We start from the raw sequence: 57671 nt of genomic DNA, 5'->3' as shown, positions 1-57671 counted from the left end.
GAATAGATGTACAAACATCCAAACAAACCAAGCAAAAATTCCTTGAAATTTATACGCATCTAAATCTACTACCGCTTTATTTCTGCCAATAGTAGCCATACTTCCTTTGTCCTTATATACAAAGGGCTTTAAAGGTTTATTCTCTAACAGATATGTTAAGTTTTTACCTAAATTTTTACCTTGTTGCATTGCAGGTTGTGCCATCATAGGATGCCCACAAGGGTAGTCTGGAAGTTCCATTCCCGCAACATCCCCTACTGCAAAGATATTTTCATGTCCAATTACTTGGCTAAACTCATTTACTTTAATCCGGTTGCCTCGTATTAATAATGCTTCCGCATCGAGACCTTTTATGGCTGCTCCTTTTACGCCAGCTGCCCAAACAAGGGTTGCAGCTTCAAAAGATAATTCGGTTTGCGTTGTTGCGAGCTTACCATCATAACTTTTTACGCGTGTATTTTTCCAAACTTGCACCCCTAACTCTTCTAAAAAATCTTCCGCTTTTTGAGAGGCCTTTTCACTCATCTCCTTTAAAATGCGGTCACCAGATTGCACTAAATTTATCTGCACCCTTCGCGTATCTAAATCCGGATAGTCTTTTGGTAAAATACCTTTCTTTATTTCTGCTAATGCTCCTGCCAATTCTACTCCCGTTGGACCGCCACCTACAATCACAAAATTCATTAAGGCATCGCGCATATGAAGATCATCCGTAAGTAGTGCTTGCTCAAAATTTTCTAAAATTAAGCTTCTAAGATTCAAGGATTCTGGAATAGATTTCATCACCATTCCATTTTTTTCTATCTCTTTGTTCCCGAAAAAATTAGTTTCAGATCCTGTGGCCATCACCAAATAGTCATAATTAATGGCTCCAATATTGGTGATCAACTCATTCTTCTCTGGAACCACCTCTTCTACATTTGCCAAACGAAAGAAAAAATTTGGATAATCTTTTAAAACTTTACGAATAGGATATGCGATGGAGTCTGGTTCTAAACCACCTGTAGATACTTGATATAATAAAGGTTGAAAAGTATGATAGTTATTTTTATCTAAAAGCAAAACTTGCACTTCTTTCTTACTTAGCTCTTTAGCTAAAGAAATACCTGCAAAACCACCTCCTATAATTATGATACGGGGGAAATTACTTTTGGGAATGTTCATTGCGCTCATAAAAGTAAAAATAAACAATCGGTCTTAGCTAGCATAAAAGAAAATGCTATTTTTATAATGAGCTTAAATAGCAAAACCCCATTATCATGAAAAAAACCATAATATTTAGCATAGTTAGTCTTTTTTGTATGTCTTTACTTTTAGCGCAAAAAACCAAAGAAGAAGTCTTAAAAAAATTAGACACAAAGAATGAAATCTATACAGGTATTGCACAAAGCATCTGGAATTATGCCGAAATGGGGTACCAAGAAGAACAGAGCAGTGCTTTACTACAAAAGACTTTGAAGCAAGAAGGGTTCGCTATAAAAAAAGGCGTTGCGGAAATCCCTACAGCCTTTATAGCCGAATATGGTAGTGGTATGCCTGTAATTGCTATTCTTGGTGAGTATGATGCATTACCAGGACTTTCCCAAAAAGCAACTCCTAAAAAGGAATCTCTCGGTAAAGATGCGGGGCATGCTTGCGGCCACCACTTGTTTGGCACAGCATCTACCGCTGCTGCAATAGCTATAAAAGATTGGATGAAGTCTAACGCGCAAAAAGGAACGATCCGTTTTTATGGATGCCCTGCGGAAGAAGGTGGATCTGGAAAAGTATACATGGTTAGAGAAGGCCTATTTGATGATGTAGATGTGGCCTTACATTGGCACCCTGGAAACCATAATGCCGCTAGTGCCGGTGCGGCTTTAGCCAATAAATCGGCCAAATTCAGATTTTATGGTGTTTCTGCACACGCTGCTGCATCTCCTGAAAAAGGCCGTTCGGCATTGGATGGCGTAGAAAGTATGAATGCTATGGTAAATATGATGCGCGAACATATTCCCCAAGAAGCAAGGATACACTATGTGATAACAGATGGCGGAAAAGCACCTAATGTAGTTCCAGATTTTGCTGAAGTTTATTATTACGTGAGGCATAATAAAAGAGATGTGGTGATTGATCTATTTGAACGTTTAACGAAAGCTGCCGAAGGGGCTGCTTTAGGTACGGGTACTACTATGGATTTTGAAATGATTGGAGGTACGCATGAATTATTGCCCAACCTAAGCTTACAGAAAGTTATGCACGCTAATTTAACTACGGTAGGTGGGTTTACCTATACTCCTAAAGAACAATTATTTGCCGATGAAATTACACGTACATTAGGCTTACAAAAAACAGACATGCAAAAAGTGACTGCAGTAGCACCCTATGCTACGGAGGCAAAAGCTTTTGGATCTACAGATGTGGGCGATGTAAGTTTCGCTGTCCCAACGGCGGGACTAAGTACAGCAACATGGGTACCAGGAACAGCAGCACATAGCTGGCAAGCGGTGGCTGCCGGAGGTACTTCTATAGGCTATAAAGGAATGATGACTGCCGCAAAAACCTTAACATTAACCGCTATTGATGTATTTGAAAATCCTGCTTTAATTATAGAGGCTAAAGCAGAACTAGAAGAAAAAAGAGGAAAAGATTTTAAATACATTCCCCTTTTAGGCGATAGGAAACCAGCCTTAGATTACAGAAATTAATGATTTTCAGTCTGTTACTTAGAATTTATACCACAACCGATACGATTTTATCGGTTTTTTTAATTAATACTGTAACAAAACCATAGTTTGTACTACTAATAAGCATCAACCAACCACAACGTGAGTAAAGAATTAGAGCATTCATTTGTAACTGAACTTGAGAACAATCAAAATATTGTTCACAAGGTTTGTACACTGTATACAAATGATAAGGATGCTCATAATGATTTATTTCAGGAGATTACCATTCAACTCTGGAAAGCATATCCAAAGTTTAGAGGTGATGCAAAGTTTAGTACTTGGATGTATCGTGTAGCGTTAAATACAGCAATAACCCTATACAGAAAATCAAAGAAGAGTATACGTACCATTGATTACGATTCGGTAATATTTAAAATAAAAGCCGACGAATATGACGCAACAGAAGAACAACAGTTAAAATTAATGTATAAAGCTGTAAAGCAATTGAATGATATTGATAAGGCCTTAGTCTTTCTTTATTTAGAAGATAAAAATTATACAGAAATTTCTGAAACACTGGGTATCTCTGAAGTAAATGCAAGAGTGAAGATGAATAGGATCAAGACAAAATTAAGAACCATACTTAATCCATAAGATTATAGCATGATGGATGAACTAGAATTATTAAAAAGAGATTGGCAAAAGAAGGAAGTAGAACACCCAAAATTGACCTACAATGAAATCTATAAAATGCTATGGAAGAAATCTTCTTCTATCGTAAAGTGGATATTTGTGATTAGTATTTTAGAGTTTGTATTACCACACCTACTCTACTTACTGCCCTCTACAAAAAACAAAATAGACCTTTTTGGCACTACTGGTTTTGATAACTATTTCATAGGATTTTCAGTATTTTACTATGCGGTAGTTTTCTATTTCATCTACCAATTTTACAGTCGCTATAAAGAAATTTCAGTGCTAGATAACGCCAAGCATTTAATGGCTAAAATCTTAAAAACACGAAAAACTGTAAAGCACTACATTATCTTTTCATTATCAATGGTTTTTGTAATGATTGTAATGTTTATGTTGGGTATTTACTTGAACAATGACTTTTCCTCACTCCTTACAGATATGAGTGCTAATGCAGAAAACATCAACCCTGTTGAATTAAAAACAACCTTAATTATTACCATTGGAGTCTTTGGCCTAATTATGATTGCAGTGATGGGAGTTGTGTATTTTTTACTTTACGGATTGCTTCTAAGAAAGCTAAATAGCAATTATGCAGAACTTAAAAAGTTAGAAATTTAAACACGCCATTTACGTTGTTTATTTTCTTCTTCTAAGGCCGCTAAATCTTTGGCTGAGATTACTTTTAAGAAAGAAGGATGTTGCTCAATGGCGTATTCTAATTTCTCAATTATAGCTTCAAAAGATTCGTTTTCGTAGTCTATTTCTAAGGGTGCTTTTACCACCATAGATTGTAGAATACCTTTCTTTTTAACCCGCAATCCTTTTTTATCAAAAGAACGTCTAAAACCATCAATTACCACAGGCACAACAATAGGCTTGTATTTTTTTATAATATGCGCCGTACCTTTTCGTAAAGGTTTCCAAGGCGTGGTGGTCCCTTGTGGAAACGTAATTACCCAACCATCATCAAGTGCTTTTCCTATATTAGAAATATCACTCATTTTAACTTGTCTGTTTACATCTTTCCCTTCTGCTCTCCAGGTACGTTCTACGCTTATAGATCCTGCGTAAGCCAAAATTTTTGTTAACAAACTTTTTTTCATAGTCTCCGCTGCTGCAACATAATACATGTTAAGTTTCGGTTTCCAGATATACCCTATATTTCTAATATTATTATCCCGACCACTTAAACTAGCATTGAACACATGAAACATAGCCACAACATCGGCAAAGTAGGTCTGATGATTACTTACAAATAATACATTAGTATCTGGAAGACTACGCAAAATGTCTGCACCTTCTATTTCTAAAGTATTAAAACCTTTATATCGTCTATGCGAGAGCAAGGCTAAAATACGTATCAACCATTTCTTAATAAATAAATTATGTCCAAAAGGATTTTTCTTAAATAGGGGCATCGAAGTTAATTTTGTACCTGCAAAATTACAAAATAAGCTTTATAGTACTTGCTTTAATAACTCTTTTACTTCGCTCAACATCATTGCAGTAGCTCCCCAAACCGTGTAACCATTTAATTTAAAGGCAGGTACGTCTATATTTTCCGCATAGGATGTTGTTAAATTTTGACTAAAAATTGCGGTATCATCCATGAAATCTTGCAAAGAAACTTCAACTAAGGCCGCAACTTCTCTTTCTTGAATAATAAACGGACTAGGATTTTTATACAAGCCTATATAGGGCTGCACTTCAAAATTACTTGGAGGAATAAAGAGTTCTGTCAACGATTTTATCACCTCTACTTTTTCTGGCAGCACGCCTACTTCTTCATGAGTTTCTCGTAATGCGGTATGCAGTAAGTCCGGATCAAACTTCTCTGCTTTACCACCAGGAAAACCAATTTGATTGGAATGCACCCCTTTATACGTTTTTCTTAAAATTAATAACAAGGTAGTTTCTTCTGCCTTTGGATAGAAAAGTGACATTACTGCAGCTTTCCTAGCTTTTTTTGATGCCTTATCTAGTTTTTGTAATTCTTCAATACGGATATCTGGCGCCATTTTATAGTGCGAATCTGCTCCCGGAAGCGGTAGATTTTTTATTTTTGAAATCCGTTTAGAAAAATCATTAAAATTCATGGTACAAAAAAAGTTCTATTTTTTAGCCTTTAGCATTCTTCTTTTGGCTTCTTCTTGCAAAGATACGCCAACAGAAACAACTCCGAATACTTCGGTTTCAGAGATTAAGAAAGCTACGATTATTGAAGCCCCCAAAGAAATAGAGCCAGAGAAATTTGTGCTAGATGAAGAAAATGCTATACCCTTTTTCTTCGAATATGAAAAAACTTTAAAAGAGGATAAGGTTAAAATTACTACTAATCTGGGTAGTTTCACCATTGAACTTTATGATAACGTACCGTATCATAAAGCTAATTTTATCTATTTAGCCAAAAAAGGGTATTTTGATTCCACCCTTTTTCATCGGGTGGTGAAAAATTTTATTATTCAGGGAGGAAATTCAGACAATCCAGAAACGGGTAAGAAACGTGCCGAAATTGGTCGCTATTTATTACCTCCAGACACAAAAAAGGGATACAAACATCATAGAGGTACTATCTCTATGCCTAGCAGTGAGCTAGATAATCCTCATAAATTAGCCTCTCCTTTTGAATTTTTTATTGTGGTAACAAAACCAGGCTCTTATCATTTAGATAGTACCTACACTGCATTTGGTAAAGTCATTGAAGGTATGGATGTGGTAGACCTCATTAACAGTCAACCTGTTGAACAAGGCGATTGGCCAATACAAAACATACACATTCTAAAAGCAGAAGCTTTTTAACTTCTAGGAGTCAAGAATTGCGCTAAACTTCCTCAATGGGTTTGTAAATATTTGGTAGGGTAATTTTAAAATGCACCGCCAGTAAACGAACGGTGATTACAATTATAATACCCCCTACATAAGGATAGGCGTCTTTTAAAGGAAGTTTTTCTAATAAGAAATACCCTATTCCGCCCAAAATACATGCCGTGGCATAAACTTCCTTTCTGAAAATTACAGGAATTTCATTACATAAGATATCTCTAATCACCCCTCCAAAACTAGCGGTAATAGTCCCTAATCCTACACACATAACAGGATGAAGACCAATGGCAATCCCTTTTTGAATTCCTACCATAGTATATAAGCCTATACCAATAGTATCAAATAAAAATAAAGACCTACGAAGGTATTTCAATTGATTTCTAAAAACAACGGCGGCAGTTACGCTCCCTAATATGGTAGCTAAGTAAACCATATCTTGCAACCACACTACAGGAGTACTTCCTATTAAAATATCACGCAGCGTACCTCCACCAACTGCAGTAACGAAGGCAATAATAAACACTCCGAAAATGTCTAACCTTTTATCCATCGCCATCATCACTCCCGAAATGGAGAACGCAATAATCCCTAGAATATCAATTGCAAAATAAAACATATCTAATCTTGTGTGTAATAACTATAATCTTTAATAACAATATCTACAAATTCTATAGCCATAATATCAGTCGTAATTACAGCAACATCTTTAATTTTTTTACTCAACTCTACAATCACGTTATGATCTCCTTTTCTACGGGCATCATCAAACATTTGCTTAATGGTCTGCATTTCGCGATCACTAAATACCGTTACTTGAGGAAACTTAGGCACATAACCCTCTGGTAATTCTCTTAAAACAGTATCTCTAATACTTATTCTTTTCTTCTCACTAATAACGGTGGTCCCTGCGGCCATATCTCCTACGCGTTGGCCATTACCACGTAACAAAATAGTTAATACCGCAACTCCACCAGAGCTTAAGGATATATCCAAAATTCGCAAGATCCATCGCACAAAATAATTTGCAAATGTAGGGTTAGATCCGTCAAGTTTCACCACTCTAATTTTTAAGGCACTTTTCCCTACCGTTTTACCATTATTAAAGGTTTCTAATAGTAAGTAGTATAAAAACGGAGGTAATGAAAATAGCATATACATCGTCCAAGAGTCTCCAGAATCTAAATCTAAAGAAACCATCAGAATTATGACAAGAATATAATAGGCGACGATAATGAGCGTATCGATTAAAAACGCCAGCATTCTATCTCCTAAATGAGCCGTATTTTGACTAATACTAATATTTTGAGCGGTTTCTATTTGAAATTGTTCCATATTTTACTTTCTTTGAGTAAATACCCAAGGTTAATGCGCGAGGCTGCTTTCGTCAAACAAAATAAAGACAAATGGACAACTTTTGAAAATGTCCTAGCAAAGAAAACAGAAATAAATCCTGATGAACTTTCTGACCTTTATATTGAAATTACGGATCACTTGAGTTATGCTAAGACCTTCTATCCGCAAAGTAATACTGAATTTTTTCTAAACGCGCTAGCAGGCCAAGCCCATAGGCAAATCTATAAAACAAAACGAGAATCTAAGAACCGTATTGTACGCTTTTGGAAAACAGAATTCCCTACCATGTTTTACCACCACCAGCGAGAACTATTAATTGCTTTTCTAGTCTTTGGATTTTTTGTTGCTGTAGGTGTTTTCTCTTCGGCCAGCCAAGGAGACTTTGTCCGTTCTATTTTAGGAGATGGCTATGTAAATATGACCCTAGATAACATTGAGAACAATGACCCTATGAAGGTTTATAAAGAACAAGGGGAATTTAATATGTTTCTAGGAATAACGATTAACAATATTAGAGTAGCCCTCATGGCTTTTGTTTACGGCATATTGCTGGGTGTAGGTACTATCTATGTCCTCCTTAGAAATGGTTTAATGCTAGGCTCTTTTCAATATTTCTTTTTTGAAAAAGGCTTGGGGTGGGAATCTGTACGAACCATTTGGATACATGGTACTATAGAAATATCTGTGATCATTATTGCAGGTTGCGCAGGCTTAGTTCTAGCCAACGGATTACTCTTTCCTGGCACCTACCCAAGAATGGAATCTTTTAAAATGGGCGTAGTGAACGGACTAAAAATTGTAGTGAGTACCATTCCCTTTTTTGTCATCGCTGGCTTTTTAGAAGGTTTCATTACAAGACACACAGAAATGCCAGATTGGTTAGCTATCTTCATCATCTTAGCTTCCTTATCTTTGATTATATTTTACTATATAATTTACCCAATACAACTCCATAAAAAAAACCAACCACATGAATAACCAATTTATAGACTTTAAGCAAAAGCGTGAGCTAGGTGATATTTTGTCAGATACTTTTGCCTTTTTACGCACACAATTTAAGCCCTTTTTTACCACTTTCTTTAAAATTGTAGGTCCTTATTTGGCCGTGTTTTTAGTTAGTTACGGATTCTATTTTTCTAGCTTCTCTTCTATTATCGATTTTAATGCGAGTACGGAGTATGGCGTTAACCCTTTTGATGTATTTTCAAGCGTTGCTTTTGTTATTGCTGCAATTGTTTTACTATTTTCTGGTATTGCCACCTATGTACTTTCACAAGCTACCACACTTTATTACATACAATCCTATACAGAGAATAATGGAGCTATTAACGATTCAGAAATTAGAAAGAATGTCTACAAGAATTTCTGGAGTTTCATAGGGCTAGGTATTTTAGTGATTTTATCAGTAGGGGTCGCCTTTCTATTTTGCTGCATTCCTGGAATATTTTTATATGTACCGCTATCCTTAAGTTTTGCTATTATGGTCTACAGTAAACGAAGTGCTACAGACTCTTTTGGCTACAGTTTTGATTTAGTCAAAGATTATTGGTGGATGACTTTTGCAACTATTTTTGTGGTAGGTCTTATTGTTACTTTTGCCTCTTACGCTTTTAGTATTCCTGCTATTATTTACCAATACTTCAAGATGGGTATCTTTTCTGGAGAACTTGATTCAGAAACTATGGACGTAAATTTTATAGACCCCATCTATATCGTACTTAATTTAGTTTCTACACTCGCACAATTCTTACTTAATATCATATCGCTCGTTGCTATTACCTTTATTTATTTTAACCTTAATGAAATAAAGAATAATGAAGGAACTATGGAACGTATTCAAAAATTAGGAGGAGACTTAGATTCATAAATTCTATGAGCAGACTGCTATTTCTCTTTCTAATTTTCTGTGCTTTTCTAGTACCAGTACAGGCGCAGCAAGATTCTCTTGTACGCTATGACGATACGCGTTTAACAGTAAAAGAAATTACAAAAGATGACCTCAGCACCTATCAAGGTGATCCTGATTTTAATTATGAAGAAAAAGTAAAAGAAGCTTCGTGGCTAGATGATGTTTGGGCTTGGTTTCAAAATATCCTTAAACGCATATTTGAATGGGTCTTTGGTATAGATGCTGCAGTTGGTCCTTTAGCTTTTTTCTTAAAACTGCTTCCGTACCTTTTGTTATCATTCTTGATATTTCTTTTAATTCGTTTCTTTGTAAATGCGAATTTGCGCAACCAAAACAACAGTGCAACTAATGCCAATAGTGTAGGCTTATCTGAAGAAGAAAATATTATTAAAAATGAAAATATTGATGATCTTATTGCTAATGCCGTTGCTAATAAAGAGTACCGCTTAGCCATTCGATATTCATATTTGATGATTTTAAAACTCCTTACGGATAAGAATATGATTCAATGGGAATTGCAAAAGACCAATTCAGATTATCTAAATGAACTAACCCAAAACCAATTAAAAACACCCTTTAAAGCAAGTACCCGCCTCTATGAATATATTTGGTATGGCGATTTTACGATAGATGAACCCAAGTATCAAAAAGCTGCCTTAGCTTTTGCTACTTTAAAAAAGAGCATCAATGAAAATTCGTAAGACAAACATCGTTTATATCATCATAGGGATACTCACCTTTGCGCTCATATTATATCTAGAGTATAATAAGAAAGAAGAACTCAATTGGTTCCCATCTTATGTGGCTCAACATAAAATTCCTTATGGGACTAAGGTATTTAATGATATTTTAGAACAAAAATTTACAAAAACTACGCCTATAACGGTACCTCCTTTTCAGTTTCTTGAATCAAAAGATACCGAAGAAGAAAGCACGTATCTCTTTATCAATAATTCGGTTTCATTTCAAAAAGCAGAATTGGAAGCTCTTCTTGATTGGACTGCTAAAGGAAATACGTTATTTATTGCCTCTTCTAATTTTGAAAAAGAATTATTAGACACTCTGCATTTAGAAACAAAAAGTCTTTTTGGCGATGAAGGTTTGGCGCATGAATTTCAACACCGTTTGGTAAATCCGCAATTAAATTCTAAAATAAAATATCAATTTAAAAAAAGTTATAGCACCATGTATTTTAGCCAATTGGATACGCTAAATACCGTGGTTATCGGAGAAGTATCTAATGGTTCTGGGAGCAATTCAGTTTTTGAGACATACCCCAATAGTGTTCAACAACAATTTGGAGCAGGAAAAATTATTCTAACAGCCTTCCCTATAGCCTTTACTAATTACTTTATTTTAAAAGATAATAACAGAAATTACACGGCTGGAATGTTATCGTATATAGATGAAGAAAAACCAATCTATATAGACGCTTATTATAAAAGCGGCAAAAAATTCTATACGTCTCCCATGTATATCTTTTTAAATACAAAAGAGTTAAAATGGGCGTATTACATGATTATTATTGGAGCATTGGTCTACGTACTTTTTGAAGGGAAACGCAAACAAAGGGCGGTACCCATTGTTAAGCCATTACAGAACCAAACCTTAGCATTCACTAGGACTATTGCAGAAATGTATTATGAAAAGGGAGATCGTAAAGCTATTGCACAACACAAGATAAGTTACTTCTTAGAATACATTCGGTCTCATTTTTATTTAAACACCTCTGAAATTAACGAAGACTTTTTTGAAAATCTCGCGGCAAGAACGCATCATGAACCACATGAAATTAAAGACTTGTTTTTAATCTTCAGCTCAATAAAACACAAAGAATTTATAACAGATGCAGCATTGATACAACTCAATACTGCCATAGAAAATTTTAAAGCAAAAGCTCATGGAAAATAACGATACCAACACAAACGATCTAAGTTTTGATAACAGAATACCCTTAGAAGATTTAAAGAATGCCGTAGAAGCTATAAAAGCAGAATTGGCCAAAGTAATTATTGGGCAAGAAAATTTTATAGAATTATTGATTGTTTCTCTCTTAGTAGAGGGTCATGTGCTTATAGAAGGTGTACCTGGAATAGCAAAAACAGTTACGGCAAAACTGTTTGCAAAAACGTTACAAACAGATTTTAGTCGTATTCAATTTACACCAGATTTGATGCCTAGTGATATTCTAGGAACTTCTATTTTTAATGTAAAAACCTCTGAATTTGAATTTAAAAAAGGGCCTATTTTTTCTAATATTATTTTAATAGATGAAATAAACCGCGCCCCTGCTAAAACACAAGCTGCCATGTTTGAAATCATGGAAGAGGTACAAGTAACTATGGATGGTACTACTTATAAAATAGCCGAACCGTTTATGGTCTTAGCCACACAAAATCCTATTGAACAAGAAGGCACATATGCTTTACCAGAGGCACAATTAGACCGTTTCTTGTTCAAAATTAAGGTAGAGTACCCTACATTAGAAGAGGAAATAAAAATTATACAAACGCATCATGATCGTAAAGGCAGTAAACCTCAAGGATTAATAAACGCGGTGATTTCTCCTGAAAAATTAATGGACTACAAGCAAAAAATTCAAGAGATTGTAGTAGAAGAAAAAATTATAAAATACATCGCAGAAGTAATTTCTAAAACGCGTAACCATCCTCATTTATATTTAGGAGGTTCTCCAAGAGCTAGTATTGCTACATTAAATGCTGCCAAAGCCTTTGCAGCTATTGATGGGCGCGATTTTGTAATCCCTAATGATATCAAAAGAGCTTTAGTTCCTGTCTTGAATCACAGGGTTATCTTAACACCAGAACGTGAAATGGAAGGCATGAGTACCGATAGCGTAATTAAAATGATTATGGAATCTGTTGAGATACCGAGGTAGTTGAAATAGCCACCAAAAACGGCAATACACACCACCTTTTTACACTTAAACCTGTAGTTAATTAAGAGCAAATGAATTTTTTAAAATCGTTTTACATACATAATTCCTTTTTTAGGTATATCGCTATTTTATCAGCGTTATTTATTGTGTCGTACTGGGTAAAATGGCTTTATCCTATTGCTTGGATAACTACATTTTTTCTAATGAGCCTTTTTGTTTTAGATATCTTTTTATTGTACCGCTCAAAAAAAGGCATCGATGCCAGCCGAATAGCCCCTCAGAAACTATCAAATAGCGATCATAATACCATCACTTTAAATTTTAGAAGTTTTTACCCTTTCAAAGTACTTATCACGATTATTGATGAGCTACCCGTACAATTTCAAAAAAGAGATTTTGAATACCATACAACGCTTACAAGAGGTGATAAGAAACAATTTGATTACACGGTACGCCCCGTAGATCGTGGTGAATATGTTTTTGGAAATTTAAATATTTTTGTTTCTTCAACCTTAAAAATGGTAAAACGCAGGTATATATTTCAGAAAGATGAAATGGTTCCTGTATACCCTAGTATTATTCAAATGCAACAGTATGATTTTCTTGCAATGAGTAATAATTTAACCGAATTTGGGCTTAAAAAAATTCGTAGAATTGGTCACACCCAAGAGTTTGAACAAATTAAAGAATATATTGCTGGTGATGATTTTAGAACCATCAATTGGAAAGCCACTGCTAAAAGAAGTCAGCTGATGGTAAATCAATACCAGGATGAAAAATCACAACCTATCTATTCTATTATAGATACTGGAAGAGTCATGAAAATGCCTTTTAACGAGCTCAAATTAGTAGATTATGCCATTAATTCTACCTTAGCTTTTTCTAACGTCGCTTTAAAAAAGAATGATAAAACGGGGATGATTTCTTTTTCTAAAAAGATTGAAACTTTTCTACCTGCAGTCCAAAAAGTTACCTATTTAAATACTATTTTAGAAAAACTATATAACATCACTACGGCCTTTACAGATTCTGATTTTGGTTTGCTCTACGCACATATTAAAAGAAAGGTAAACCACAGAAGTCTGCTTTTATTATATACCAATTTTGAACATATTTCTGCCATGCGCAGACAGCTTCCCTTTTTAACCGCTATCGCAAAAAAACATGTGTTAGTCGTTATCTTCTTTGAAAATACAGAGTTAAAAGAACTTATAGAAACCAATGCAGAAGACATTCAAAGCATTTATCACAAAACAATTGCTGAGAAATTTTCTTTAGAAAAGCGATTAATGCAGAAAGAACTGCAACAATATGGCATACAAACCATACTTACAAAACCAGAACATCTTACCGTAAACACCATAAATAAATATTTAGAGATAAAGGCGAGAGGCCTATTATAATAAACATTCTAATTGCTTCTAGAGATGATCACCTATTCATTAGAAGCGTTTAAAATCTACTTTAGTAATAGAAAATAGTATTAAAATTGAGGATATTAATTATTTAGCTTTATTTTTAGAACTTAATAATGAATACCTACCATCATGAAAAACACCCTAGTAATATTATTACTTTTAATTGCATCTACTCTACAAGCACAAGAAACGTATTTGATGTGGAACGATGTAGACACTCAAAGATTCGGAAAAGAAACTATTTTTAAAACAGATAACAAACCGCTAGAAGGAGCTTATAAAATAGCAGAAAATAGTGGTGCCTATACCCAAGCCACTTTTAAAAATGGTAAAATGGTAGGTACTAAGAAAGATTTTGATTTTACTGGTAAATTAGAACAAGAAATTACCTTTAATGAAAATGGGCAAGCAGATGGCAAAAGCACATCTTACTATTCTAATGGTAAAGTATATGAAGATTTCATGTATAAAAATGGTCTGAAAGAAGGCGAATGGAAAACATACACCAATAAAGGAGTTCTTCAAAAAATAGAATCTTACAGTAGTGATTTAAAGAATGGTAAATGGGTAGCACATCTTAAAGATTCTAGTACCGGAACAAAACTTATAGAAACATCTTACTATAAAGATAATGAAGCTACGGGCAAATGGAATCAAAAAACAGAAGACGGCCGTTTAATCTGGGAAAAAAATTACTCCGATGCTAAAGATTATTCTAAAAAGGAATACTTTTCTAATGGGAAATTAAAATCAGAAGAACTTTACAAAGACAATAAGTTAGACGGTATTTGTACATATTATAGCTCTGCAGGAATCATCCTTAGCGAAAAAAAATATGAGGCTAGTTACTTAAAAAATCTAGTTAATTTTTATGCTAATGGCACAAAAAAAGAAGTGGCAGATTCTAAAGACGGACACCGTCATGGTCCTTACCAATTATATTCTGAAGATGGTACCCTTATTCTTGAAGGACAGTTTACCATGGGCTACAAATCTGGTGAATGGAAAAGCTATACAGATGATAAGATGCTAAAAGACATGTACACTTTTGAGGATAGTAGAAAAAAAGGTCCAGCTAAGACGTATAATGCTGCTGGTAAAGTAGAAAGTGAAGGTGAGTATCTAAACCATGTAAAAACTGGGCTATGGAAGTACTACAAGCTTAACGGAAAGGTTTCTAAAGAAACGGAATACAAAAATGGAAATGTTGTTTCTGAGAAAAAATACAATTAATTTATAAAGAACAACCACTAAGTACAACAACGGGAATACTTAGTGGTTATTTTTTGCTTTAAAAATACTAAAGCACGCTAATTGTAAGTTATCAGAAATCAACTATGGAATATTTAGAAAAAATAGATTGGCCTTTTATTTGGAGTATGGTAAGAGATACCGTAATTCCACATTCAGGCACCTTAATTTTTAACACCCTCTTATTTCTATTTTTAGGTTTCGCTATTTCACTTACCTACTCCATAGTCATTGCAAAGAAAAAATTACTCAAAAGAAAACCAAAATACTATAACTGGGCTGTGAAATTATACATCCCTATTGTCATACTATCTTTCTTATATGTTTTTGGGCAGATAGGTCTTATCCGTGGCATTTATAAATGCTTAGAAAAAGAGAAAACAAACATTGTCACTGGAATCTACACCAACACTCTAGGTTTTGCTTTTGAAACCGAAGAATCTAAAAATGATTTCATTGGCAAAATACAAGCCACTGCTATAGATACCAAAAACCGGTCTGATGAGTTTATCTTTCAATTGAGAAAAGAATCAAAAAATCACAATTCTGGCTATTCGCTCGTAGATTCAGGGAAAAATAAAATAGCTGATTATTTAATTACAAAATACGGTACAGACATTTACAAAGCAGGAGTGTATGCCATGCTTAATCTTGCCGTTGCAAAAGCTGCACACACCAATTTAGATGATGTAATGGCTTACGATGATTTTAGTGCAGGAATGGATTTTCTAATTTCTGTGGGTCATAGAGATATTGAAATAGCCGTTTTAGAAAAATTAGACACTTGGTTTACTTCTTTACTAAGTAATCAATACTGGGCCATGGTAAAGTCTTTACTTCTACTAGCTTTTATTATAGTACTCATCCCTATTGCCGAGTTCTTTATCTATAAAAAATGGATTGAACCAAAACTCCTTGAGAAAGAGCTTTTAACGGCGCAAGAGCATAAACCAAATCCCCTAGGAACTCCTCTAGAATAACCTGTTTGTCTCTGCGGCCAAGCTATTTTAAGGAAGGTATTAAAGATTTACTGGCCCCCATCATATGATATAGTAGATAGTAAAAATCTAAAAAAATAGAATAGTAACAGCATCTAGGAATAGCTTATGAATTTAAAATATACTTTAGGAGCCATCTTGACTATTCCATTATTACCTCTTCTATATTTTCAAGGCAAAAAAATTAAAAAAAGTGTTCCAAGGTTACCCGAGGCAAAAAATCCCAAAGGAATTTCAACAACTACTTCAGAAAAAACGTTTCATTTACTCACTATCGGAGAAAGCACCATTGCAGGTGTGGGTGTAGCTACCCATCAGGAAGGTTTTACCGGTAGTTTAGCTAATGAGCTAGCTAGCAAATTACATAAGAATATAAATTGGACTGTATTTGCTAAAAGTGGCTATACTGCAAAAAAGGTAGCCAAGAAAATAATTGATAAAATTCCTGAACAACCTATAGATTTAATTGTTATTGGACTCGGTGGTAATGATGCTTTTGAACTTAATGGTCCAAAAAAATGGAATCATGATGTACGTAATCTTATTAATAGTCTTCAAGTAAGATTCAAAGGCGTTCCAATTGTATTTACTAACATGCCTCCCATTAAAGAATTTCCTGCCTTTACAGGCTTAATAAAATTTACTATCGGCAATCTTGTAACAATATTAGGAGATGAATTAGAAAAAGTGGTTAAAGATTTTGATAACGTATATTATTATACCCGACCAGTAAGTTCTATAGATCTTATAAAACGTTATGACCTCAAAATAAGTAAAGCAGATTTTTTCAGTGATGGCGTACACCCGTCTAAAATTACCTATCAAATTTGGGCTAAAGATATTTCCAATTTCATTCTACAATCTCCAGAAATAAAAAAAGCAATAGGCTTTTAATTTTTTAAACGCTTACACCGTTGGTTCCTCTAGCATAATTTTTAATTTTACAGAAAGTCAGCGCTTTATGGAGAAAATAACTAGTATTTTTAGTTTTCAGGATTGCAAACTACCCTAACAATTTGTAGCACCAAAAAAAAATGAACATACAAGAAGAATTAAACGGCGTTCAAGACTATTTTTCACCGAGAATCCTTACCGCAGTGAATGATCAATATGTGAAAGTAGCTAAAATTAAAGGCGAAGATATTCCTTGGCACCATCATGAAAATGAAGACGAACTGTTTTTTATCATCCCTGGAGAACTTTTAATGGAAGTTGAAAATGAACCCAACAAAATTATGAAAACCGGAGATTTATATGTGGTCCCTAAAGGAATTAACCACAGAGTTTCGTCTAAAGAAGAATGTGCCAGCATGCTAATAGAAACAAAAACCACCAAACATACTGGTGCTATAGAAACGAACATTACTAAATCAATCCAAGAACAATCCTATTAAAGCAGCCTTTAGAGATAGGTACTACTTAAAAATTAAATAAATCAACCACCAACACCATTTACATTGAAAAAGAAAGTTCACCATTTCATCAACAACAATCCAATATTCTTAAAATTTATTTACGGACTTATCATCCTTAATATTTTAGCCATAATATTAGCCTCTTATAAAGAAATCCGATTCAATTACAGTCAGGTTCTAGAGAATTTCGAATTGTTTTCTGTCGTAATTTTTTCTTTAGAATATGTTTTAAGACTTTGGACTGCAGACGTGGAATATAAAAAAGGAGGCGCTTTTTCAAAAAGAATAAAATTTGCAACATCTGCCTATGGTATCATTGATATCCTAGCGATACTTCCCTTCTACTTGCCTTTATTTTTCCCTTTTGATTTAAAAGTCTTAAGAATACTCCGACTCTTTAGATTACTTAGAATTTTTAAATTAGGTAGGCTTTCAAAATCTATGAAAACAATTACCAATGTTCTAAAAGAAACAAAATCTGAATTATCTATCACTGTATTTGTAGCATTTGTACTGCTTATTCTATCCTCTACCCTCATGTATTATTTTGAGAACGAAGCGCAACCAGAGAAATTTGAAAATATAGGACAAGCATTATGGTGGTCTGTGGCCACACTTACTACCGTTGGTTATGGTGATGTGTATCCAGTAACTGGCGTTGGGAAAATATTAAGTGCTATTATTGCGTTAATAGGAATAGGCTTCATTGCTTTACCCACAGGTATCATAAGTTCTGCTTTTATAGATAAGGTACAAACGGATAAACAAAAAAAAATAGACAATATGCATATTTGCGAATGCCCAAAGTGTGGAGCCAAACACGAAAAAAATGTTATTTAAAAGAAAGCTACAACAACTAATATGGACGTCGTAACCTTAAATATAAAAATATATGGATCAAATTGAATTTCCTGTTATCAGAATCAACAGTAAAAACTGGTCTGACACAGAAGAAGGTATTCCGCTTGAGACCCACTATATTTACACTCCAAAAACTACCATTTTTAATCAGTATTATCTAAATAAAGAAGTTGCCGATTGTAAAGGTACCATCTATAAAATCATAGACAGAAAGCAACCTGATAATTTTTGGCGCGTTATTTTTAGTTTTATTCCGGGAGTTTATAAAGCTGAATTAGTCTTTCAAAATACTTCTAAAACAATAACACTACCCGCCTTGAAGGAGGATTTAATTATGGGTATAAAACGCTTTGAAACTGAAGATACCAAAAATATCACCAAAGATTGGATTGCAGAAACAGAAAGCGCAAACAGCATCAGAGAAATGCTTGCAGGAGCATAAAAGAAAACTAAACAGGCTTTCAACATAAAATCAATAAAGGGTTTATATAACTGACGTTGAAAACCTCAACTATCAATTTCTAATGTAATACGAGTATATTTTGATTGAAGAAAAAGATGTTATCTTACGAGAAGTACAGCAATTAACCGAGCTTCTAAAAGTACTTATCCGTAAGGTTAATGATTTTGAATCTAACAATGAGGCTTCCTCAATAGAAGAAATTAATGTTAAGCTGAAAAACCATTTCAAATTTTCAATTCAGGAACTATCAGAAATGCCCACCGAGAATTTTATTCTTGTCATAAAAAATTGGAATGAAGTTCATCATGAAAAAATGATTATGCTTCTATACCTTTTGATCACCAAAAGTACGGAAACTATTATACCAATAGACAAAGAAGCTCTCATTGAAAAAACGCTATTGTTGATTACCTTATTAGATGAAAAGTCTAAAACCTATTCTATAGAAAGAGTACAACTAAAAAATACTCTGCAACAGTGGAGCTAATCTTTAAAATAAATTCTATTGAACGAAATTGAAAAACCAAAAGATCGCGGACACTTAAGACAAGTTTTAGGGAAGGAATACTTTATTCTCAAACGAAGGTACCATTGGTTATTTACAGATCGCACCTATGCAAAAACGACTACCAATGAAGGTCATGAACATTCTGTTTTTTACCACAAATCTCTCGTATTAAGACCTTTAAAAGATGTAGATATGTATCTGCAAGAGAATAAAAGAACGAATCTTAGCATAGCCATTAAACATTTGCATGAAATAGAAATAAAACCGAATGAACATTTCTCATTATGGAAACTTGTGGGGCGTCCTACAAAAAGGAAAGGCTATTTAGAAGGGCTGGTATTAAAAAGTGGCGCTATCGATAGAGATATTGGAGGCGGACTTTGCCAATTGGGCAATCTTCTCTTTTGGATTTTTGCTCATAGTCCTTTAACCATTACGGAACGATACCGCCATGGATTTGATGTTTTCCCTGATGTAAATAGGAAGGTTCCTTTTGGTGCAGGAGCTACACTATCCTATAATTATATAGATTTACAAGTTAAAAATGAAACCAAACATAGTTTTGTAATTAAACTATGGTTAGATAAAACACACTTAAACGGTGAGCTATTTTCTAATACTAAAATTAAAGAATCTTATAAAGTTGTAGAGCGTAACCATCAAATAAAACAACAATCTTGGGGTGGTTATTCTAGACACAATCAAATAGTGAAGATAACCAATACAGGAGAAACTGAGACAGCCTCCATAATTGTAGAGAATCATGCTATAATGATGTACAATCCGTTTCTACAGAACAAAGAAGAGTAACCCAGACATACAATTAAAACCCGTACCACCCTGCATACTTACACTACGCTAAGAGAAATTGAAATCAGCAACACCTTATTCTAAATCGCTCTTAGCCTGCGTCACGTTTTGAAAAGAAGGAAAAGTTTCTGTAATACTCCCTACCCCCTTTTTGTTAACTTTAAAAATAACGTCTTTAGATGTGGTAAATAATAATACCGATAAAAAAGGATTTTTAATATGTGGTTTTATAACCTCTAAGGCTTCTTCTAAGCTGAGCTCTTGCTCTTGATCTTCTGTGTCTCTAGACCGGTATCTAAACTTAAGCAATACTTTAAAACCCTTATCAGAATAGACTGGTCTTAAAAATATATTTTTTAATTCGGGCTTACCAATGGTCTTTGCCATAGTTAACTTAGCAAAGCGGCCTTCCTGAATACTTTCTTTTACTTGTTCCCAGAAAAGAACAAACACTTCTTGATATGGCATAAACTAAGGGTATTATTGAAAAATTTATTTAGGCTTCAAAAATACTACTATTAATTCAAATCAAAAATTTGAATTGACATCAAATACTCGTTCACTAGAAATAACAGGTCGAAACCTACATATGTAGCCCGCGCCTAAGTACACCTATAATTGTCTTTATTTTATTCCAAGAATTTTATTGAAAGTTTTTACTTCACATTGATAAAAACGAACTAACTTTTGTTTAAGAGTTTTTAAAAAATCATGCATGCTATTGAAGTTTAACTATTTACTATTGGACGCCAAATAAAAAAAATGTTACACTTTCTATATAAAAAACGCGCATTATATACATCAGAACAAAGCAACCTAATAAATTTCTTAGTATTTTTAAAAAGCGTTAAAAACAGCATCTAATGAAAAAAATACTACTTGTTTTGATTACGGTCTTATGTTTTACAGGCATAAAAGCCCAAAGTATTAAAGGTGCTTGGGAACGCTATTACACCAATGATAAAGGAGACCAGATTAAGAGTGTGGTTATTTTTTCTGATGGCTACCAAGTATTAACCAATTATAATGCTACAACTGGAGCTTTTATTGATTGTAATGGTGGTACCTGGCGTTTAGATAAGGAAACCATTACTGAGAAAGTTGAGTTTGATTCACAAAGACCAAAAAGAATAGGTACTGAAGTCAGTTTTAAAGTGGCAATAACCGATTCTACACTGACAAAACTAGAAGGTGCTATCCAATTTCATAAAATAGATGATGGCCGACCTGGAGCTTTACAAGGAGCTTGGTTAATGTCTGGACGTATTAAAGATGGAGAGCAACAAACAAGAGACACTACACTTCCTAGAAAAACCATGAAAATATTATCCGGAACACGCTTTCAATGGATCGCCTATAATACCGAGACCAAGCAGTTTATGGGAACAGGTGGTGGCACCTATACAACACAGAATGGCGTTTATACAGAATCCATCGAATTCTTCTCTAAAGATAATTCCAGAGTTGGTGCTAGCCTAGATTTTGACTATCAGATCAAGGATGGCAATTGGCATCATTCTGGAAAATCTAGCAAAGGAAACCCCATTTACGAGATTTGGAGTTTACGTAAGTAATTGGACCAATCCCTAATTAGTATGGCTTTGGAGTAAAATGTACAGCCCATTTATAACCAATCAGAATCTTCTAAAGTAAATAGCTGGCTTATTTCAACTTTAAAAACTTCAGCTAATCTAAGCGCTAAGACTGTTGAGGGAATATATTTACCTAGTTCCATCGCATTGATGGTCTGCCTACTGACTTTTGCCAATTTTGCTAAATCAGCTTGTGTAATATTTTTCTTGGCCCTTTCAACTTTTATATTATTCTTCATAGAGAGCTGCTTTTTTTAGTTTGGAAATCTGCCAAGTAAACCTGATGATAAAAAAAAGCAAGATGGTAAACATATTAAATATCATAACCCATAAAAAGGAAAAGTTGTAAATAAACACAAAAGAAAACAAAAGTATTCCATAGTTTGCATAAACAGACCAAACTAGAGATTCTAATCTGATTTTTGAAATATACTCATCTTCTAATTTTTCTCTGGAGAAAGCAACAAACAAAGAGCTCACAATAATCAAAATTCCAAAAATTTCATTTAAAATATTATTTTCCACCATTCCAAACACTAGCTTATTTTCAAATATATCGTCTAAAAAAATAGCTGGAACATTGAAATCTAAATAATAAGGTTCATATTCAAATACGAGTACGAAAAAACCTAGAATAGCAGATGGAATGAGCATAATAAGGCCCATTTTTTTAAACTTATGAGGAAGGAGGTAATTATTATTCATATAAAATTCATTTAAATATAATCAAATGTAAAACAAACTTTACTTTTAGACAAGCGTAATTTACATTACATGAATTTATTATCTATAAAATTTAATTAATAAGTGAGAATATTTAACGCTTCGGTTCGTCGAAGACCATAATATTAACAGGCAGCGCAAATAAAAACAATCACATTACTCTTCTACTTTTGTATAGTTTTAAGACAAACTCAAGTCGTACATATTTTCTACACAAAAAGTGTATTCTAAAACCAAAATAATTTATACCCTAAAAAATACTGATTACAAGAACCACATACTATCCAATTAGCTCCTACGTTGAATATATAAACCACACTAAAAATTATAACATGGATATTTTCAATTCAAACAGAAAATTAGAAGAATTAGTGATGTTCGGAATTGATTGGGGTATATTTCTTCGTCATGATATGGAGGGCCAAATTGCTCCTTTCATGTATTTAAAAAATGGAGATGAAGAGTATGTAAGGATGCTGATGACTGATGGTGATCCTTTAGAATATGCAAAAAAAGTTTTAGCCCAAGAAGAAAAACCTTTTCAACAATTTATTGTTGGGTACGAAGGATATCTGAGTGATGACCAAAAGGAAAGAGTAGATACAATTATCGTACATGGTTTTGATGTAACTCAAGAAAAAGGAGTTTCACTTGGTCAGATGTTTTCACCTAAAGAAAATGGTGCTTTTAAGAAAATTGATAAAGTTACCTTCCTTGGAAATCCGGATATAATTATACCCTTACAACCAAATTTAAATCCTGATTATTCCGTTGAGGAAATAGGATTTAATGCAATAGCCTTAAGTGATAATGAAACAGGCCTAACTAAGTATGTTGCTATACTTACACATGACAGTCCTACCATAATTGCTAATACCTGCAAACAATTTTTAAGAGGCAAATTTTCTTCCGAAAAGGCGCATGAATTAAGTGGTGATTTTGAAGTTAAAATTACGGATAATTGCATAAAAAACACAGAACTGCTAAGCTTCTTAATTACAAACGCTATTAATGAAATACTTACTACGGATACTATTACAAATTGGGGTGACAAGTATAAGAGAAAAGCATCTATTTCAGCTACATATAACAATGAAATTATATATGAATCAGCAATTGATGTTAAGCCTTTAGTTGCTGCAAGCAAAAAGCAAGAAATTGATATGTCTAAATTGACGACAACAGAACTGGATCAAAAATTTATTGAGATCATAAACATACCTAATGCTAGGACAAATATAGAAGCGTTAACTAAAATGTCTGAACTTTTAAAGGAATATGAAAAAAGAGGTATTTCTACTCCTGATAAACGAAATCCTGTAAAATCGGGGAACACGGTAGAAAAAAAATGGTGGCAATTTTGGAAATAAATTTTACGTATTACAAACCTTAAAACATTTGAAATTTAAAGCTCATAAAACCTATCTTTTATATGGAAAACTGTACTCTTTACAGCCACAAACTAGAATTTGAAAAAATTGTACAATTACTAAAAAAGCACGTACCAAAGGCGCATATTGATGTGCAGGATCAGGAAGAAAATAAATCAATTACCGCAACTCTTAAAGGTGGTTTTTTCAGCAAGGCGAAATCCTTAAAATTAAATTATCGTCAAAGAAAAAACCCTTCGTACACGCTTGATAAAGTAGCGTGTGGCCTGACCCAAAACTTAGAAGGTATGGTCAATTATATTCAAGCATTTCCAGCCAAAAATGAAGCTATAAAAAACAAATTTTTACACAAAGTTAAGGCGGCTAATTGTGAAATTGCTTTTATAGCAACACCAGAAATAACCCAGGAATTTGAAACTTTTTTACGAGAATTAGCACTAGAGTTAGACGCATACATCTTTGCACAACCCAACAAATTATTCGCTAAATCTCAAGGGCAATATTTTGCAGATAAGCACTTAAACCTAATAATAGATAACACTGGTGCTTGCGAAATTCAAGAATTGGAAGTAAATGTTGATGCAAAATATCATGATCAACCCGCAGAAAGCTATACTAAGGAACAAATAGAACGCAAAGAAAAATCAGAATCTTTTTTAGAACAGCATGGGATAAAAACGAACAAGAATTTGCCCTGCACTATTGATGCTGTAGCTGTAGAAGTAAGAACTGAAAAAGAACTAATTGATAGAGCCTATGCCTTACTCGTTATTGCCGCTAAAGGTGAGGATGTGGAACAAGAACATTTAATAAAAACTGTTGAAGCCAAGCAAATTAATAGTTTTTCGCCCTATGAAACATTTATATATGACGCAGCAACCTTAAGCGATCAAGAAAGAGCATATGCCACTTGGCGTTATGAAAGTTTGTATGTAGTCTTATGGGCCTTAGGAATAACAGAAGAATTAAAATATCCAGACGAAATTTGTGACGTAAGCGCTATCGTAAGTGCCATTTTCCAGCCTTCACGAGAAAATTTTGAAAAAATGGTTAAATTAAAAAGTCCGTTTGAAATTTTAGATGAACTAGATAAGACATACCGCATGAATTGGGCTTGCGTAGATGCCAGAATCAACGGGAACGAAGTTGCAGGAGGAATAAATTCTAGTGTAGTTTATGAACGGCATTATGCCTTAAATTGGCTTACAAATCACCAAAATCAAGATTGGGATGCTGTTCAAACAAACACGTAATTATTCATATTAAACTACAAACTTATACTTTTAGCTCCGTAAACAATTGCACAATGAAAAAAATCCTACCCCTTCTCCTATGTATAGTTACGACTATTATATCGGCACAATCAGAAGCTCATTTAGAAAAATTTAGCAATTTAGAACCCGATTTGTGGTTGGGTATTTGGGATAGCGCACATTCTAATACCAAACTTAAAATAGATACCTTAAGCTATGATGATATTCCTAAAGCCTTAGATTTTAGAGGTACCGTTGTAGAAGCCTTGCAATGGGAAGATGGTATAGGAGATAATCTTTTAATACAAACCGTAACAGGCCATTTTAATTGGAAAGATTATGAGGAAAACGGAATAGACTATATGGTACAAGATAAAGCAGAGCTCTACGCCTATTTATTTACCAAAAACAAGGAAGAATCTAGCTATCAAAGAAAATGGAAAATTTACGACTATACAGAATGTTTTGGGGTAGATTGGTATATAGGGTTTTTAGCAAAAGCTACCACTATTACCGATGTCGATGAGGACGGAATTTCTGAAATCAGCATTCCATATATAAGTGTTTGTCGTGGGGGAATGGATCCTAGTTCCTTAAAAATAATCATGTATGAGGACACTGAAAAATATGCCCTGAGAGGTGCAACTATGATCATGTGTGGGTCAGAAAACGCTTATGGCGGAGATTTTACGATGAGTACTACAGTACAACATAATGCCATCTTCAAAACTTTCTTAGCAGAGCGTTGGGATAGTATTAAATGCGAAGACAGCATGCAGTTCTAATAGCCCTTCCCTATTAAGAACATTTAAATTACCCCTCAACCACAATTTCCGAAGGTCCCTGTCTAAACAACAAGAAAATAACTATTGCTGTTATTCCACACAAACTCAAACCAACAAACAAGGGTAAAACAGTTATCGTAATATAACTACCAATGTAGGTAGCAATAGGAATGGAAACGAGGGTAGATATAAAACCAGTAATCGCCGCCCCTATTCCAGCAATGTGCCCAATAGGCTCCATAGCAATAGAACGCATATTTCCCCAAATAAATCCTAAACAGAAAAATATTAGCGATAAGAAGATCATTAATACCAGAACACTAGGATTAGCACTATTCCAAAATAAGGCCACATACATCAAAGAAAGTGATGTAAAGGTAATCAAAGCGATAAAGGCTAATTTTCGCATCCCAAAACGCAACACTAAGGTTCCGTTTAAAAAAGTAGAAGTCCCAATAGAAACGGCTAAAGCCGCAAATAAATAAGGAAAGGTTTCTTTTAAATTATATTGATCTTCAAAAACATGCTGTGCGGAACTCAAATACACTAAAAAGGCCCCGGTAATAAGACCTGAAATTGTAGTACAAGCCAAAGTCTCTTTATGCTTTACCAATTCTTTTACGCCGCTAATAAAAACACGAGAAGTAAACTTCACTTTATATTCTGGATGTAAGGTTTCTTTTTGTCTTCTCCAAAACCATGTACCTACAATTAGCGCAAAAAATACTTGCATATAAAATATTGCTTGCCATCCCATATGCTCAAGAATAATTTTACCGAAAGCAGGAGCAATCACAGGAACAAGTATAAAAAATGCAGTAACAAAAGACATTACTTTTGCCATATAGTTCCCCTCATATGTGTCTCTAATTATTGATATAGATATAGTTCTTGCTGCAGACAAACCTATACCCTGCAAGATTCTACCAATGATCATAACTTCTAAAGAATTCGCAAAAACACAGATGAAACTAGAAACGATAAAAATAAAGAAACCAATGTAGATAATTGGCTTTCTACCAAAACTATCTGATAATGGTCCAAAAAATAATTGTCCTACACCCAAGCCCAAGAAAATCATAGTAATTAACAACTGATGATCTGTAGAATCTAAGGTATTAATCGCTATTCCTATGTCTGATAATGCCGGCAATAATGCATCTATAGACAAGGCTACAATAGACATCAAAGACGCCATTAATGCAATGAACTCAAAATTAGGTTTGGCACTCTCTTTTTTCATCCTGCAAAAATAACAATAAGCGAGTTCTAAGAAGGTTCTTTTACGTAATCATTTCTGTTAAATAAATGTAGTATTAATAGAAATTTAAGATGCTTAGATTTTTATATGCTTAAAGCATTGATCCGTTAATCCTATTTATCATTTCGTACTTTATATTCTATTTCAAATACCTATTTTTGTCACAAAATTCATTGAAATGCTTATAATTGGAATTGCGGGAGGAACGGGCTGTGGAAAGACTACAGTTGTAAATCAGATAATTAACGAACTTCCAATAGGTGAAGTTGGTGTTATTTCGCAAGACTCATACTATAATGATTTATCTCATCTCACGCTTCAAGACCGTCGTAAAACAAATTTTGATCATCCAAATTCCATTGATTTTGAACTCTTAACGCAACATTTAAAAGATTTGCGGGAGGGTAAATCAATACAACAGCCTGTATATTCTTTTTTAGAATGCAATAGAACAGACGAAACCGTGCCTACGCATCCTAGAAAAGTAATGATTGTAGAAGGTATTTTAATACTTACCAATCCTGAAATTAGAAAAATGTTTGATATTAAAATATTCGTACATGCAGATTCTGATGAGCGTTTGATCAGACGTTTAAAAAGAGATGTAAATGAGCGCGGCTGGGATCTTGATGAAACCATCAGTAAGTATCAGTCTATAATTAAACCTATGCATGAAGAGTTTATTGAGCCTTCTAAAGAGTACTCTGATATTATTATTCCTAATAATAAATATAATACTGTTGCCGTAGAAATTGTAAAGAGTATTATAAACGAAAAATTGGTGTAATTTAGTAACCTTACGACACGTGCTCAATGAAAATTAAGGAGTTAAAAGAAAAAAAGTGGTTTTCAATCGCTACCAATATGTATGTATTGGTGCTCACCGTATTTGTCATTTGGATGCTTTTTTTTGATACCAATTCTCTTTTAATACATCTTGAACTTAAAAAAGAAATTAATAAGCTCGAGAAAACGAAAGAGTACTTGCAGAATGAAATTGTAAAGGACAAAATTATAATTGAAAAACTATCTGATCAGGACGAGCTTAAAAAATTTGCGAGAGAACAATACTATCTAAAAAGAAAGAACGAAGAAATCTACTTAATAGAATATGCAGATAGCCTAAAAACTGAGGACGATGAATAACACGAAGCTTTTTAAGGAGTTTACCGATGTTTCTACCCAACAGTGGAAGCAAAAAATTCAGTTTGATCTAAAAGGTAAAGATTATAATGAAAGTTTAGTTTGGGAATCTTTAGAAGGTATTAAAGTAAAGCCGTTTTATAATTCAGAAGATAGTGTTTTAGAAAATGCTATCCCGAAGCCTTTAAAACCTTGGAAAATTACGCAAGGTATATACGCAGGTAATGAAGAGATTGCAAATAAAAAAGCCCTTAAAGCCATAGAAAAAGGGGCTGAAAGCATCCTGTTTACACTTCCCGATGAACGTGTTTCGGTTAAAGGACTGCTAGCTTCTATTGATGTACAAAAAATAAGTTTATATTTTGACTTTCAGTTTTTATCCTCTGGATACATTCTTAATGCTCATGCCTACTTAAAAGGCTTAGAAGCCGAATTCTATTTCAATTTTGATCTAATTCATCACCTAACAAAATCGGGTAATTGGTATGCAAGTGCTGAAGAAGATTTTAGGCAGTTTGATGGTATTGCAGCTACCACAAATGCTTTAACACTGGATGTTACCAACTACCAAAATGCAGGAGCAAACCACGTGCAGCAATTAGCTTATAGTTTAGCCCATGCAAATGAATATTTAAACAGAATACCTACTACACAAATTCAAAATTTCCACATCAATTTTAAAATAGCAATAGGTAGTAATTACTTCTTTGAAATTGCTAAAATCAGAGCCCTTCGCCTACTCTATAAGACATTAGCGGCAGCGTACGGAGCTCCGGAAGATTGCAACATATTGGCGGTTACTTCTAAAAGAAATAAAACGATATACGACTATAATACTAATATGCTTCGTAGCACCACAGAATGCATGTCGGCCATATTAGGCGGTGCAAATGCCGTATACAATATTCCTTATGATGCACTATATCATAAAACTAATGAATTTGCGGAGCGTATTGCTCGCAACCAATTAATTGTACTTAAGGAAGAAAGCTACTTTGATAAAACCACTAATCCTGCAGACGGTTCTTATTATATTGAGAGTATTACAAAACAACTGGCAGAAAAAGCATTGGCGCTTTTTAAAGAATTAGAAAAAGCAGGCGGATTCTTAAGTCAGTTGAAAACAAATACCATTCAAAAGAAAATTAAAGAAAGTGCTCAAAAAGAGCAAGAGTTATTTGATGCAAAAAAAGAAATACTAGTAGGCACCAATAAATATGAATCTAGCTTAGATAAAATGAAGGGTGATTTAGAATTATTCCCTTTTGCAAAAAATAAGCCTAGAAAAAGCAGTATAGAACCTATTTTAGAACGAAGGTTATCGGAAGAATTAGAACAAAAAAGGTTGGAAAATGAATAGAAAAGACCTTCAACATATCACGCTAGATACTTCTTCTCTGCAGGAAACGGGTACTCCAACAAGTGCATTTGAAACTGCGGAAGGTATTGATATTAAATCATCCTACTTAAAAGACAATCTCAAAAATGTAGAACATTTAAATTTTGCAGCTGGTATTCCACCTTATTTAAGAGGTCCGTACTCTACCATGTACGTCCTTAGACCGTGGACTATTCGGCAATATGCAGGGTTTTCTACTGCAGAAGAAAGTAATGCCTTTTACAGACGTAATTTAGAAGCAGGCCAGAAAGGGCTTTCAGTAGCTTTTGATTTACCTACCCACAGAGGTTATGACAGTGATCATGAGCGCGTAGTGGGTGATGTTGGAAAAGCAGGGGTTGCCATTGATTCTGTAGAAGACATGAAAATTTTATTTGATGGAATTCCATTAGATAAAATGTCGGTTTCCATGACCATGAATGGTGCTGTTTTACCTATTCTTGCTTTCTATATCGTAGCAGCACAAGAACAAGGCGTTTCATTAGAACAATTATCAGGAACTATTCAAAATGATATTTTAAAGGAGTTTATGGTACGTAATACGTACATCTACCCTCCTACACCCTCCATGCAAATTATTGCAGATATTTTCGAATACACGAGTCAGAAAATGCCAAAATTTAATAGCATTAGTATTTCTGGCTATCACATGCAAGAAGCTGGTGCAACTGCAGATATCGAATTAGCCTATACTTTGGCAGACGGATTAGAATATATTAGAACCGGATTAAAATCTGGCCTTAAAATTGATGAATTTGCCCCACGCCTTTCGTTCTTTTGGGGAATTGGCATGAATCATTTTATGGAGATCGCGAAACTTAGAGCAGGAAGAATGCTCTGGGCAAAATTGGTAAAACAATTTGATCCTAAAACCGATAAATCTTTAGCCTTACGCACGCATTGCCAAACCAGTGGTTGGAGTTTAACAGAGCAAGATCCTTTTAATAATGTAGCTAGAACTACTATTGAAGCTATGGCAGCAGTTTTAGGGGGCACCCAAAGCTTGCACACCAATGCCTTGGATGAAGCCATAGCATTACCAACAGATTTCTCTGCCAGAATAGCAAGAAATACACAACTTTACATTCAAGAAGAAACCAAAGTAACAAAAACGGTAGACCCGTGGGCTGGTAGTTATTATGTAGAAAGCTTAACCCATGAAATTGCAGAAAAAGCATGGGCCCTTTTAGAGGAAGTTGAAGAATTAGGCGGAATGACTAAAGCTATTGAAGCCGGAATTCCGAAAATGCGTATTGAAGAAGCCGCAGCAAAAAAACAAGCAAGAATAGATAGCAATAGAGATAAAATAGTTGGTGTAAATAGTTACCGATTAGAAAAAGAAGATCCACTGCATATTTTAGAAGTTGACAATCAAGAAGTACGTAGACAGCAACTAGAACGCTTGGCACAAATTAGAGAAAACCGCAATGAAGCTGCTGTAAAATCTGCGCTATTAAAGTTAACTAATGCTGCAATAGCAAAGGCAGATGGTACCGAACAAACTTCAGAACCTGATAAAAATTTATTAGCTTTAGCAGTAGAAGCCGCTAGTGTACGTGCCACATTGGGAGAAATCAGTGATGCATTAGAGGCCGTTTACAATAGACACAAAGCAGTTATTAAAACATTTACAGGCGTGTATTCTAAAGAAATTCAAAACAATGAAAGCTTTAAAAAAGCTAGGGAGCTTGCTGATGTTTTTGCACAACAGGACGGTAGAAGACCGCGAATTATGGTTGCAAAAATGGGACAAGATGGTCATGACCGTGGAGCAAAAGTAGTTGCAACCAGTTATGCAGACCTTGGTTTTGATGTAGATATAGGCCCCTTGTTTCAAACACCTGCCGAAGCCGCAAAACAAGCGGTAGAGAATGATGTACATATTTTAGGCGTATCTTCTTTAGCTGCCGGACACAAAACGCTTGTTCCTCAAGTACTAGAAGAATTAAAAAAATACGGCCGTGAAGATATCATGGTGGTGGTTGGTGGTGTCATACCAAAGCAAGATTACCAATTTTTATATGACGCTGGTGCCGTTGCTATTTATGGACCTGGAACTAAAATAAGTGATGCCGCTATAGAAATTTTAGAAATTTTAATTGATTAGGACGTTTACCCGAATATTTAAGCTTTTGGAGCTAAAAAAATATTGTAGTGAATGAAAAATTTGAGAATGTAGAAGATACATAAAGTACAAAATAGTAATTTTTAGTCCTTGTATAAATAATGGTATAAGGTGTTGCACTTTTAGTACTTTATCTACTTAAATAGCTATTGAAAATCAATAATTTAGCGCAAAAAAAATTTCAAAATCTGGCATATTGTATCTTTATAGGTAAAAATATTAACCATTTTTAACGCTCTAAGCCACGTTTATTCACGAACTGTTAACAAAATACATTTTTTAGCATTGTAAATAATCGTATTTTTAGCCCCTAACTTACTTTATATTATGGGCAAGATAATAGCCATAGCAAATCAAAAAGGTGGTGTCGGCAAAACCACTTCAACCGTAAATTTAGCCGCAGCCCTAGGCGTGCTAGAGAAAAAGGTCCTTTTAATTGATGCTGATCCCCAAGCAAATGCAACATCTGGTTTAGGTATAGATGTTGACAGTATCGAAATAGGTACCTACCAATTATTAGAACATACTAAGACAGCAGAAGAAATTATCATTGAAACCACGTCTCCTAATGTAGATTTAATTCCGGCGCATATCGATTTAGTTGCGATTGAGATTGAATTAGTCGATAAGGAAGAGCGTGAATATATGATGAAAAAAAGCATATTGTCACTTAAAGAAAAGTACGATTATATCTTAATAGATTGTGCTCCTTCATTAGGTCTACTAACGTTGAATGCGTTAACCGCTGCAGATTCTGTCATTATTCCTATACAATGTGAATATTTTGCCTTAGAAGGTTTAGGCAAATTATTAAATACCATAAAAAGTATACAACGTATTCATAATCCTGAATTGGATATTGAAGGGATGTTATTAACAATGTATGATTCTCGTCTGCGATTATCTAATCAAGTAGTAGAGGAAGTGCGTAAGCATTTTAGCGAAATGGTTTTTGATACCATTATCCAACGTAATGTGAGATTGAGTGAAGCTCCAAGTTATGGAGAAAGTATTATAAAATATGATGCTTCTAGTAAAGGTGCCGTTAATTATTTAAGTTTAGCACAAGAAGTATTAAACAAAAACAAGGAGAAAGTATAATGGCGAAAGCAACCCAAAAACAAGTATTAGGTAGAGGTCTATCTGCTTTATTGAAAGACCCTGAAAATGATATTAAAACTGCATCCGATAAAAATGCAGATAAAGTTGTTGGTAATATTGTAGAGTTAGATTTAGATGCTATTGAGGTAAACCCTTTTCAGCCGCGTTCTAATTTTAATGATGAAGCTCTGCATGAGCTAGCTTCATCTATTCGAGAATTGGGGGTTATTCAGCCAATTACAGTTCGTAAATTAGAATTTAACAAATACCAGTTAGTTTCTGGGGAAAGAAGATTTAGAGCTTCTAAATTGGTAGGATTAGAAACGGTCCCTGCCTATATCCGTATTGCTAATGATCAAGAATCGTTAGAAATGGCTTTGGTAGAGAATATTCAAAGACAAGATTTAGATCCTATTGAAATTGCATTATCCTACCAACGTTTAATTGATGAAATTCAATTAACGCAAGAAAAAATGAGTGAACGTGTCGGTAAAAAACGTTCTACGATAACTAATTATTTACGTTTACTTAGATTAGATCCTATCATCCAAACAGGTATTAGAGATGGCTTTTTAAGTATGGGTCATGGTAGAGCGCTTGTAAATATTGATAAGAAAGACGACCAGCTTGCTTTATACGAACAAATAATTAGTCAAAATTTATCTGTTCGTGATACAGAAAAAGCCGTAAAAGAATACCAAAACCCAAGTACCAGCCAAAAAGAAACCGTATCTAAAGTAACTAAAACCCCAGGTTTTATTGAAAATAGTTTGAATGATTTTAATTCTTACTTATCTGTAAAAGTTGAGGCAAAAGCTACGGATAAAGGAAAAGGAAAATTAACAATCCCTTTTAATTCTAAGGAGGATTTTGAGCGTATTAAAAAATTAATTCTTGGTGAATAAATTCTTATTTTTTCTACTATTTTTTGTAGGGTTTACTTTTGCGACACAAGCACAAGACGAGAAACCTACACCAAAAGAAGATACTGAATTAGACAGCATTCAAACTGATTTAAAAAGTCAGGGTATTGTTGTTAAAGATTCGGTATTCAAAAAACGTGTTGAAATAAACCCTTTAGCACCCGCCAAAGCTGCATTTTATTCAGCTATAATTCCTGGTTTGGGGCAAGTCTATAATAAAAGGTACTGGAAAGTGCCTATTGTTTACGCTGCCTTAGGAGCCAGTATTTATGCTTACGACTACAACAACACCCAGTACAAACGTTTTAGAACGGCCTTTAAAAGCAGACAAGCAGGTTTTACAGATGACGAGTTTTATGACTTGGCACCTTTTAGCGATACAGAACTTACAGAACCGGAGTTTTCTACAGATGCACTACAGGATGCACAAGAAAACTTTCAAAGAGATCGCGATTTAATGGTCTTGGTTACTATTGGCTTATATGTATTGAATATCATTGATGCTAATGTTGACTCTCACCTAAAACAATTTAATGTAGATGATAATTTAAGTGTAGATTTTCAGCCTTACTTAGATTACAACGAGATTACGGCTCAGCCAAATTATGGTATGGCTTTAACTATAAAATTTTAAAGAACATGAGAATTGCACTCTTCGGATATGGAAAGATGGGGAAAATGATAGAAGCTTTAGCGCTAAAAAAGAACCATACTATCGTCGCAAAAATTGATAATGACACCACTGAAATAGATTTTTCTTCTTTTGATGTTGCTATAGATTTTAGTCAGCCTTCTTCAGCTTTCAATAATATTAAAATGTGTTTAGAAAACAACACTCCAATTATAAGTGGCACTACAGGATGGTTAGACCGTTATGAAGAGGCTGTTATTTTATGTAATGAAAATAATGGAGCCTTTATATATGCTTCTAATTTTAGCCTAGGAGTAAATTTATTTTTTGAGCTTAATGAATATTTAGCTAAAATGATGGCGAATCTAAGAGACTACAATGTATCTCTAGAAGAAATACACCATACGCAAAAACTAGACGCTCCTAGCGGAACTGCTATAACTTTAGCAGAAAGTATTATCAAAAACACTTCATATACAGGTTGGGAATTAGATGCCACCAAAGATCACATACTACCCATAAAAGCAATTAGAGAAGCTAGTGTTCCTGGAACACATAGCGTTACTTACGGCAGTAATGTAGATAGTATTGAAATTAAGCATACAGCACATAATAGAGAAGGGTTTGCTTTAGGCGCCTTAACTGCTGCAGAATGGATTATTGGTAAACATGGCGTTTTTTCTATGAAAGACGTATTACATATTGATTAAGAAACAACAACATACAGCACTAAATACATACGTATAATGAACGGAACGCAGTGGTTAATATTTATAGTAGTTATTCAAGTAATTCACTTTTTAGGTACTTGGAAATTATATATTAAAGCCGGTAGAAAAGGTTGGGAAGCAGCAATACCTGTATATAATGCTATCGTATTGATGAAAATTATCAACCGCCCAAAATGGTGGGTAATTTTGCTATTTATTCCTATCATTAACCTATTAATGTTCCCTGTAATTTGGGTAGAGACCATTCGTAGTTTTGGTAAGAACTCTTTATTAGACACTTGGTTAGTATTATTAAGCTTTGGTTTTTACACGTATTATGTAAATTACGCTCTTGATGTAACCTACATTGAAAATAGAAGTTTACAACCAAAAACAGTTGCAGGAGAATGGGTAAGCTCTATCGTATTTGCTATTGTAGCCGCGAGTATTGTACATACGTATTTTGTACAACCTTATGTAATACCTACATCTTCCTTAGAAAAAACATTATTGGTGGGTGATTTCTTATTTGTAAGTAAATTTCATTACGGCGCAAGAACACCAATGACTACCATAGCCGCTCCAATGGTACATGATACGCTTCCTGTATTGGGTGTAAAATCATATTTAACAAAACCTCAATTACCTTATTTTAGACTACCTGGTTTTAAGAAAGTAAAAAAGAATGATATTGTTGTTTTTAGTTGGCCCGCAGATACGGTGTATCAATTTTTCAAAAAAGATAAAGGGGTTATAAAACCCGTAGATAAAAAATCTAATTACGTAAAACGTTGTGTAGGTACTCCTGGAGATTCGCTTTCTGTAATTAATGGTGATGTATTTATTAACGGAAAAAAATTAGCACTCTCTTACCGCGCTAAACCACAGTTTTACCATACAGTCATTGCAGATAAGGACATAGACAATACTATAATTGATTTAGCCGGCGGGATGCAAAATTACGCTGGTGGTATTATAAAAATCCCAAAAGAGGCCTTATTACAAGATAAAGCAGAAGAAATCTTAAAGACTAGAACTTCTCTTGAACTTATAAAGTCTGATGCTACCTACAATTACTATACAGGTAATTTTTCAGCCAACAATGTCGCTTCATTCTTGAAAGCAGAGAATGTAAAGAATATGGCATTGTTTAATATGACCGATGCTGAAGCAGCTGCTTTAGTGGGTAAATCTGGTATTACCGAAGTTCTTCGTTTTAGTGAACATAATGCAAGTACTGCCGTTTTCCCTCAGAATAAAAATTTAGAAGGTACGGTAGACAATTTTGGACCCGTGTATCTTCCTGAAAAAGGGCAAACGGTAAAGCTTACGCTTGAAAATTTACCATACTATAAAAAAATCATCCGTGATTACGAACATCACACGCTTAGCGTTTCTGGTAACCAGATTATAATTGATGGCACAACTACAGATCAATATACATTTAGCCAAGGGTATTATTGGATGATGGGTGATAATAGACACCGATCTGAAGATAGTAGAATTTGGGGATATGTTCCTGAAGACCATATTGTAGGTACGCCCATATTTATTTGGATGAGTATTGACCATTTCACAGAAGGGTTTAAAAATTGGAATATTCGTTGGGAACGAGTGTTTACTACCGTTAGCGGCGATGGTGAACCTACTTCCTATTTCAAATATTTCTTGATCCTTTTAGTTGCTTATTTCGGATTTGATTATTTTAGAAAAAAGAAGAAGGCTAAAAAAGAATAATACACACTTATGAAAGTTTTAATGCATCCAGGTTATTTCCTTAACCTGACCAATTTTGCAGTAATCGCCCAAAAAGATATTATTTGGGAAGTATCTGGAAATTATCAAAAGCAAAGCTTCAGAAACCGTTGTAATATTGCGAATGACCGTGGCTTTCATACTCTAAGTATTCCGATTAAACACAATGGGAAGAATAAAGGTAGAAATGCGTATGCAGCTGTTTTAATTGACAATAAATATGCTTGGCAACGTCAGCACTGGCGAACCCTACAAACCGCTTACAGAACGTCTCCGTTCTTTGAGTTCTATGAGGATGAAATATCCGAACTATACACAAAGACCTTTGACTCACTACTAGAATTTAATCTTAGAACGATAGAGATTGCTTGTGAGTGTCTACAATTAGAAATGCCTGAAGTTAAGACAAGCATCTTTCACAAGACTCCAGAAGATGACAGTCTTGATGGTCGCAACCTCATAGATGCCAAAAAACAAATAAGCGTTCCACAAGAACCTTATGTTCAAGTTTTTGGAGACCGAAATGGCTTTATTGATAATTTAAGCATTTTAGACTTGCTCTTTAATGAAGGTACCAATGCCCTAAGCTATCTGGAGCAAATGCCACTTGATTTTTTAGATGCTTAGGTTTATAGCACATTACGGAATTCATTTTATAGTCCCCATTCTTATCGGTGTTCTTTTTTTTAAAAGAGAAACTAGAGCTAGGGCTATTATCATACTGTTAGCCGCAATTTTAATTGATGTAGATCATCTTTTTGCTGCACGTATATTTGATCCCAATAGATGTAGCATCAATTTTCATTTCTTTCATCAATACTGGGCTATTGCTATTTACTTTGGATTACTCTTTTTTAAGAAAACTAGAATTTTTGGCATTGCATTATTGCTACATATGGTCGCAGATGCTACCGACTGTTATTTAATGCAGTTAGAAATTAAATGAGGTCATTACCGGAAAGTGATCTGATAGCTTTACGTTATAATTTTTATGTGACAATACTTCAAAGCTATTATCTAAAAGAATAAAATCAATCCGAACAGGATAATATTTAAAGTTATATGTTCTCCCATATCCAGAGCCCTTTTCTTGAAAAGTGTCTAACATTTCTCCTCGAATTGTTTTATAGACATTAGAATACTGCGTGCCATTAAAATCACCACACACAATTACTTTATAGGGCGATTGCTCTTTGTGTTCCTTTATGATTTGCGCTTGTTGCTGTTGCTTCTTAAATGAATTAGTGAGCCTCCGGTAAAGCTTCTTAGACTCCTCCTGAGCTATGATATCTTTATCTGGCACTACACGTAAAGATTCTAAATGAAGGTTGTATACACGAAGCGTGTCTTTTGCCACCACTATATCCACGAAAGCAGCATTATTAGGACTTTCTGGGAAATTAATTAAGCCTTGGTTAATGATAGGATACTTAGAGTAAAAGCCCAATTTAACTTTACCCTGATTGGTTTTATACTCTAGATATTTATATTTATAGTTCACAAAATCATTTTGTTTTCGAAAATTAAATTCTTGAAAACAAATTACATCTGGATTTTCCGTAGTAATTAAATCTAAGGTCTCCTCAAAAACGGCATCATTTTTAATATTCATATTCTTATTAAAACTGCGCACATTAAAAGTCATCAGCGTTACATCTGCCGAAGTATCAGTAGCATTAGAAAAACGTAATTTAAAAAAGGAACTTAGAGAGAGGTAACTAATCAACAAAATAAAGAATGAAAAGAAGGCACGTTTGTTTCTCCCAAATACATAATATAACAGAAACAATAAATTGGATAAGACCAAAATAGGAATGGTAAGGCTAAAAAAAGCTATAAAAGGAACCGTTTCTACAGAAACATAGGGCACCAAACAAGACAGCAGTAACAGTACTCCAAGCAGCACATTAAGACCAAAAATTACTTTACTAAAAAAAGAGCCTATACCCACCTAATTATTCTTTACCTGCTTTAAATAAGAAGTCTTTTTCTGCTTTAGACAGACTTTCATACCCAGATTTACTTATTTTGTCTAAGATAATATCAATTTGTCTTTGGTGTTTTTCTTTATCGGACGCTGCTACGGTTTTTAAATTAGAAGATGGCTTGCGATACACCGTCTTTAAAGGAGCCTTTTTCTCTTTAGTAAATAGGTTTTGAATACTGTCTAACATTCTAGAAAATCCTGCACCTATATCACGCCCCTTTGTTAATTGGCTTGCGTATAAATACCCTATAAAGGCACCCCCTAAATGAGACAACCGGCCGCCAATATTAGAGTTTCCTCCAATAAAGACTAAATCTATCACTATAAAAGTAACCCCTAAATGCCAAAGTTTAATATTAAAAAATATCACCCGCACTTCTTGATTAGGTGTATAGGTGCATACAAAAATCAGCACCGCCATTACTGCCGCAGAAGCACCAATTAATGAATTATTCAAACCTGTTAAGGCCGGAAATATATTATAACTCAGCATAAATAATAATCCGCCGAAAATAGCGCCCAAAAAATATACATTGATAAATTTACGTTCGCCAAACAGGTTCATAAATATCCTACCCGTAAAATAGAGCATGATCATATTAAAAAAGATGTGCCCTAAATTTCCATGAAAAAAAGCATAAGTAACAATAGACCATGGTTGCGTGATAAATGTTCCAAAATCTTTAGGAAGCTCAAACCAATGCACTAAGGCATCAACGCTGGTGCCAAAAAGCACAGCCACTAGTCTTGTTATAATAAACAAGGCTACATTGACCACAATAAGCTTTTCAGCTATATTTAATCGGGTAAATTGATATCTTAGATTTACAGCCATATTAGTCCCAACGGTTCTTATTAAATGAATTTTTCTTCCAATACCACATCATTATAAATCCAAATATTGCACCACCTACGTGGGCCATAAAAGCCGTATTACTCGGACTGAAATAAGATTTTCCTGAAAGTGCAGAAAAAAGATCTAATAATATAATCCCAGGTATAAAGTATTTCGCCTTTATTGGAATGGGTATAAATATCATCATTAGTTCTGCATTAGGCTTCATCACTCCAAAAGCCGCCAATATTCCCATGATACAACCAGAAGCCCCTACCATCGATGCATTGTAAATAGGAAACATTTCTTGCAACTTAAGACGTTGTGCATCATTCACAGACTCTAAAAGCTGATTAGAGCTTAACATTTGTACAATTTGATCTCCTGACAAACCAGAGCTTATTAAGTCGGTATAAGCAGGCAAGTAAGAGAAATAATAAAAGCCAAATTGAAAAATCACGGCTCCTAATCCCGCAGAAAAATACAAGAATAAAAACTGTTTCTTCCCTAAGTAATCTTCTACCGCAGACCCAAACATCCAAAGACCAAACATATTAAACAAAATATGTGAAGGCCCTCCATGCATAAACATATGGGTAATTAATTGCCAAACTTGAAAATTTTCATTTTTAGGAAACCACAAAGCAAACCATTGATACATTTGATCTCCGACCATCAACGTGGCCACGAAGAACAATACATTAATGATAATTAGATGCTTTACCGCTTCAGTAATTCTAATCATTTAAAAGAATTTTTTATCTATATCTTCCCCAGTAAGGGTAATATATATAGGTTTGTTAAACGGACTAATCTTAAATTCCTTACACGCAAATAAATTATTAACTAAGGCCAATTGTGATTCACTATCCAATTGTTCACCCGTTTTTACTGCTAAGGTTTTACTTAATGTTTTAGCCACAATATCTGATTGTGAAAAACTATCTTCCGGAGTATCCATTTGATAGTCAGAAATAAGCTGATCTAAAACCATTCCTACCTCACTTTCAGGCACCAACAAAGGTACACCAGAAATTGAAACATATTCTTCTTCTATCGCATCAAAGGCAAAACCTAAATTTATTAAGCTATCAATAATTTCTTTGATGATATGTACTTCGGTACTTGAAAAATTTAATTGCAATGGAAAAAGTAATTGCTGACTCACCCCTTCCTTAATAGTAATATTCTTCAAGAAATTTTCATACAACACACGTTGGTGTGCTCTGCTCTGGTCTATAATAATCATTCCAGACTTAATTGTAGTTACGATGTACTTACGTTTTAACTGAAATGTAGTAGAAACGGTGTCAATTGCTTCTGCCTGATTATCAAAAATAGAGCCCGTAATGGTTTCTGATTCAAAACTAACACTACTAAAATCTGATTCTTTACCCACTTTAGATTCTAAACCAACATACATATTCTCCCAACCCTTAGTACTAGGCTTTTCATAAGCAGAAGACCTATGACTGGCTTTAGGGGTATCCTCTGCAAAAGGATTGAAGCTAGCATCTACGGATACTCTAGGCACTTCTGCTAATTTTGCCTTATAATCATAAGGCGTTTCTAAGTTTTGATCTGCCTCAAAATCTAAGGCAGGCACTACATTAAACTGCCCTAAAGCATGTTTTATAGCAGAACGCAATAATGCATAAACGGTATGCTCATCATCAAACTTAATCTCTGTTTTTGTTGGGTGTATGTTTATATCAATAGAAGCAGGGTCTACATCTAAGTATAAAAAATAACCCGGATGGTTTTCAGACTTTATTAAACCTTCAAAAGCACTCACTACTGCATGATGCAAATACGGGCTTTTAATAAATCTATTATTAACAAAGAAAAACTGCTCTCCTCTACTCTTCTTAGAAAATTCTGGCTTACTGATAAAACCAGAAATTTTAACCACTTGCGTTTCTTCCTCTACCGGAACGAGCTTTTCATTAGTTTTAGATCCAAATACATTAACAATACGTTGCCTGTAATTAGATTTTGGAAGGTGAAAAATTTCACTTCCATTATTATAAAAATGAAATTGAATATCTGGATGCGCTAAGGCTACACGATGAAATTCATCGGTAATATGCCTGAACTCTACTTGATTAGATTTTAAAAAATTTCGTCTTGCTGGAATATTAAAAAATAGATTCTTAATGCAAAAAGAAGTTCCTTTTGGCGTTACAATAGGTTCTTGAGAACTAATTTTGCTTCCTTCTATTTTTAACTGCACTCCCAGCTCCTCTTCTTCTGTTCGTGTAAGCAGTTCTACATGTGCAATTGCCGCTATAGAAGCAAGTGCTTCTCCTCTAAACCCTTTGGTATGCAAACAAAACAAATCATCTGCGCTTTTTATTTTTGAAGTAGCATGCCGTTCAAAACTTAAACGTGCATCTGTAGCACTCATCCCCACGCCATTATCTACAACCTGGATCAAGGCCTTTCCACCATCTTTAATGATCAATTTTATAGCATCAGCACCAGCATCAATTGCATTTTCTAAAAGCTCTTTTACAACAGAAGCAGGTCGTTGCACTACCTCGCCAGCAGCAATTTGATTCGCAACATGGTCGGGTAAAAGTTGAATTATGTCAGCCATTAAAATCTAGTAAAAAGGGATAAGTCAAAATCAAAAAACCACCAAACAATAAGAACCAGGACTGCAATAATAACTACAAGCCTAAAATTAATATCTCTATTTCCTTTAGTTCTTCCTGCCTTTCTTGCTTCTCCCCAACTGCCACGCATATCACCGGGAACGGTAGCATCTTTATATTTGGAAAATTTAGAATCAATTTTATAAGCATTCTCCACACCCTCGTTCTCCATGTAACGTGGTACGTACTTAAAACTAGTGTTTTTTCTAAGTTTAAACCCTTTTAATCTCAAGATAAGAATGTTATGATTCAGCATCAAAAATACTGAAAATACAGCACTCCACCTGACATCCAATGCTAAAAATTGTTAACATTCCAATCAAGAACTAACAAGTTATAGCATCTGTGGTTGTATACTATGTAGCCTTTAAAATAGATAAACTAAAAATAAGAAGAGAAATTACTGGTCTAATGAGCCTCATATTCATTAAAAAATAAGACTAAGGAAAGGGTTAAAAACAAGTTTAGCTTTAAAAACAAGACCCATGGGTTTATTTTTAAAGCTAAAACTCAATAATTTAGATCCTATTACGAACCTAATGCCGCCATTTTAATAGCTGCAATAGCAGCCTCTGTACCTTTGTTTCCGTGAATACCACCACTACGGTCTATTGCTTGTTGTAGATTGTTATCTGTTAAGACACAAAAAATCACAGGAATATCAGTTAGCACATTTAAGTCTTTTATTCCTTGAGCGGTAGCATCGCAAACAAAATCAAAATGCTTCGTTTCTCCTTGAATAACACTTCCTATGGCAATAACAGCATCAACATTTTGTGTTGCTATCATTTTTTTACTTCCAAAGGTTAATTCAAAACTACCAGGAACATTCCAACGAATAATATTTTCGGCTAAAGCACCACAATCTAATAAGGCTTCTTTAGCTCCGTTGAACAATCCTTCTGTAATATTCGTGTTCCATTCAGAAACAACAATCCCAAATCGAAAATCTTTCGCATTTGGGATTGTAGCTTTATCGTAAACAGATAAATTTTTATTGGCTGTAGCCATACTTATTTATTTTTAGCCATTGCAATGTAAGCATCTACCAAACTAGCTTCTGGAGATTTTGCAAATTCTTCTTTTATTCTTTCAAAATATTTCAAAGCAGCATCATTCTTATTTAGCTCTAAAGCAGCAACACCAGCTTTTTGTAAAAACATTGGTGTACTATACTCATTTGTATTAGCACTTAATGCCTTTTCATAATATCCTAAAGCATCTTCTGGCTGATTCAATTGCATAAATGCATCACCCATACCACCTTTTGCAATAGCATCTGTAATAGCATCTTTAGCGGTATAATCACTTAAATAATCAATTGCTTCTTGATATTTTTGTGTGTTTAAGTAAGACATCCCTGCGGCATAAGAAGCAAGATTTGCACTTTCTGTACCACCGTAGTTATCAATAACATCAATTAAACCATATTTACCATTACCACCTTTCAATGCTAAATTGTATAATGAATCTTGCGCTACTGGGTTTTGCAAAGCTTCATTAAAATATTGCATTGCATAAAACATTTCGTTTCCTGCATCTGCTTCTTGTGGTTTCTTCACAAATTGATCATAGGCTAAATACCCTAAAACCCCTACTGCAATAGCACCAATAACACCTAGAATATAATTTTGGTTTTTAGAAACCCATTCTTCAGTTTTATTTGCACTATCATCTAAGGTACTAAACACCTCAGCCGTTGTACTGTCTTGTTCATTGAACTCAACTTCGTCTGTAGAATCAATATTTACTTCTTTTGCTTTATATCCGCGCTTCTTGTATGTAGCCATTATTTAATTTTAATAATCGGGCAAAAATAAAGTTTTTATTCAAAATCGGAAGCTTCTTATTCGTTATTTTTCGATAATTTGCACGTTCGTCTACTAATCAATCTAAAAATCACGGTTACAGAGCATGTTTCTGAAGAAATTATCCCTTATAAATTACAAAAATTTTAGTACCGAAAATTTCGATTTTGACAGCAAAATCAACTGTTTCGTAGGTCAGAACGGTATTGGAAAAACAAATATCCTAGATGCCATTTACCATTTATCATTTGGTAAAAGTTATTTTAACCCTATAGCCACTCAGAATATAAAACATGGCGAAGATTTTTTTGTCATCGAAGGGAATTTTGAAAAATTAGACCGAGAAGAAAAAATAGTATGCAGTCTTAAAAAAGGACTGAAAAAAATTATTAAGAAAAATGGCAAAGCCTATGATAAGCTTTCAGACCATATAGGATTCTTGCCACTAGTCATTATATCGCCTTCTGATAGAGATTTGATTACCGAGGGTAGTGATACACGCCGAAAATTTATAGATGGTGTTATTTCACAATCCGATAAAGAATACCTGCAGACCTTGCTTAAATATAATAAGATTGTGAGTCAGCGTAATTCACTTTTAAAATATTTTGCTGCCAACCATACTTTTGATGCCACTAATCTAAGTGTCTACAATGAGCAACTAGACACCTATGGCACTCAAATATTTAACAAACGTGTGGCCTTTTTAGAAACCTTTATCCCTATCTTTAAAGAACAATACCAGATTATCTCTGGCGGAAATGAGGAAGTATCCATAGTCTACGATAGTAAACTACTAGACACAAAGCTTTTGGACCTGTTATGCAAAAATATTGAAAAAGATAGAGCACTACAATATACCAGTGTTGGGGTTCATAAAGACGATTTAAATTTTGATTTGGGCGAACACCCTATTAAAAAATTTGGAAGTCAGGGGCAACAAAAATCATTTCTTATTGCATTGAAACTAGCACAATTTCATTTTATTAAAGAGCAATCTAAAACTACACCTATCTTATTGTTAGATGATATTTTTGATAAGCTAGACGAAAACAGAGTAAGTCATATTATTAGTTTGGTGAACGATGAAAATTTTGGGCAGCTATTTATAAGCGATACTCATGCGGACAGAACAGAAAATGTAATTAAAACCACTCACCAGTCCTATAAGATGTTCAAATTAGGGAGTTAGTTGATGGCAACTAAAAAGTTCAAGTGCAAAGTTCAAAATAATAGAGAATGTCAGTTCGAGTGATTTTTGTGCAGGGCAACGAAACAAAAATAGTATCGAGAACAGATTAGAACCTAAAAAAAATAGTACTAGAAAAAGCAACTCAATGATAAAAAAAATAAGCATCGTATTATTCCTATTCCTAATAACTTCTTGTTCTCAAAAGATTACAGATGAGCAATTGAGTCATTTAAACGGATATTGGGAAATTGAGAAAGTGACGCTCTCTGACGGACAAAAGAAAGAATACAAAGTAAATGAAACTATAGATTATATAGAACTAGACGGATTAAAAGGTTTTAGAAAAAAAGTAAAACCCACATTTAGCGGCACCTACATTACTAGTAATGATGCTGAACTATTTAGCATTTACAAAAAAGAAGACCAATTCTTATTCACCTATAAAACGGAAATAAGTGAGTGGACAGAAACCTTAAAATCTATATCAAAAGATAAGTTTTCAGTCACCAGTGAGGATAATATCACGTATTTTTACAAACGCTACGAACCTATAAATATTTCTAAATAATGGCGAAAAGACGCAGAGAAAACATTCCCTTAAGTGAAGCTCTAAAAGAGTTTATTGACGTGAACAAACTCCAAAAAGGTATGGATAAAGTTGATGTTAGAGAAGCTTGGACCAATCTTATGGGTAATGGCGTTAATAACTATACTACTGCCATAGAATTACGGGGAGATACGTTATTTATATCACTGTCTTCTTCCGTATTGCGATCAGAACTAAGCCTGGGGAAATCTAAAATTATCACCATGCTTAACGATGAGTTAAAAAAAGAAGTGGTGAAGAAGTTGGTGTTGCGGTAAACTGCCATTTTAATTAGAATATTGATTATATATTTGTATTAATTCAATTCAATAATAAGACTTTTCCTATAATGGAGGATAAAAAAACATATATAGATTTATTTGCAGGTTGTGGCGGGCTTTCACTAGGATTATATAATTCTGGTTTATGGAAAGGCCACTTTGCAGTTGAAAAAAGCCCAGATGCTTTTAAAACCTTTAATCATAATCTGATTGATAATAATAATCATTTTGAATGGCCAAATTGGTTACCAAAAACAAATCATGATATAAATGAGATTATTCAGAACTACCCTTCGGAACTTAAAAATTTAAGAGGAAAGATAGACATGGTTGCCGGCGGACCACCCTGCCAAGGATTTTCTACTGCTGGAAAAAGAAATGAAAATGATTTAAGAAATAAGCTAATAAAATCTTACATTAGATTCATTAGGTTAGTACAACCCAAAGTCATTTTTTTTGAAAACGTTAAAGGCTTTACACAGAAGTTTGACAAGAACAAACTTAAAGGAATAGTTTATTCAGAATACGTAAAACGAGCACTACGCTATACTCCAAAAGATAAAAATTATTTTGGCTATCAAGTAGAAGGAAGACTTATAGATTTCTCTGAATATGGTGTACCACAAAAAAGAACGCGATTCATTCTAGTAGGAATAAGAAAAGATATTGCAAAAAAAACTAGTCCAATAGAATTCTTTGATTCAATAAAAAAAGAAAGAAAACAATTTTTAATTAACAAAGGAATTGGCTTAACGAATACACTTGAAGATGCTATTTCTGATTTACTTAGAAAACAAGAAACTATTTCTCCAGATACAGCTTCTTTTAAAACTAGTCTTTATAATGAAGTAACTTCTAATTATCAGAAATTACTAAAAGGAGATATCAACACTAAAATCCCGGATAGCCATAGGTTTGCAAAACATACGGAACGTACAGTAGAAAAGTTACTATACATTTTAAAATATGCAGATAAGAACAAAACTTTATCTGACGAAATAAAAGAAAAATTCAATCTTAAAAAGCGAACGATAATCCCTCTATCTGGAAACACCCCTACTCCAACGATTACAACTTTACCTGACGATTACGTACATTATTCGCAACCTAGAATTTTTACCGTACGTGAATATGCTAGAATACAATCATTTAACGATTGGTACGAGTTTAAAGGTAAATACACTACCGGAGGGAAAAGAAGAACACAAGAGGTTCCTAGGTATTCACAAATTGGAAATGCAATTCCACCATTATTTGGTGAACAAGCAGGTTTAGTTTTAAGATCAATACTAAATAATGGATAAAGGCACTTTAAAATTTGATGTTAAAACCGGTATGAAAAATATCATTGGTAGAGATTTAATTACCGATGATTTTATTGCAATTTATGAATTGGTTAAAAACTCATATGATGCCTATGCTAACTACGTCAAAATCTCTTTTAGTAAAGATGAAATTATTATTGCAGATAATGGCAAAGGAATGTCTAAAGTTGATTTAGAAAAAAAATGGTTTGCAGTAGCATATTCTGCTAAAAAAGAGGGCTTAGAAGATAGTGATTTACAGAGAGATTCTCATTTAAACAATTTGAAATCTAGAAGGTTTTATGCTGGTGCTAAAGGTGTTGGCAGGTTTTCATGTGATAGGTTAGGTTCTGAATTAGAACTTATAACCTCAAAAGCAAGCTCTGACCAAACCTTTAAATTGGATGTTGATTGGGGCGAATTCGAAAAAGATGCGGAACAAAGTTTCAATTCAGTTAAAATACCTTTTGAAGAAATTGAAAACAACCAAATATTTCCTAATAAAAGTATTAATGGTACTATTTTAAAAATTCAAAATTTAAATTCATCTTGGGACCGTAAAAAAGTTTTTGAACTACGAAGATCACTTGAAAAACTAATTAATCCATTTACAAAAGAAGATTCTTTTAAAATCGACATAACAGCTTCTGATGATATTCTAATTTTAAAAAAATCAGATAAAGATTTAAAAATAAATGGAGTTATTGGCAATAGTATTTTAAAAATTTTTGACTTAAAAACCACCCAAATTGATGTAAGCCTAAAAGGAGATTTAATAACAACAAAAGTTATTGACAGAGGTTCTTTAATATATCATATTGAAGAACCCAACAGTTATAAATCTATTATAGACGATTTAGATATAAACTTATATTTTCTTAATAGGAGTGCCAAAATTAACTTTGGAAAGTTAATGGACATCGAGCCTGTTAATTATGGAAATATCTTTCTGTTTAAGAACGGTTTCAGAGTTCAACCTTATGGTAATGTTGGAGACGATAGTTGGGAATTAGACAATAGGAAACAACAAGGATATAACAGATTTTTAGGAACTAGAGATTTATTTGGAAAAGTAGATTTAATAACCGAAAATTTTGACGAATTTAAAGAAGTGTCAAGTAGAGATGGTGGATTAGTTCAAACCGTAGGTAAAAAATTATTATTTGATATATTTTTTGAAAAAGCACTTAAAAGACTCGAACGTTATGTAGTTGGTGTACTTTGGGGTGAAGCATTCAAGAAAAAGAAATACTTTCTAAACAATCAATTAGCTGAATTACATCGAGAAAGCTTAAAAGAAGACAAAGACAAAGATTCGTATGAAGATGCACTTAAAAATATTGGAAGTAAAATAGATTTTGTCAATTTAATAAAGACACTTAGTGATGACAATGATATCCAAATCATTAAATACAATAAAGAATTAGTAAATCTCGTAAATGAAAGATTAGAAGACGTTCAACCAAAATTTATCGCAGAATTAGAAAAAATTGCAGTAAAAACAAGCGATAAAGAATTGTTAAGTCAGGTTAAACTTACAGAGAATAATTTTAATAAAATAATCCATGAAAAGGAAGCTGCTCTAGTAAGAGAGGAAGAAGAAAGGCGAAAACGAATTGAAGCTGAGAAGAAAGCTGAAATAGAGAAGCTAAAAAGAGAAGAAGAAGAAAAGAAAAGAAAAGAAGCTGAAGAGAAAAGACGAAAAGCTGAATTACTTGCTGAAAGAAAAGAAAAAGAAAGAGCTTTAGCTGAGTTAGCCAAATTAAAAGCTGAAAAAAAAGCACGTGAAGAAGAAGAGAAAAATAAAAATTTATCTGATAAACTTACAATTGAGACAAAGAAAACTCAATATTTAACTGCAACTAGGAAGACTCTAAGCGATGATGCAGAACAACTTGTTCACTCTATCGACTTATATGTTGGAAACGCTTCGACTTATGTTAATGATTTACTCACCTCAAATCTTGATGAACAGACAAAGTCAAAAATATATTCAATCAAGAATAACATTGACAAAGCGATTAAGGTCTCTCAAATAATTATTAAATCCAACTTCGATTATAAGTTTACCAACCAAAGAATTAACCTTCCAAAATATATCACAGAATATTTGAATGACGTTAGTGTTTCAAGAGAAGAAATCGACATTAAAACTGAAAATTTATTTGAGAAATACTCATTAATCAATCCAATAGAAGTAGATATTATAATTGACAATCTTGTCTCTAATTCAATTAAAGCCAAAGCCAATAATATTTTAGTTGAGTTTTCAAAAGTTGACAAAAAATTAGAAATTCTTTATCACGATGACGGCATTGGTGTCTCTGAATTACTCGCTAAAAACCCAAAATCTATTTTTGAATTAGGTGTAAGAGACTCAAAAGAAAGAGGTTCAGGGATTGGTATGTTTGATGCAAAAAAAAGAATAACAAACTTAAAAGGGTCTATTGATTTTATTGGGAATAATATAAAATTAAAAGGGGCTTCATTTAAAATCACACTAAAATGAGTCAAATAGAATTAAATTATTTAGTGTTTGACGATGACCCCGAGGCAATTAATCAGTACCATAATAAGATTAAAATAAGCGGATGTCTTATAACACCCATAGTCATAAATCCTATTGATTTTTATGATGCTGATACAAATGAATTCGTTGTTGATGATTTCAAAACAGAAATCATTCAAAAAACTAAAGGTAGGAATATAAATCTGATTATAACAGATTGGAATATATTAGATAAGGACAATGAATTTCCTGGTATAAAAGGTTGGGATATAATTGAATGGGTAATTGAGACTAAAGAAAAATGGAAAAGTCGTACTTTCCTTATCTACTCGTCTGATATTAAAAAAGCTTCAGATTATGTTCTACAAAAAATAAAAAAAGAAATAGAAGAACAACCAGATGATATAATTCCTTCTTTAGAGTTTATAAGAGAGATTATTGAGTTAAAAATAAAGTTTTGTAAGAGAGATGAACAAAGGTTTGAGGAAATAAAAACTCTTTTAAAACAATCTAATACTATTTCCAATGTAGTTCTTGATTCATTAATATCATTTGATGAAAACACAATAGTAAATACAGGAAATTCCGATTACGATGGAAAGAGAATAGCAGATATTTTAGACCTTAATCATCAAGATATTGGTGGCTTAAAATTTATTCGCGAATTTATAGAATTATCAATCGCTCATTATTCTAATTTAAATGAATAAGTATAAAAGTGTTTTAATTATTCATGCGTCCGATAATTCTACTTTATTTTTAAATAAATTCAAAGAAGAGTTTGAACCAATTTATTATTCATTTAAATCTGATGAAAAATCAATTCTAAAAGCAAAATCTTTAATTGGTGATTTAGAGCCTAAATCATTAATAGTTTATTTAGGACATGGGAGTTCAAGTGGTTTATATGAGCCAGACGATACTTTTGAATACATAAAATATTTTCTTGATGCGACTTGGGCAAACCACTATTTTGATGAGCACGATATATTTCTTTTAAGTTGTAAATCGAGTGATTTTATTAAAAAAATTTATAAATCAAATTTTTCACTTGGATTTGGAAATATAATCAGTTCAGAGGAAGAGTTAAAGCATTATAATAAGTATTCTGATTTTCAGAAAGTATTGAATAAAGATGAAATTAATATTTTCAACGATATTTATGTAGAGTGTTCTATTAAAATCATAAAACTTTTAATAAATGAAAAGATTAGATTCATAGATGTTCCAAAGTATTTCCGTTTTTACTTAAACAAAAAAATAAACAGAATTTTATTAAATAAAGAAAACAAAAATAGAATTGAACTATCAAGGTTAGTATTTGAATTAAGAAATCAAATTCAGTTAAAATATAATTACAGATAATTTAAGTTAACAACTCTTCAAATTTATATTGAATTGTTACAGTTTTATAGCTATTTGAATATATTAATACGCTTAAATATGAATAATGTAAAATTTTACAATCAAAAAAGGCCACTCATCACTGAGTAGCCTTTTTTAGTATATTCTATGTTGTTTTACTTAGAAGATCTCTCTTCCAGCAAAATGAAAAGCTCCTTCAATAGCAGCATTCTCATCACTATCAGAACCATGTACTGCATTCTCACCAAGAGACGTAGCAAACATTTTACGGATAGTACCATCTGCAGCCTCAGCTGGGTTAGTTGCACCAATTAAAGCTCTAAAGTCTTCAACAGCGTTATCTTTTTCTAAAATAGCAGCAACAATTGGTCCTCTAGACATAAAGTCTACCAATTCTCCGTAAAAAGGACGCTCACTATGAACAGCGTAAAACGCTTGAGCATCTCTTTTGCTTAATTGCGTATATTTCATAGCTACAATCTTAAAACCAGCAGCATTAATTTTGTCTAGAATAGCACCAATATGTCCGTTTTCAACAGCATCTGGCTTAAGCATTGTAAATGTTCTATTTGTCATTTTCTTTAAATTTTGTGCAAAAGTACTATTTTAAATACATTCTACAATAGATTAATAAAAAACTGAAGGTAAGTTAACGATTATTTAAACCCTTGTTCCAAGATACCCAAGACTTTACCTTTATCGCCTATTATTTTGAAAACCACATGACTGGTTTCAAAATTAAAAGTCAAGGTGCCAAAACTTACCTCCGCTACCACCTCTCCTACCCGATACGGATTTTCTTCTCCTGAGTACGAAGAATATACATGGGTAAGTCCGCTACTCGTAAAATCTATCAATGGATACCCAACACCTGCTATAGTTGTCTTTGAAAATTCTGAAATATGCCGGTCTCCAGAAAGCACCACAACACCTTTCGCTTTAGAATCGGCAATCAACTGTTCTAATTTATCTACTTCATGCGGAAAATTACCCCATGTTTCAAAACCATGTTTATTAGACAACACTTGTATGCTACTTACTAAAATATTAAAATCTGCCGTACTAGAATTCAGTTCCTTCGCTAACCACTCCCATTGTGTTGCTCCTAAAACGGTACCTTCTCCATAAGTATTTGGTTTCGTTCTTTTTTTTGTTTCGGTATCTTTAGTTAATGCGGTTCTAAAGTAACGAGTATCTAAAACTATTACTTTAATACTCCCTTCTGGCGTATCATAGGTATGAGAAGCATACACCCCTTCTTGTTTTCTACGTGGGCTATCTTTTGCTATTTTAAAGAAATCTAGAAATACCTGCTGACTTTCTTTTTTGAAGGCATACTCTACTCCCCCATCATTTAAACCATAATCATGATCATCCCAAGTACCAATCACAGGAACTTCGGCTCTTAATTTTTGATAGCCTAGTATGCTATCTTGGCTTTTATAAAACTGTTGAAGCTTTTGCATGTCATTAGTATCTGCATAGACATTATCACCTCCCCATATCCAGACATCAGGATGGGTATTTAAAATATCATCCCACAATACATTGGGGATAGTACTCTTATTACAGGACCCAAAAGCGATGGTAAAATCGGCCTTTTCCACACGCGCATCAGGAACACTTTTGTCTTGCGCGTGCCCTAGTACCACCCCTAATAAAATAAATACACTATTAAATACTATTGGTAACTTCTTCATTTTCAAATATTGTTTCCTTACAAAAATAGCAATTCTTACTGTAGCACTATAGTATAAAATAGTATCTTTGCCGCCATGAATTCAGAGGATATTAGCAAAGTAAAGGAGCTACTTAGTGTTCCACAAAAAATAGTTATCATACCACATAAAAATCCTGACGGAGATGCTATTGGCTCTACATTAGGGCTATGGCACTATCTAAAAAACAACGGACAAGACGCTACAATTATTAGTCCTAATGATTCGCCTAAGTTTTTAAAATGGATGCCAGGTAGTGAAGATATTCTAAATTTTGAGGTAGAAAATTCACAAGCTAAAAGAGCTATTGATGAAGCTACACTAATTTTTACGTTAGATTTTAATCATTTAGGACGTGTTGGGCAGATGCAATCGTTCTTAGAAGAAGCTTCTGCTACTTTTATTATGATAGATCATCACCAAGAGCCGTCTGACTATGCATTGGTGACCTATTCTGATGTTACTATGAGTTCTACCTGTGAGATGGTTTATAATTTTATCGATTATTTAGGTGATACCGATAAGATTACCTCCGAAATTGCCAACTGCCTTTATACGGGGATCATGACAGATACAGGCTCATTTAAATTCTCCTCAACCACTAGTAAAACGCACAAAATTGTTGCAGAACTAATAGATAAAGGGGCAGAAAATACCCGTATACACAACGTTGTGTATGACACCAATTCTCCTAGCAGATTGCATTTATTAGGCTGTGCGCTTAAAAACATGGTGATTTTAGAAGAATTTAATACGGCATACATCACCCTTAGTCAAGATGAGTTAGATACCTATAAATATCAAAAAGGAGATACGGAAGGCTTTGTAAACTACGGATTAACTTTAGACGGTATTCGCTTCGCGGTAATCTTCATTGAGAATAAAGAAGAAGGTATTATAAAAATATCGTTCAGGTCTGAAGGAGATTTTTCTGTTAATGAATTTGCACGTGCTTATTTTCATGGTGGCGGACATAATAATGCTGCCGGAGGAAAAAGTGACCTTCCATTAGAAGAAACTGCAGCGTATTTTGTAAACTTGTTACCGAAACATTTAAAAGAATTAACCCGATAATGAAGTATCTGTTATATTTGAGTGCATTATGTTTACTTTTTATAAGTTGTGAAGAGCCTATTGCGCGTAAACCAGTTCGTGTATCTACACCTAAGCTGGTAAAATCTACCGTAGAACGCAACAAAGATCTTTTAGAAATAGAAGTAAAGATTATAAATAGATTGGTAAAAAAAGATACACTTCATGAATACTTACCTACAGCTACTGGATCATGGTTTTATTATGAAATAAAAAATGATTCATTACCATATGTACCTCAAGAAGAAGATGTTGTAACGTTAACCTACAACATCATGACGCTTACCAACGACACCATATATACCGCAAAAGAAATTGGCATACAACGTATAAAAGTAAATAAGCCTAGTTTATTTAAAGGCTTACGACATACCTTTACCCTTTTAAAGGAAGGCGAAAAAGCTACTTTTTTATTCCCATCTTCCCTAGCTTTTGGCTACCATGGAGATGATAATAAAATTACCCCCAATACCCCAATAAAATCATCCGTAGAAATTTTAAACATAGAAAAACACCCAACAAATAAATAGATTTAAAAAAATGAAAAACATTCTTAGTTTACTTCTTATTGCAACTGTTTTAGTAAGCAGCTGTAAATCTAGCAAAACAGCAGATTTAGGCGATGGCATTTTTGCTGATATTCAAACAACACAAGGAGATATCATTGTAAAATTAGAATATGATAAGACACCTGTTACTGTTGCCAATTTCGTATCTCTTGCCGAAGGAAAAAATCCTTTTGTAACCGATAGCTTAAAAGGAAAAAATTATTATGACGGACTTACTTTTCACCGGGTAATGAAAGATTTCATGATTCAAGGTGGTGATCCAACAGGAACTGGAATGGGAAATCCTGGATACCGCTTTATTGATGAGTTTGTAGATTCTTTAAGTCATAGCAAAAAAGGAATCCTTTCAATGGCCAATTCCGGGCCTAAAACTAACGGAAGTCAGTTTTTTATCACCCATAAAGAAACGCCTTGGTTAGACAACAAGCATACAGTTTTTGGTGAAGTTGTAAACGGAATGGATACTTTAGATAGCATTGCTACTGTAGCCGTTGGGGAAAACAATAAGCCTGTAGAAGCTGTGATTATGAACAAGGTAAAAATTATCAGAAACGGTAAAGAGGCAAAGAAATTTGATGCCGTTGCTGTTATGAAAAAATATTTTGCGGATGAAGAGCTTAGAGAAAAAGAGGCTGCTCGTTTAGAAGCTGAGCGTGAGCAAAAATTAGCGGAAGCAAAAGCTGCGTTTGTAGCTAACTTAGAAAGTCAGAAAAAAGCGGCACAAACTTTAGCTTCTGGTTTAAAAATATTTACTTTAGAAGAAGGTACTGGCGAAAAGCCTAAAGTGGGTCAAACGGCAAACCTATATTACGCAGGTTATTTTGAAGATGGCCGTTTGTTTGATAGTAATGTAGAAGAAACATCTACCTTATACGGACAATTTAATTGGAACAGAAGAGATCAAGGTGGCTATGAGCCAATGCCTATGGTTGTAAGTATGGATGCACCAATGATTGCTGGTTTTAAAGAAGCCGTAATGAAAATGAAAGTAGGACAAAAAGCACGTGTGTTCATTCCTTCTCATTTAGCCTATGGCGAATCTGGTAGAGGACCAATTCCTGCAAATACCGATTTAATTTTTGATTTAGAAATGGTTGATATTGCGCAATAAGCAAAAAATCACAATTTGATTAAAAAATATAAAACACCTGCTTTTTGCAGGTGTTTTTATTTACTATACCTTTAGCCCTTAACCTATATATTTAAATGATTATGAGAATTCCCCTTTTCAAAACAGTATTTTTTTTGAGCCTCTTTTTTCTAATTTCCTGCAGCAGCGATGCAGAGCCCGAAATTATTGACCCGGTAGATACCGAAGAAACTGCCGATGCTACGGATGATGAACCCGCAGCTCCCGAGCCAGAGAGTACCCCTGAACCAGACACTAATACAGAAACAGCCACCAATGTTGTGGAAGCTTACGGACAGTTGAGTGTCTCTGGAAGCAAAATTGTAGATGAGAACAATAACCCAATTCAACTTCGGGGTATGTCTTTATTTTGGAGCCAATGGATGGGACAATACTACACAACAGGAACGGTAAATTGGTTGCATGCAGATTGGAATGCCACCGTAGTGAGAGCCGCTATGGGTATTGAAGATGCAGATGGCTACATTAGCAACCCTGCTACAGAAAAAGCCAAAGTATTCGCCGTGATTGATGCCGCTATAGACGCTGGAATTTATGTGATTGTAGATTGGCATAGCCACCATGCAGAAGATCATATCCCTGAAGCTAAAGCTTTCTTTGCGGAAGTAGCCCAGAAATACGGAGATCAACCAAATATCATCTATGAGACATATAATGAGCCATTGGATGTTTCATGGACTGGAGTTTTAAAACCATACCACGAAACTATTATCGCAGAAATACGAAAGTATGACCCAGATAATCTAATTATCTGTGGGACCAGAACGTGGTCTCAGCGTGTAGATGAAGTAGTTGGTCATGAAATTAATGATGCTAATGTTGCGTACACCTTGCATTACTATGCCGCTACACATAAACAAGAACTAAGAGATATAGCGCAAATAGCACTAAACAACAATCTCGCCATTTTCGTTACAGAGTATGGTGTTACAGAAGCCTCTGGAAATGGTTATATTGATGAAGCATCTACCAAAACTTGGTGGAACTATTTAGACGATCATAAAATTTCTTGGTGTAATTGGTCTATTGCAGATAAAGATGAGAATGCTGCGGCACTAACATCAGGTGCTAGTGGCTCAGGAAATTGGGCCGAAAGTGAGCTTACTGTTTCAGGAAAATTAGTCCGTTCAGAATTATTAGCTAAGAATCCTACCTACTAAATAGAGGTAGAAATACCCTATAAAAAAAGCTCCTTACAACCAATTTGTAAGGAGCTTTTCTGTTCAATAGTATTATAATTAATTCTTTGCATCTTGTTTTTCAGCCCATTCTTTAGCTCTTTCAGAACGTTTTGCAGAACCTGGGTGAGAAGACGTTAACGATCCTTTACCACCATTATCACTTAAGTCTGCTAATTTTTGAAAAGCACCTTCCATAGCATGGTAATTTAAATCATGACGTACTAAAAATTCAAATCCGTATTTATCAGATTCAGATTCATTGGTTTGAGAAAATTGAGCATTTAAAACATTCTCAACGAAACCACCAATTTCGCCATCTGCTAATACTTTACCAGAATTTGTATTAGCAACAGCTAAATCTTTAGCAGCCGAAATTTTATAAGCCGACTTGTAACGCTCTTTAGAGTGTCCTAATTTAACATGCCCTATTTCATGACCAATAACACTAAGAATCTCATCATCGGTCATTAAGTCCATTAGACCTGCCATAACACGCACACTACCATCTGGAGTTGCAAATGCATTAATATCGGTTACTAAATATACTTTATAGTTTAAATCTAAACCATCTTCATTTTCGAAACCTTTCACCA

At 33.9% G+C, this 57671-nt stretch carries 63 protein-coding genes (2 of these 63 only partly in view); 44 read left to right on the top strand and 19 right to left on the bottom strand.

The features are described 5' to 3' along the window. Positions 1–1164: the 5' portion of an NAD(P)/FAD-dependent oxidoreductase gene (locus tag M666_RS11300; RefSeq protein ID WP_029445937.1), read on the bottom strand. 129 nt of this gene lie to the left of the window's left edge; only the first 1164 of its 1293 coding nucleotides appear in the window; it begins with the start codon at positions 1162–1164; its stop codon lies beyond the left edge, outside the window. A 95-nt stretch (positions 1165–1259) separates the two neighbouring features. Here M666_RS11300 and M666_RS11295 point away from each other — a divergent pair, with 95 nt between their 5' ends. The 3 genes from M666_RS11295 (at position 1260) to M666_RS11285 (ending at position 3962) form a co-directional block, all read left to right on the top strand. Then, a complete protein-coding gene (locus M666_RS11295) occupies positions 1260–2687 on the top strand; it encodes an amidohydrolase (protein WP_029445936.1) in 1428 nt (475 codons plus the stop codon). A gap of 120 nt (positions 2688–2807) precedes the next feature. Then, positions 2808–3302 carry an RNA polymerase sigma factor gene (locus M666_RS11290; RefSeq protein ID WP_024480088.1) on the top strand — a complete coding sequence of 165 codons (495 nt, stop codon included), beginning with the start codon at positions 2808–2810 and terminating at the stop codon, positions 3300–3302. 12 nt (positions 3303–3314) lie between these two features. Next, positions 3315–3962 carry a DUF8845 family protein gene (locus M666_RS11285; RefSeq protein WP_029445935.1) on the top strand — a complete coding sequence of 216 codons (648 nt, stop codon included), beginning with the start codon at positions 3315–3317 and terminating at the stop codon, positions 3960–3962. Here the strand turns inward: M666_RS11285 and M666_RS11280 are convergent. Then, positions 3959–4762 (bottom strand): lysophospholipid acyltransferase family protein, encoded by an 804-nt coding sequence (locus tag M666_RS11280; RefSeq protein ID WP_029445934.1) that lies wholly within the window; start codon positions 4760–4762, stop codon positions 3959–3961. The genes M666_RS11285 and M666_RS11280 overlap by 4 nt on opposite strands. Before the next feature lie 39 nt (positions 4763–4801). Then, complete coding sequence (locus M666_RS11275) at positions 4802–5440, bottom strand: NUDIX hydrolase (RefSeq protein ID WP_029445933.1); 639 nt, start codon at positions 5438–5440, stop codon at positions 4802–4804. Here M666_RS11275 and M666_RS11270 point away from each other — a divergent pair. Further along, positions 5439–6143 (top strand): peptidylprolyl isomerase, encoded by a 705-nt coding sequence (locus tag M666_RS11270; protein ID WP_029445932.1) that lies wholly within the window; start codon positions 5439–5441, stop codon positions 6141–6143. The genes M666_RS11275 and M666_RS11270 overlap by 2 nt on opposite strands. 22 nt (positions 6144–6165) lie before the next feature. On the opposite strand, the gene M666_RS11265 is transcribed toward M666_RS11270, so the two are convergent. Continuing rightward, on the bottom strand, positions 6166–6783 hold the full coding sequence (locus M666_RS11265) for a trimeric intracellular cation channel family protein (protein WP_024480083.1): 618 nt from the start codon (positions 6781–6783) through the stop codon (positions 6166–6168). A gap of 2 nt (positions 6784–6785) precedes the next feature. Beyond that, positions 6786–7499, bottom strand: a complete 714-nt coding sequence (locus M666_RS11260) for an RDD family protein (protein WP_025614615.1) — start codon at positions 7497–7499, stop codon at positions 6786–6788. Positions 7500–7532: 33 nt separating this feature from the next. Between M666_RS11260 and M666_RS11255 the strand changes: the two genes are divergently transcribed. The 14 genes from M666_RS11255 to M666_RS11190 all read left to right on the top strand — a co-directional run bounded on the left by M666_RS11255 (position 7533) and on the right by M666_RS11190 (position 20052). After that, complete coding sequence (locus M666_RS11255) at positions 7533–8498, top strand: stage II sporulation protein M (RefSeq protein ID WP_029445931.1); 966 nt, start codon at positions 7533–7535, stop codon at positions 8496–8498. Then, on the top strand, positions 8491–9387 hold the full coding sequence (locus M666_RS11250) for a hypothetical protein (protein ID WP_029445930.1): 897 nt from the start codon (positions 8491–8493) through the stop codon (positions 9385–9387). Before M666_RS11255 ends, M666_RS11250 begins: the two co-directional genes overlap by 8 nt. 5 nt (positions 9388–9392) lie before the next feature. Beyond that, positions 9393–10130 (top strand): DUF4129 domain-containing protein, encoded by a 738-nt coding sequence (locus M666_RS11245; protein ID WP_029445929.1) that lies wholly within the window; start codon positions 9393–9395, stop codon positions 10128–10130. Further along, entirely contained in the window at positions 10117–11340 is a 1224-nt protein-coding gene (locus M666_RS11240; protein ID WP_039325661.1) for a DUF4350 domain-containing protein, read from the top strand. The genes M666_RS11245 and M666_RS11240 overlap by 14 nt, the downstream gene beginning before the upstream one ends. Continuing rightward, positions 11330–12328, top strand: a complete 999-nt coding sequence (locus tag M666_RS11235) for an AAA family ATPase (RefSeq protein ID WP_025614610.1) — start codon at positions 11330–11332, stop codon at positions 12326–12328. The genes M666_RS11240 and M666_RS11235 overlap by 11 nt, the downstream gene beginning before the upstream one ends. Before the next feature lie 71 nt (positions 12329–12399). Continuing rightward, on the top strand, positions 12400–13731 hold the full coding sequence (locus M666_RS11230) for a DUF58 domain-containing protein (RefSeq protein WP_029445927.1): 1332 nt from the start codon (positions 12400–12402) through the stop codon (positions 13729–13731). Positions 13732–13875: 144 nt separating this feature from the next. Further along, positions 13876–14979 (top strand): toxin-antitoxin system YwqK family antitoxin, encoded by a 1104-nt coding sequence (locus M666_RS11225; protein ID WP_029445926.1) that lies wholly within the window; start codon positions 13876–13878, stop codon positions 14977–14979. Positions 14980–15083: 104 nt separating this feature from the next. After that, a complete protein-coding gene (locus M666_RS11220) occupies positions 15084–15977 on the top strand; it encodes a hypothetical protein (RefSeq protein ID WP_029445925.1) in 894 nt (297 codons plus the stop codon). Positions 15978–16103: 126 nt separating this feature from the next. Continuing rightward, the gene (locus tag M666_RS11215) at positions 16104–16889 is read left to right on the top strand and encodes an SGNH/GDSL hydrolase family protein (protein ID WP_029445924.1); all 786 of its coding nucleotides are present in this window, start codon (positions 16104–16106) and stop codon (positions 16887–16889) included. Positions 16890–17029: 140 nt separating this feature from the next. Beyond that, entirely contained in the window at positions 17030–17389 is a 360-nt protein-coding gene (locus M666_RS11210; protein WP_029445923.1) for a cupin domain-containing protein, read from the top strand. 63 nt (positions 17390–17452) lie between these two features. Beyond that, positions 17453–18250: an ion transporter gene (locus M666_RS11205; protein ID WP_025614604.1), complete on the top strand. Its 798-nt coding sequence runs from the start codon at positions 17453–17455 to the stop codon at positions 18248–18250. A 52-nt stretch (positions 18251–18302) separates the two neighbouring features. Beyond that, positions 18303–18713 carry a hypothetical protein gene (locus M666_RS11200; protein ID WP_029445922.1) on the top strand — a complete coding sequence of 137 codons (411 nt, stop codon included), beginning with the start codon at positions 18303–18305 and terminating at the stop codon, positions 18711–18713. A gap of 100 nt (positions 18714–18813) precedes the next feature. Further along, positions 18814–19221, top strand: a complete 408-nt coding sequence (locus M666_RS11195; RefSeq protein WP_029445921.1) for a hypothetical protein — start codon at positions 18814–18816, stop codon at positions 19219–19221. A gap of 18 nt (positions 19222–19239) precedes the next feature. Then, entirely contained in the window at positions 19240–20052 is an 813-nt protein-coding gene (locus tag M666_RS11190; protein WP_024480068.1) for a VanW family protein, read from the top strand. Between the two features lie 75 nt (positions 20053–20127). Here the strand turns inward: M666_RS11190 and M666_RS11185 are convergent, their stop codons facing one another. After that, on the bottom strand, positions 20128–20520 hold the full coding sequence (locus tag M666_RS11185; protein WP_029445920.1) for a hypothetical protein: 393 nt from the start codon (positions 20518–20520) through the stop codon (positions 20128–20130). 395 nt (positions 20521–20915) lie between these two features. Here M666_RS11185 and M666_RS11180 point away from each other — a divergent pair, with 395 nt between their 5' ends. Next, positions 20916–21626 (top strand): DUF4488 domain-containing protein, encoded by a 711-nt coding sequence (locus M666_RS11180; protein ID WP_029445919.1) that lies wholly within the window; start codon positions 20916–20918, stop codon positions 21624–21626. Positions 21627–21676: 50 nt separating this feature from the next. Here the strand turns inward: M666_RS11180 and M666_RS11175 are convergent, their stop codons facing one another. Continuing rightward, the gene (locus tag M666_RS11175) at positions 21677–21883 is read right to left on the bottom strand and encodes a helix-turn-helix transcriptional regulator (RefSeq protein ID WP_029445918.1); all 207 of its coding nucleotides are present in this window, start codon (positions 21881–21883) and stop codon (positions 21677–21679) included. Continuing rightward, on the bottom strand, positions 21873–22349 hold the full coding sequence (locus tag M666_RS11170) for a hypothetical protein (protein WP_029445917.1): 477 nt from the start codon (positions 22347–22349) through the stop codon (positions 21873–21875). The genes M666_RS11175 and M666_RS11170 overlap by 11 nt, the downstream gene beginning before the upstream one ends. A 350-nt stretch (positions 22350–22699) precedes the next feature. Here M666_RS11170 and M666_RS11165 point away from each other — a divergent pair, with 350 nt between their 5' ends. From M666_RS11165 to M666_RS11155, 3 genes are all read left to right on the top strand, one after another. Continuing rightward, positions 22700–23737, top strand: a complete 1038-nt coding sequence (locus tag M666_RS11165) for a hypothetical protein (protein ID WP_029445916.1) — start codon at positions 22700–22702, stop codon at positions 23735–23737. A gap of 62 nt (positions 23738–23799) precedes the next feature. Further along, the gene (locus tag M666_RS11160; protein ID WP_029445915.1) at positions 23800–25011 is read left to right on the top strand and encodes a DUF4272 domain-containing protein; all 1212 of its coding nucleotides are present in this window, start codon (positions 23800–23802) and stop codon (positions 25009–25011) included. A gap of 53 nt (positions 25012–25064) precedes the next feature. Continuing rightward, positions 25065–25796: a M949_RS01915 family surface polysaccharide biosynthesis protein gene (locus M666_RS11155; RefSeq protein ID WP_029445914.1), complete on the top strand. Its 732-nt coding sequence runs from the start codon at positions 25065–25067 to the stop codon at positions 25794–25796. 28 nt (positions 25797–25824) lie between these two features. On the opposite strand, the gene M666_RS11150 is transcribed toward M666_RS11155, so the two are convergent. Beyond that, entirely contained in the window at positions 25825–27039 is a 1215-nt protein-coding gene (locus tag M666_RS11150; RefSeq protein WP_029445913.1) for a multidrug effflux MFS transporter, read from the bottom strand. Positions 27040–27235: 196 nt separating this feature from the next. Here M666_RS11150 and udk point away from each other — a divergent pair, with 196 nt between their 5' ends. From udk to M666_RS11095, 11 genes are all read left to right on the top strand, one after another. Beyond that, a complete protein-coding gene (gene udk / locus M666_RS11145) occupies positions 27236–27844 on the top strand; it encodes a uridine kinase (protein ID WP_024480061.1) in 609 nt (202 codons plus the stop codon). 26 nt (positions 27845–27870) lie between these two features. Beyond that, on the top strand, positions 27871–28203 hold the full coding sequence (locus tag M666_RS11140) for an FtsB family cell division protein (RefSeq protein WP_024480060.1): 333 nt from the start codon (positions 27871–27873) through the stop codon (positions 28201–28203). Then, positions 28196–29560 carry a methylmalonyl-CoA mutase subunit beta gene (locus M666_RS11135; RefSeq protein ID WP_029445912.1) on the top strand — a complete coding sequence of 455 codons (1365 nt, stop codon included), beginning with the start codon at positions 28196–28198 and terminating at the stop codon, positions 29558–29560. The genes M666_RS11140 and M666_RS11135 overlap by 8 nt, the downstream gene beginning before the upstream one ends. Continuing rightward, positions 29553–31706 carry a methylmalonyl-CoA mutase gene (gene scpA, locus M666_RS11130; protein WP_029445911.1) on the top strand — a complete coding sequence of 718 codons (2154 nt, stop codon included), beginning with the start codon at positions 29553–29555 and terminating at the stop codon, positions 31704–31706. The genes M666_RS11135 and scpA overlap by 8 nt, the downstream gene beginning before the upstream one ends. A gap of 345 nt (positions 31707–32051) precedes the next feature. Then, entirely contained in the window at positions 32052–32825 is a 774-nt protein-coding gene (locus M666_RS11125; protein ID WP_024480057.1) for a ParA family protein, read from the top strand. Then, complete coding sequence (locus M666_RS11120; protein ID WP_024480056.1) at positions 32825–33730, top strand: ParB/RepB/Spo0J family partition protein; 906 nt, start codon at positions 32825–32827, stop codon at positions 33728–33730. The genes M666_RS11125 and M666_RS11120 overlap by 1 nt, the downstream gene beginning before the upstream one ends. Next, the gene (locus M666_RS11115) at positions 33720–34382 is read left to right on the top strand and encodes a DUF5683 domain-containing protein (protein WP_029445910.1); all 663 of its coding nucleotides are present in this window, start codon (positions 33720–33722) and stop codon (positions 34380–34382) included. The genes M666_RS11120 and M666_RS11115 overlap by 11 nt, the downstream gene beginning before the upstream one ends. 5 nt (positions 34383–34387) lie before the next feature. Beyond that, positions 34388–35089, top strand: coding sequence for a 4-hydroxy-tetrahydrodipicolinate reductase (dapB, locus tag M666_RS11110; protein WP_029445909.1), 702 nt, complete (start codon positions 34388–34390; stop codon positions 35087–35089). A 36-nt stretch (positions 35090–35125) separates the two neighbouring features. Then, the gene (lepB, locus tag M666_RS11105) at positions 35126–36826 is read left to right on the top strand and encodes a signal peptidase I (protein WP_029445908.1); all 1701 of its coding nucleotides are present in this window, start codon (positions 35126–35128) and stop codon (positions 36824–36826) included. Between the two features lie 9 nt (positions 36827–36835). Next, positions 36836–37471 carry a WbqC family protein gene (locus M666_RS11100; protein ID WP_029445907.1) on the top strand — a complete coding sequence of 212 codons (636 nt, stop codon included), beginning with the start codon at positions 36836–36838 and terminating at the stop codon, positions 37469–37471. Further along, the gene (locus M666_RS11095; protein WP_029445906.1) at positions 37464–37790 is read left to right on the top strand and encodes a DUF6122 family protein; all 327 of its coding nucleotides are present in this window, start codon (positions 37464–37466) and stop codon (positions 37788–37790) included. The genes M666_RS11100 and M666_RS11095 overlap by 8 nt, the downstream gene beginning before the upstream one ends. Here the strand turns inward: M666_RS11095 and M666_RS11090 are convergent. The 7 genes from M666_RS11090 to M666_RS11060 form a co-directional block, all read right to left on the bottom strand. Then, complete coding sequence (locus M666_RS11090) at positions 37776–38795, bottom strand: endonuclease/exonuclease/phosphatase family protein (protein ID WP_029445905.1); 1020 nt, start codon at positions 38793–38795, stop codon at positions 37776–37778. The genes M666_RS11095 and M666_RS11090 overlap by 15 nt on opposite strands. A gap of 4 nt (positions 38796–38799) precedes the next feature. Next, positions 38800–39666, bottom strand: coding sequence for a rhomboid family protein (locus M666_RS11085; protein WP_024480049.1), 867 nt, complete (start codon positions 39664–39666; stop codon positions 38800–38802). Position 39667: 1 nt separating this feature from the next. After that, positions 39668–40411, bottom strand: coding sequence for a rhomboid family intramembrane serine protease (locus M666_RS11080; protein ID WP_029445904.1), 744 nt, complete (start codon positions 40409–40411; stop codon positions 39668–39670). Further along, positions 40412–42265, bottom strand: a complete 1854-nt coding sequence (gene mutL, locus M666_RS11075) for a DNA mismatch repair endonuclease MutL (protein ID WP_029445903.1) — start codon at positions 42263–42265, stop codon at positions 40412–40414. It lies immediately after the preceding gene. Beyond that, on the bottom strand, positions 42265–42495 hold the full coding sequence (locus tag M666_RS11070; protein WP_226989904.1) for a hypothetical protein: 231 nt from the start codon (positions 42493–42495) through the stop codon (positions 42265–42267). The genes mutL and M666_RS11070 overlap by 1 nt, the downstream gene beginning before the upstream one ends. A gap of 356 nt (positions 42496–42851) precedes the next feature. Beyond that, positions 42852–43334 (bottom strand): 6,7-dimethyl-8-ribityllumazine synthase, encoded by a 483-nt coding sequence (ribH, locus tag M666_RS11065; RefSeq protein ID WP_029445901.1) that lies wholly within the window; start codon positions 43332–43334, stop codon positions 42852–42854. Positions 43335–43336: 2 nt separating this feature from the next. Beyond that, the gene (locus M666_RS11060) at positions 43337–44113 is read right to left on the bottom strand and encodes a tetratricopeptide repeat protein (RefSeq protein ID WP_024480044.1); all 777 of its coding nucleotides are present in this window, start codon (positions 44111–44113) and stop codon (positions 43337–43339) included. Between the two features lie 124 nt (positions 44114–44237). Here M666_RS11060 and recF point away from each other — a divergent pair, with 124 nt between their 5' ends. The 7 genes from recF (at position 44238) to M666_RS11025 (ending at position 51368) form a co-directional block, all read left to right on the top strand. Beyond that, positions 44238–45323 (top strand): DNA replication/repair protein RecF, encoded by a 1086-nt coding sequence (gene recF, locus M666_RS11055; protein WP_029445900.1) that lies wholly within the window; start codon positions 44238–44240, stop codon positions 45321–45323. A 145-nt stretch (positions 45324–45468) separates the two neighbouring features. Further along, entirely contained in the window at positions 45469–45891 is a 423-nt protein-coding gene (locus tag M666_RS11050; RefSeq protein WP_052206654.1) for a hypothetical protein, read from the top strand. After that, the gene (locus tag M666_RS11045) at positions 45891–46187 is read left to right on the top strand and encodes a DciA family protein (RefSeq protein WP_024480041.1); all 297 of its coding nucleotides are present in this window, start codon (positions 45891–45893) and stop codon (positions 46185–46187) included. Before M666_RS11050 ends, M666_RS11045 begins: the two co-directional genes overlap by 1 nt. Before the next feature lie 71 nt (positions 46188–46258). Continuing rightward, positions 46259–47494: a DNA cytosine methyltransferase gene (locus tag M666_RS11040; RefSeq protein ID WP_029445898.1), complete on the top strand. Its 1236-nt coding sequence runs from the start codon at positions 46259–46261 to the stop codon at positions 47492–47494. After that, entirely contained in the window at positions 47487–50003 is a 2517-nt protein-coding gene (locus tag M666_RS11035; protein ID WP_029445897.1) for a sensor histidine kinase, read from the top strand. The genes M666_RS11040 and M666_RS11035 overlap by 8 nt, the downstream gene beginning before the upstream one ends. Next, entirely contained in the window at positions 50000–50713 is a 714-nt protein-coding gene (locus M666_RS11030; RefSeq protein WP_029445896.1) for a hypothetical protein, read from the top strand. Before M666_RS11035 ends, M666_RS11030 begins: the two co-directional genes overlap by 4 nt. Beyond that, a complete protein-coding gene (locus M666_RS11025; RefSeq protein WP_029445895.1) occupies positions 50706–51368 on the top strand; it encodes a hypothetical protein in 663 nt (220 codons plus the stop codon). Before M666_RS11030 ends, M666_RS11025 begins: the two co-directional genes overlap by 8 nt. Before the next feature lie 159 nt (positions 51369–51527). Here the strand turns inward: M666_RS11025 and M666_RS11020 are convergent, their stop codons facing one another. Together M666_RS11020 and M666_RS11015 are read right to left on the bottom strand one after the other, a co-directional pair. Further along, a complete protein-coding gene (locus M666_RS11020) occupies positions 51528–51944 on the bottom strand; it encodes a nucleoside-diphosphate kinase (protein ID WP_029445894.1) in 417 nt (138 codons plus the stop codon). 80 nt (positions 51945–52024) lie between these two features. After that, entirely contained in the window at positions 52025–53068 is a 1044-nt protein-coding gene (locus M666_RS11015; RefSeq protein WP_029445893.1) for an alkaline phosphatase D family protein, read from the bottom strand. A gap of 75 nt (positions 53069–53143) precedes the next feature. Between M666_RS11015 and M666_RS11010 the strand changes: the two genes are divergently transcribed. The 4 genes from M666_RS11010 (at position 53144) to M666_RS10995 (ending at position 57057) form a co-directional block, all read left to right on the top strand. Beyond that, positions 53144–54160 (top strand): DHH family phosphoesterase, encoded by a 1017-nt coding sequence (locus M666_RS11010; RefSeq protein ID WP_029445892.1) that lies wholly within the window; start codon positions 53144–53146, stop codon positions 54158–54160. Continuing rightward, a complete protein-coding gene (gene gldI, locus M666_RS11005) occupies positions 54160–54708 on the top strand; it encodes a gliding motility-associated peptidyl-prolyl isomerase GldI (protein WP_029445891.1) in 549 nt (182 codons plus the stop codon). Before M666_RS11010 ends, gldI begins: the two co-directional genes overlap by 1 nt. Positions 54709–54718: 10 nt before the next feature. Next, positions 54719–55858 carry a peptidylprolyl isomerase gene (locus M666_RS11000; RefSeq protein ID WP_024480036.1) on the top strand — a complete coding sequence of 380 codons (1140 nt, stop codon included), beginning with the start codon at positions 54719–54721 and terminating at the stop codon, positions 55856–55858. Positions 55859–55992: 134 nt separating this feature from the next. Beyond that, positions 55993–57057, top strand: a complete 1065-nt coding sequence (locus M666_RS10995) for a glycoside hydrolase family 5 protein (RefSeq protein WP_226989903.1) — start codon at positions 55993–55995, stop codon at positions 57055–57057. A gap of 78 nt (positions 57058–57135) precedes the next feature. On the opposite strand, the gene M666_RS10990 is transcribed toward M666_RS10995, so the two are convergent. Beyond that, positions 57136–57671 carry the 3' portion of a M48 family metallopeptidase gene (locus M666_RS10990; protein ID WP_024480034.1) on the bottom strand. The gene runs 232 nt beyond the window's last position, so the window shows 536 of its 768 coding nt (coding positions 233–768); its start codon lies beyond the right edge, outside the window; the stop codon is at positions 57136–57138.

The organism is Cellulophaga baltica 18, from assembly GCF_000468615.2.
Classification (GTDB): Bacteria; Bacteroidota; Bacteroidia; order Flavobacteriales; family Flavobacteriaceae; genus Cellulophaga; species Cellulophaga baltica.
The sequence above is the reverse complement of the archived record's forward strand: the minus strand, read 5'-3'. Positions and strand labels throughout refer to the sequence as shown.

Excerpts from the sequence above, each read along its gene's own strand:
- M666_RS11295 (WP_029445936.1), top strand. The coding sequence starts at position 1,260 with ATGAAAAAAACCATAATATTTAGCATAGTTAGTCTTTTTTGTATGTCT.
- M666_RS11285 (WP_029445935.1), top strand. The coding sequence starts at position 3,315 with ATGGATGAACTAGAATTATTAAAAAGAGATTGGCAAAAGAAGGAAGTA.
- M666_RS11280 (WP_029445934.1), bottom strand. The coding sequence starts at position 4,762 with ATGCCCCTATTTAAGAAAAATCCTTTTGGACATAATTTATTTATTAAG.
- M666_RS11270 (WP_029445932.1), top strand. The coding sequence starts at position 5,439 with ATGGTACAAAAAAAGTTCTATTTTTTAGCCTTTAGCATTCTTCTTTTG.
- M666_RS11275 (WP_029445933.1), bottom strand. The coding sequence starts at position 5,440 with ATGAATTTTAATGATTTTTCTAAACGGATTTCAAAAATAAAAAATCTA.
- M666_RS11265 (WP_024480083.1), bottom strand. The coding sequence starts at position 6,783 with ATGTTTTATTTTGCAATTGATATTCTAGGGATTATTGCGTTCTCCATT.
- M666_RS11260 (WP_025614615.1), bottom strand. The coding sequence starts at position 7,499 with ATGGAACAATTTCAAATAGAAACCGCTCAAAATATTAGTATTAGTCAA.
- M666_RS11255 (WP_029445931.1), top strand. The coding sequence starts at position 7,533 with ATGCGCGAGGCTGCTTTCGTCAAACAAAATAAAGACAAATGGACAACT.
- M666_RS11250 (WP_029445930.1), top strand. The coding sequence starts at position 8,491 with ATGAATAACCAATTTATAGACTTTAAGCAAAAGCGTGAGCTAGGTGAT.
- M666_RS11245 (WP_029445929.1), top strand. The coding sequence starts at position 9,393 with ATGAGCAGACTGCTATTTCTCTTTCTAATTTTCTGTGCTTTTCTAGTA.
- M666_RS11240 (WP_039325661.1), top strand. The coding sequence starts at position 10,117 with ATGAAAATTCGTAAGACAAACATCGTTTATATCATCATAGGGATACTC.
- M666_RS11235 (WP_025614610.1), top strand. The coding sequence starts at position 11,330 with ATGGAAAATAACGATACCAACACAAACGATCTAAGTTTTGATAACAGA.
- M666_RS11230 (WP_029445927.1), top strand. The coding sequence starts at position 12,400 with ATGAATTTTTTAAAATCGTTTTACATACATAATTCCTTTTTTAGGTAT.
- M666_RS11225 (WP_029445926.1), top strand. The coding sequence starts at position 13,876 with ATGAAAAACACCCTAGTAATATTATTACTTTTAATTGCATCTACTCTA.
- M666_RS11220 (WP_029445925.1), top strand. The coding sequence starts at position 15,084 with ATGGAATATTTAGAAAAAATAGATTGGCCTTTTATTTGGAGTATGGTA.
- M666_RS11215 (WP_029445924.1), top strand. The coding sequence starts at position 16,104 with ATGAATTTAAAATATACTTTAGGAGCCATCTTGACTATTCCATTATTA.
- M666_RS11210 (WP_029445923.1), top strand. The coding sequence starts at position 17,030 with ATGAACATACAAGAAGAATTAAACGGCGTTCAAGACTATTTTTCACCG.
- M666_RS11200 (WP_029445922.1), top strand. The coding sequence starts at position 18,303 with ATGGATCAAATTGAATTTCCTGTTATCAGAATCAACAGTAAAAACTGG.
- M666_RS11185 (WP_029445920.1), bottom strand. The coding sequence starts at position 20,520 with ATGCCATATCAAGAAGTGTTTGTTCTTTTCTGGGAACAAGTAAAAGAA.
- M666_RS11180 (WP_029445919.1), top strand. The coding sequence starts at position 20,916 with ATGAAAAAAATACTACTTGTTTTGATTACGGTCTTATGTTTTACAGGC.
- M666_RS11175 (WP_029445918.1), bottom strand. The coding sequence starts at position 21,883 with ATGAAGAATAATATAAAAGTTGAAAGGGCCAAGAAAAATATTACACAA.
- M666_RS11170 (WP_029445917.1), bottom strand. The coding sequence starts at position 22,349 with ATGAATAATAATTACCTCCTTCCTCATAAGTTTAAAAAAATGGGCCTT.
- M666_RS11165 (WP_029445916.1), top strand. The coding sequence starts at position 22,700 with ATGGATATTTTCAATTCAAACAGAAAATTAGAAGAATTAGTGATGTTC.
- M666_RS11160 (WP_029445915.1), top strand. The coding sequence starts at position 23,800 with ATGGAAAACTGTACTCTTTACAGCCACAAACTAGAATTTGAAAAAATT.
- M666_RS11155 (WP_029445914.1), top strand. The coding sequence starts at position 25,065 with ATGAAAAAAATCCTACCCCTTCTCCTATGTATAGTTACGACTATTATA.
- M666_RS11150 (WP_029445913.1), bottom strand. The coding sequence starts at position 27,039 with ATGAAAAAAGAGAGTGCCAAACCTAATTTTGAGTTCATTGCATTAATG.
- udk (WP_024480061.1), top strand. The coding sequence starts at position 27,236 with ATGCTTATAATTGGAATTGCGGGAGGAACGGGCTGTGGAAAGACTACA.
- M666_RS11140 (WP_024480060.1), top strand. The coding sequence starts at position 27,871 with ATGAAAATTAAGGAGTTAAAAGAAAAAAAGTGGTTTTCAATCGCTACC.
- M666_RS11135 (WP_029445912.1), top strand. The coding sequence starts at position 28,196 with ATGAATAACACGAAGCTTTTTAAGGAGTTTACCGATGTTTCTACCCAA.
- scpA (WP_029445911.1), top strand. The coding sequence starts at position 29,553 with ATGAATAGAAAAGACCTTCAACATATCACGCTAGATACTTCTTCTCTG.
- M666_RS11125 (WP_024480057.1), top strand. The coding sequence starts at position 32,052 with ATGGGCAAGATAATAGCCATAGCAAATCAAAAAGGTGGTGTCGGCAAA.
- M666_RS11120 (WP_024480056.1), top strand. The coding sequence starts at position 32,825 with ATGGCGAAAGCAACCCAAAAACAAGTATTAGGTAGAGGTCTATCTGCT.
- dapB (WP_029445909.1), top strand. The coding sequence starts at position 34,388 with ATGAGAATTGCACTCTTCGGATATGGAAAGATGGGGAAAATGATAGAA.
- lepB (WP_029445908.1), top strand. The coding sequence starts at position 35,126 with ATGAACGGAACGCAGTGGTTAATATTTATAGTAGTTATTCAAGTAATT.
- M666_RS11100 (WP_029445907.1), top strand. The coding sequence starts at position 36,836 with ATGAAAGTTTTAATGCATCCAGGTTATTTCCTTAACCTGACCAATTTT.
- M666_RS11095 (WP_029445906.1), top strand. The coding sequence starts at position 37,464 with ATGCTTAGGTTTATAGCACATTACGGAATTCATTTTATAGTCCCCATT.
- M666_RS11085 (WP_024480049.1), bottom strand. The coding sequence starts at position 39,666 with ATGGCTGTAAATCTAAGATATCAATTTACCCGATTAAATATAGCTGAA.
- M666_RS11080 (WP_029445904.1), bottom strand. The coding sequence starts at position 40,411 with ATGATTAGAATTACTGAAGCGGTAAAGCATCTAATTATCATTAATGTA.
- mutL (WP_029445903.1), bottom strand. The coding sequence starts at position 42,265 with ATGGCTGACATAATTCAACTTTTACCCGACCATGTTGCGAATCAAATT.
- M666_RS11070 (WP_226989904.1), bottom strand. The coding sequence starts at position 42,495 with ATGGAGAACGAGGGTGTGGAGAATGCTTATAAAATTGATTCTAAATTT.
- ribH (WP_029445901.1), bottom strand. The coding sequence starts at position 43,334 with ATGGCTACAGCCAATAAAAATTTATCTGTTTACGATAAAGCTACAATC.
- M666_RS11060 (WP_024480044.1), bottom strand. The coding sequence starts at position 44,113 with ATGGCTACATACAAGAAGCGCGGATATAAAGCAAAAGAAGTAAATATT.
- recF (WP_029445900.1), top strand. The coding sequence starts at position 44,238 with ATGTTTCTGAAGAAATTATCCCTTATAAATTACAAAAATTTTAGTACC.
- M666_RS11050 (WP_052206654.1), top strand. The coding sequence starts at position 45,469 with ATGATAAAAAAAATAAGCATCGTATTATTCCTATTCCTAATAACTTCT.
- M666_RS11045 (WP_024480041.1), top strand. The coding sequence starts at position 45,891 with ATGGCGAAAAGACGCAGAGAAAACATTCCCTTAAGTGAAGCTCTAAAA.
- M666_RS11040 (WP_029445898.1), top strand. The coding sequence starts at position 46,259 with ATGGAGGATAAAAAAACATATATAGATTTATTTGCAGGTTGTGGCGGG.
- M666_RS11035 (WP_029445897.1), top strand. The coding sequence starts at position 47,487 with ATGGATAAAGGCACTTTAAAATTTGATGTTAAAACCGGTATGAAAAAT.
- M666_RS11030 (WP_029445896.1), top strand. The coding sequence starts at position 50,000 with ATGAGTCAAATAGAATTAAATTATTTAGTGTTTGACGATGACCCCGAG.
- M666_RS11025 (WP_029445895.1), top strand. The coding sequence starts at position 50,706 with ATGAATAAGTATAAAAGTGTTTTAATTATTCATGCGTCCGATAATTCT.
- M666_RS11020 (WP_029445894.1), bottom strand. The coding sequence starts at position 51,944 with ATGACAAATAGAACATTTACAATGCTTAAGCCAGATGCTGTTGAAAAC.
- M666_RS11015 (WP_029445893.1), bottom strand. The coding sequence starts at position 53,068 with ATGAAGAAGTTACCAATAGTATTTAATAGTGTATTTATTTTATTAGGG.
- M666_RS11010 (WP_029445892.1), top strand. The coding sequence starts at position 53,144 with ATGAATTCAGAGGATATTAGCAAAGTAAAGGAGCTACTTAGTGTTCCA.
- gldI (WP_029445891.1), top strand. The coding sequence starts at position 54,160 with ATGAAGTATCTGTTATATTTGAGTGCATTATGTTTACTTTTTATAAGT.
- M666_RS11000 (WP_024480036.1), top strand. The coding sequence starts at position 54,719 with ATGAAAAACATTCTTAGTTTACTTCTTATTGCAACTGTTTTAGTAAGC.